Source organism: Paenibacillus jiangxiensis (genome assembly GCF_046098255.1).
Taxonomy (GTDB): Bacteria; Bacillota; Bacilli; order Paenibacillales; family Paenibacillaceae; genus Paenibacillus; species Paenibacillus jiagnxiensis.
This window is the reverse complement of the sequence record NZ_JBJURI010000011.1, coordinates 115,344-170,781: the sequence shown is the minus strand read 5'-3', so window position 1 is coordinate 170,781 and position 55,438 is coordinate 115,344. Positions and strand designations below refer to the sequence as shown.

The window sequence follows — 55,438 nt, the reverse complement described above, 5'->3', positions numbered from 1 at the left end:
GCTGCTCTGCGGAGACGTGAAGGTGAACAGCGACCTGTATGGGCGTAATCCGGCCCGGCCACAGTTTCCTCATCCGCAGGCTTCGGCGGTCGTAGCGGGATGCACGGTCACGGAGTCGGGCGAGCCGGAGCAGGTCAAAATCCGTCTGGTGCCGCAGATGAGGGGAGATGGGAACGGAGCGAAGCGATTCGAACTCGCTGCGTTCATCCATGAACAGGTAGATGTCCGTGCATCGGGGGTACAATCGTTCCCTCAAGCCTATCGACTGTATACGCCCTTGCGGAAAGTCGTGAGCGAGGCGTGGACATCGCTGAAGAGTACGTATGTAGCCTTGGGAACGAAACATCTGCAGGCGTACCTCAACGAGTACACCGTACGCCGCCGACTGCGCCTGCCCGGAGCGGAAGAACCGATGTGGCAGAAGTTGTTGTACATGGGCGTGGCGATTCCGGCGATCCCTTACCGCCGACTGATCGCGCGCCAACCGGTTCAGCCTCTTGCGGCTGCGTCCTGATCACAGTGTTTGAACGAGGAAAGGTGAGCATGATGTGCGTGGCTTGAACGGTATGGGTTAGGATGAACGAGGACATCGGAAAAATTCAGGTTCAAGCGGCAACGAGGGCCAGAGTCTTTTAATTTTCAGGGCTTTGCTCCGCTCCTCCTCCTTCTCTCTCGGTCGGTTTCACATTACCTAAACGCTCTGCTTTCTCTTAAGATCGCCTCATAATCTCGAACCGATCTGCTTCTCCATAAGGTACGATCAAAAAAATATTAGGCCCATTCGATGATCCTGAATAGGGTAACAACAGGCTTTTTCGTGCCTTACTTGATCCGTTATTTTCTTTAACGTGCCTAAAGTATATTTTCGGTTCCCGGTTTTCTGTTTTCTTCACCTGATCCAACGGGATAATCGTGCAAAGCTCCCGGGCAGCGAGTTCACATGCCTTGCCACGGTCGACGGGCGCTTGACTGCCAAGCCTTAACTTTCGCAGCATGAAACCGGTAAACTTGCAAGGAGGGGATTCGAATTCCTCAGAACCCAGCAACTACAAAGGTTTAATTGGATTTGTGCTCTGCGAAAGTTGAGTTAGTTACAATTAAAAAATATGATTAATGAAAGCAGTCATGCATAGCTACAGTGAGAGGAGAAATTAGTTTGCAGTTAATTAAATGGCCCTGGCTCATCGCGATTGCGATTGCGATCGGATTAGCCGCAGGATTTATGGGTGATGAAGCATTTTAGAATGATTTATTACCTGGTTAACGGTGATCTGGAAACTGCAGCCCGGGAGCAGGAGAAGGTTAAAGGAAGGCAAATGCAGCTTATGACCAAGGTTCAGCTCGACCTGGAGAGCAGGGACATGGCCGGGGCGGAGCGCATAGCGGATCAGATCAAGCATTCCAATATCCGTCATTATTCCAAAGCACTGATTGCCATCTATAAATAAAAGGGACTGGGACGACTTTGAAGCCCAGAAAGCACAGTTGAAGCAGCAGGTTCTGATCCACGCGCTGGAGGCGGAGGCCGCCTTTCGCAAGGGAGAGCTCGATAAAGCCGAAAAGTATGGAGACATTGCCATCCATGGAGCTAATGGGCTTCAACGCTACATCCTGGTCAAGTCGAGGGAGCGGCAGTTAAATAACCCGGTGCGTGAAACATTTTTTTAGGGACTAATTATCCGAAAGTCGGAGAGGAACAGGAAATGGACATCATACATACATATTTGGGCCCTTTGACAGTATGGATCATAGGGCTGCTCATTTTGACGGCGTTCGTTACCGGGTGGATTCGCCGCCGGAGAGCGCGGGTACTGCGGGAGCTCAATCCCCGCAAAATTTCAATGAAGGACATTGACCGGATGGAGGACGGCTCTGAGTTTGAAACTTACTTGTATCGTTTGTTTACCGAACTGGGCTATGAAGAGGTGTACAAGACGACAGGCAGCCGTGATTTCGGGGCGGATCTTGTGTTTACCGACCGCAGTGGACTTCGGAGTGTGGTGCAGGCGAAGCGTTATGGGATGCAGAGTCCGGTCGGCCTGGGAGCCGTTCAGGAGATTTATGCCTCCATGAATTATTACCGGGCGCACAAGTCTATTGTCATTACTTCTGGCAGATATACTGAATCCTGCGCTATTTTGGCCAGTGCCAACGGGGTTACTTTGCTGGATCGCGAGGATTTGGAGGAGATCATCACTCTGTTCAAAGGACGGCGAACGGAGAAAGCCATGGACATTGTGGAGCGCGAGCCGGAGCCGTTTACAGGCGGCTGGAAGGGGGACAAGCTTCGCAAAGATGACAAGAAACACGGATGAAAAGATCGCATGCCTTTCTAACGGAAAAAATTTTGCCGAAATCCGATTTTTAAGTGGAATTTTAGTTTCTCTTCATATTGTATTAATCTACAGGTTTTATAGTTGTAATCAATAACCCCCTTTATATAGATGCTTGACCCTGCAGAACCTCGGCAGGGTCCTTTTTTTGGAATCAAAAAACTGCTTAGCCCAGCAAGGCTGCTAGAACAAAGATAATTAGGCTTGCTCCGAATACAATCAGCAGCGCCTTCCCCTTCTTGACGTGTTGGGTTCCGCAATGATAAGCAGCCGTATCTCTGCATAACCAATAAAGCAAAAGAACGTCCCATAGGGTGCGAAATCCGTATTTTATGTACGATGCCATCATGGATACATCTCCTTCGCTGCCGTAGGCTTCATAAAGACCGGGAATGGATATCATGGCATTGATGTTGCGGCATACGGCATAAGCGAAATAAAAGAGGGCTATCCACCAGCCCCACTGGCGTCCAAGCCAGAGGCCAATCCCCGCTGCGACGCCCAGCCCCCCGAGAAAAGCGACGGCTCCCTGAACTACCCATCCTGACACGCCGAGCAGGGAGGACAACTCACTGAAACGGCTGAACAACGCCGCTTGGGTAATTAGCAGTATCGCTCCGCCTATCGCCAAAAGAGCGGAAAGCAGCTTCACACTGATCGGCGTATCCGATGAATGCTCCAGATATGCGTCTGTTTCTTGTTTGCTGTAATGTTGGGTCAATCGTGCTCCTCCTTATGTGTAAAAGATTTTATATACTTTTATCGGAGGATTTGTTATAAACTTAAGCGAAATATTGAGGGACAGGGGAAAGTAACGAAATTCAGGAGGTAGCAGCTTGCAGGATTATATGGAAAAATGGGGCTATTTGGAGGAAGGGGAAAGCCGCAGCCTGTTGAGGCATTTGGTCGAGGAAATTCAGGATGCCGCCAAGCACGATGAGGAAAAGAAGTATACGGCTGACGAGATCCTTAAACTGCTTGACTCGGGGCTGACGTACAGGAGGGAATTGCAGAGAGAGTGGGAAGAGCAGGAAAAAAATGTACATATCATGTTCAGCCAGTCGGATGCCGGCTCTATGAAGGTTACGTTAAGCAACTTGAATAGGCGGCATGAATGTGCGGTACTAGCGTTTAACGATGTTTTCTCCGTCGGTCCTATTCAGCATTTGCATACCGGGGAAGGACAAAGACGCAGGACAGACTGGATGCAGAACCGGGTGAATCATTATATTTTTAATCAAATGCATAATAGGGAGCACCAAATCGCTCCAATGATGAAGACCTTGGCGAAAATAGAGGAGCACAAGTCCATTTTCATCTGGTGCGCCAACAATGCGCATGATCAGACGGGACTCCGGTTTGCCGCGTATCTTTTAAGAGAGCGGAAGCAGCCGATTCATGTCATCAATGTGTCAGAAGCGTACCGGAGGCTGTTTGGTGGTGATGATGTAGAAATCCCTTATTTTCAGGGCCAGATCGAGCCGGATCAATTTCAAGAAATCATCCGCGATTTTGAACAGACCCAACCTTTGAGCAGCGAGGCAAGAAAACAGTATGAGGCAGAGTGGCTTGAGCTGTCCAGCCAGGAGCACTGTCTCCGTTTGCTGCGCAACGGTCAAATTGTTGGAGTGCCTGAGGATGAGCTGGATGTCATGATCCTGGAAATTTTATCAGAGCTTCAGAGCACAGAAGCTGAAGAAGACGGTTATGTCCCGGCCGGGCAATTGAGTTTGCATTTTTACAACCAAACTAATCAGTTGATAGACAATGAATTCCTGAGCTACCGGGTATGGAGTTTGATAAGCGATGGCCAAATCAGCTTTAAAGGCCTTCCTGTGGGGTGGTATACTTTTTCGATTAGAAGATCATAAGGTACATAGCTTCAAAATTATAAAAACTCAGAAGAGGCTGTCCCCCGAATTTCTTCCGTTTAAAAAAAATTAAACAAAATTCGGGGGCAACATCGATTAAAGGAATGATTCGTTCCCGGAGCGTCTCACGACGGTAAAGGGGGAGCCCAAATCAATAGACATTTTGAGCTCTCTCTCATACTTAAAAAATCGAGATTAGCTCTTTGGTATACGGATGACGATCTTCATGAAATAAATAATCCCGGTCGAACTGATCAACGAGCTGGCCTTCCTTCATAACGAGAATGCGCTGGCTCATCTGATGTACGGCGGCAAGGTCATGCGAGATAAAGAGATAGGACAGATTCAGATGAGTGCGCAGAGATGTCAAGAGGCCCAGCACTGCGCCTTGGGAGATCACGTCAAGGCTGGCCGTAGGCTCGTCCAGCACAATGATGTCCGGCTCAATACCGATGGCCCTGGCAATGGTTACCCGCTGACGCTGGCCGCCGCTCAGCTCATGCGGGTAACGGTCGGCGAGAGAGGCCGGCAGTTCAACAGCCTCCAGCAGCCGCTTGATATAAGCGGCTTTGGAAGTAAACGTGAAATGCTTCAGTCTTAGCTGATGGCTGAACTGTTCGTAAGGGTCTATCAGAGAGTCTTTGATTTTCAGCTTCGGATTAAGGGCAGCCGACGGATTCTGGAACACAATCTGCATCTGCTTGCGGTAAGGTCTTAGCTTACGCTCGTTAAGGCGATCTATAGGCTGTCCATTCAGCACGATGGAGCCGCTGTTGATGGTTTCAATACGCAGCAGGCAGCGGGCCAATGTGCTCTTGCCGCAGCCGCTTTCTCCCACAAGTCCCAGACATTCTCCCTTATCAAGGTGAAAAGAAAAGCCGTTCACCACAGTCTTGCTCTCCCGGTAGGATTTGGTCAGACAATCTACAACCAAGAGGCTCATCGTTGCCCCACCTCCATCAGACCGGAAGGCAAGGTACCGTCCGGTACAGGTAATACAGGCGCTGCCTGTATGAGCTTCCGGGTATAGTCGTGCTGCGGATGATCCAGTATATGCTGCTTGCTGCCGGATTCGACAATTTTTCCTTCTTTCATAACAGCGATACGCTGGGCATAACGTCTGACATGACGCCAGTCATGAGTAATGAAGAGGATGGCACAGCCGGTTTGGCGCTGTTTGGCGGCAAGCAGCTGCAGAATGCGGTGACCGGAGACACTGTCCAGCGCTGTGGTGATTTCATCCGCAATCAACAGCTCGGGCGACAACAGGAGCGCAATGGCAATGGACGCCCGCTGCAGCTGCCCCCCGCTCAACTGGAACGGGTAACGGGAGAGGAACTGGCCGTCCAGCCCCACCGATTCGAGCGCCTCCATGGCCTGCTGCTTGCGTACTCCGGCTGAAGCAACACCATGCGCCTTCTGATACTCGTCAAAATGCTGGCCGATGGTTCGGAACGGAGTGAAGGAGCCCTGGTAATCCTGAAAGACGTATGCCAATGCGCTGCCGCGTATGGATCGTGCACGCGACGGAGGCAGCTTCAGCACATCCAGCCCCTGAAATAGAATTTGACCGTCTGCCCGCAGATTAGGCGGCAGCATTTGCCCGATGGCCTGCGAAAGCAGGCTTTTCCCACTGCCACTTTGCCCAACCAGAGCGAACCACTCTCCCTTGCGAATAGACAGCGATATCTCATGAATAAGTATTTTCTCACGGCTGCGAACGGATAGCTGCTCTATGGATAAAATCAAGATTGCACCTCCTTCTTCACATCGAAACGGTCGCGCAAATAATCCCCCAGCATATTGGCAAGCAGGACCACCACGACGATCGCCAGACCCGGATAGATCATTAGTACGGGTTTGGATTGAAAATATGGCCGGGAATCGTTCAGCATCGCCCCCCATTCCGCAAGCGGCGGCTGTACACCAAGTCCGATGTAGGAGAAGGCGGAGATCAGCAGAATGATTTTGCCGAGATCCAGACTGGCCAGTACAAGCACATTGCCTACAATATGGGGCAAAAGATGCTTGCGCATGATACTGATGGGAGACAAGCCATTAATGCGGGCAATCAGCACGTACTCCTTCTGTGATTCGGCAAGGACCGTGCTGCGTACTAGCCGGGAGTAGCTGACCCATTTTACAATGACGATGGCCAGCACCAAATTGCCGATTCCCGCACCGAGCAGACCACTGAGCACAATCGCGACGATGGTGTCCGGGAAGGCGAGAAAGCTATCTGCAATACGCATGAGAATCCGGTCGGTCCAGCCACGGAAGTAACCGGAGATCAGGCCGAGCGGGACTCCGATCAGCATCGCTGCCGTCAAGGCCAGCAGGCTGTAGCCCAGTGTCTGCCAGCCGCCCAGCAGCAGCCGGGTTAATACGTCACGCCCCAGATGATCGGTGCCGAGCGGATGCTGCAGACTGGCATCCTGCAGCCGCCCGCTCAAATCAGTCAGCGTCGGGTCGTGCCGCAGATACACAAAGGCATACAGGGCTGCCGCTGCAGCAGGCAGCAGGAGCAGCAGTGCAATGGCAGCTTGCCAGCAGTGTTTGTTCCGTCCCGTAAAATGAAGGGACAATGCTTTCATGATCATGCCTCTCTTTCCTTCAGCTTCATTTCCGGATTCAGATAACGGTAGGACAGGTCAACTCCCGTATTCACCACAAACACAAAGGCAGCCATAATAAGGATGTACCCCTGAATCAACGGGTAATCCCGCTGTCTGACCGCGTCCACAACAAGCTTGCCTATACCCGGATAAGCGAATAACACCTCAACCACCACCACACCGCCGATCAGGCTGCCGAGACTGACACCGAACACGGTAATGACCGGGGGAAGGCTGTGCCGGAACGCATGTTTCACAAAGATGCGCCGTTCGGACAGGCCGCGTGATCTCGCTGCGCGAATGAATTCCTGGCTCAGCGAATCGAGCAGACTGGAGCGGAGCAGCCGCACATACACTCCCGAGATGGCAAGTCCGAGCGTCAGGGACGGCAGAAGCAGGGACTGGAATCCGTCCCTGCCCATGGTCGGCAGCCAGTTGAGCCGCACGCCGAACAGGTCGATGAAGATCAGGCCCAGCCAGAAGCTGGGAACAGCCGCACCGATAATGGACAAAATTCTGCTGATCTGATCAATCCAGCTATTGCGGTACAATGCCGCCAGCGAACCGAGCGGAACCGATACCAGCAGCATGACGAGCAGCGCGCCTGCGGTTAATTCCAATGTGGAGGGCAGCCCCGTCAAAACCATTTCCATAACCGGCTGGCCGGTGACATAGGACTGTCCGAAATCGAGCCGTACAAAATCAAGCAGCCAAACACCGTACTGTACGAGCAGCGGCTTGTTGAAGCCCATTTCCTCGCGCAGGGCTTCTACCTGTTCCTGGCTTACGGACAGTTCATCCACATTCAGGATCGTGAGTGCCGGGTCGCCGGGCGCAAGGCGGATAAACAGAAAGCTGATAAACGTGATAAACAACATAAACAGGAGCACTTCCGCAAATCTGCGGATCAGAATCCGAATCATTCTTTCACATCCAGCTTATTGGTCATCATGTAATACTCACTTCTTGTCGTCACCCAGTTGGCAATCTTGTTCTCATTGTAGGCAACGATGGTTGAAGGATGAAGCACGAAGGAGTTGACTACGTTTCTGTGTACATAATTTGCCGCTTTTTCAGCAAGTACGGCCCGCTGCCCGGGCTCAACGGTGCGGTTAAGGTCGTCAATGATCGCCGTCAGCTCTTCTTCATAAGCTCCGCTAAAGTTGAGCGCACCTGTCGGGTGATAGGTTGCATTTAAATAATAACCGGCATCCCCCCGTGGAGCTGTCAGGTTGCTGTAGGTGGCCAGATCCCAGTCGCGGTTGGCAGCCATATATTCTTCTGGCGTATCAATCTGCTGAATTTGCACATCGATCCCGATACGCTTGGCATCGGACTGAAATACCTGGGCAATCAAGGGCAGGTCAGCCCTGGACGAGTAAGTCAGCAGTGTCAGCCGCAGGGGCTTCCCATTCTTCTGCATAATACCATCCTGAAATGTGTAACCGGCTTCCTTCAAATACTGCACAGCCGCCTCGGGACCGGTCTCCAGCCTGCTGTCTTCATACTTGGGAGCAAACGGCAGGGAAGGCAGGAACGGGCCAATGGCAGGCTCGCCATATCCGAGCAAGATCGTATCCACGATTTCCTGGCGGTCAATCAGCGCATCCATGGCGCGGCGCACGTTGAGGTCCTTCATGCTCTCGCGTTCCATGTTCATGGTAAGCTGATGCACTCGAAAAGTAGCTGTCGATTCGACCTTGATGCCTTCCACAGCATCAAGCGAGTGCAGACTCTCGACCTCCGGGCGGTACACAATATCGACCTGCCCGGACTTGAGCGCAAGGGAACGGGCATTGGCATCTTCATTGAACGCGAAGGTTACGGAATCCAGCGGAGAAGCCCCGTCCCAATATTCATCGTAACGCTCCAGCTCCAGCTTGCTTCCGGGCGTAAAAGCCTTGAGCTTGAATGGGCCGGTGCCGACCGGATTGTTGACGATATCCGGTTCGGTGATATCGATGATGGAGACATTCGGATTGACGAGCTCTGACACGAATTCGGGGAAGGGCTGTGTTGTTGTAATTTTCAGCGAATGTCCGTCCGCCTCAATCGTATCAATTTTCAGCGCATTCCGGATGGCTGCGCTCTCCTGAAGCGCCCGTTCCAGGGAAGCTTTGACAGCTTCCCCTGTCATGCTTTTGCCGTTCTGGAAGGTGACATTTTCGCGCAGCCTGATCGTCCAATGCTGTCCATCCGGGCTTTCCCAGCTTTTGGCCAGCCATGGCGCGACGGTCAGTTTATCCTCATCCAGCCTGACCAGCGTTTCTGTTATACCGGCTCTAAGCGGAACGTAGCTGGAGTCCACATGCGGGTCCAGCGAACTGGTGGAGAAATTGTAGAGGAAGCTGATATGCTTGCGGGCTGAGGCGTCTTCACGTCCTGGCGCAGTTTGTCCGCATGCGCTTAACAGGCTGATGCCAACCAACAGAGCAATTAGGGCCAGTACGGATTTGTATCGGTTCGAAATAAACAAAATACGGGTCCTCCCAATATGTAATAATTACGATTAGAATGTTATCGTAATTATTACGTTTTGACAATACCCTAAAGACGTTTAAAATCTTTGCGTCTTGATCCGGTCCTTCACCATTTTCTAGGAATGTTTAAGGATAAGGTTGGTAAAAATACCTTCTGACTTAAATAATCCTGAAGATTGTGAGGAGATCCTTTTGTGGTCCGTTATACGCTCATTCATTCCGGATTGGGCCATTCTGCTGCAGGCATTTGTCCTTCTGTCCATCCCTCTGCTCTTCTTGACAGCAACCAAACGGTTGCAGCCATACTTAAATGCAGGCCGGTCCGGTTCAATTACCAAAAGCTCCAAACAGGCCAACGATCATCAAGATAAAGGTAATTCCTGGGGCGAGCTCCCCCTTACAGGGAAATATGATACGGACCTGAACACCGTTAGAGCTACATTCGCCCAGAGTTCAGACGTGCGCATTCGGGAATTTGTCATCCGGGGAACAACAATACGTGCGGCTCTCCTGTATGTTGACGGCCTGTTCAACAGTGATCTGATCGATACGCACTTAATCACGCCATTGATGAAAGACGGCCTTGCTTCGTTGAAGAGTGAACAGTTTGAACATTGGACGAGCCCGGAGATAAAAAAATACATCGTAACCCATCTCCTTCCGGTTACTGAGATCAGTGAGGCAGCATCGCTGCCGGATTTGGCCCGGGCGGTTCTGGGCGGACAAAACGGTCTCATGATCGATGGAATGAAGGGATCCATTCTTGTAGGCTCAGCCAAGGGGAAAAGCAGAAATACGGAAGAGCCTTTGTCCGAAATTCTTCTGCGCGGCCCGCGCAGCGGATTTACGGAAAAGATAGGCGATAATACCGGTTTGCTGAGAATGCACGGACAAAACGATGCTCTGTTCCTGCAAAAATTCCAGATCGGTAATGTCGTGAAAAAGGACTTGATCATAGCTCATATGAAAGGCATCGCTGATCCTGGGCTGTTAGCGGAGGTAGAGGCAAGGGTGCGCAGCATTGAGATTGATGATCCCCTTGAATCCGGTTACATTGAGCAGTTGATTGAAGACAATATACTAAGCCCATTTCAACAGCTGCAAAATACGGAAAGGCCTGACCGTGTCATCAGCGCACTGCTTGAAGGCCGAGTGGCCATACTGCTCGACGGGACCCCTTTTGCATTGATCCTGCCGGCAACGTTCAGTATGCTGCTGCAGTCTCCGGAGGATTATTATGAGCGATGGATTCCGGGATCTTTTTTGCGGCTGCTTCGTTTCTTCGCCGCCTTCCTGGCGTTTCTGGCTCCTGCGCTCTATATCTCTTTTATCTCTTTTCACCCTGGGCTTATCCCCACCAAACTCGCAATTACGATTATTGAGACGAGAAAGGGAGTGCCTTTTCCATCCATTATAGAAGCGTTGATCATGGAGGTATCCATTGAAATTTTGCGGGAAGCCGGTATCCGTCTTCCCAGACCGATTGGTCCGGCGATGGGCATCGTGGGTGGCCTGATCATTGGCCAAGCAGCTGTACAGGCGGGGATCGTAAGCCAATTCCTGGTCATTGTAGTCGCCATAACAGCCATCTCTTCGTTTGCCATTCCGGTATACAGCGCGGGTCTTACGCTGCGAATTTTTCGTTTTGCCGCCATGTTCAGTGCAGCCATCTTTGGCCTGTTCGGGGTAGTTATGTTTTTTTTGCTGATTAGCAGCCATCTGGTCCGGTTGAAAAGCTTTGGGGTGCCTTACGTAACCCCGATGGTCCCTTACAGGCCGAGTGACTGGAAGGATTTGTTTATTCGTATCCCGTTCAAATGGATGAAAAAGCGTCCGCTTATGCTGAATCCGAAAGACCGGGTGCGCCGGTAAAACAGGAATTTTTCGAGGAGAGAGGTTTTGCAGGATGAGCCGGAATAAAGATCAGATCACGACGGCACAAGCTGCCGTTATCATTATCAATTACATGTTGGGCGCCGGCATTCTGACACTTCCCCGCACGACCGTGGAGGCTGTTAAAACCCCGGACGTATGGATTTCTATTATCATATCCGGGGTGCTCGTGATGATCGAAGGTTTAATTATCGTAAAGCTGTGCAACAAATTTCCCGGAAAAACCATATTTCAGTTTGCCCAAGAGATTATCGGAAAATGGATTTCCTTTATTCTCGGAACAGCGATTATCATATACTTTCTAACGATTTGTGCTTTTGAAACCAGAATTATGGCAGAAGTTACAGGTCTTTATTTGCTGGAGGGCACGCCGAAGTGGGCTATTGTACTGGTGTTCATGTGGATCGGGTTTTATTTAATTATGGGGGGCATCAATTCTATTGCCCGCCTTTACGAAATCATACTGCCGATTACGCTGGTCTTTTTTTTAACCGCAATTTTTTTAAGCAGCAGCATTTTTAACACTGATAATCTCCGTCCGGTGCTGGGCTCGGGAATCATGCCGGTCTTCAATGGTTTGAAACCTACGCTGCTTGCCTTCACGGGTTACGAGAGCATGCTTGTGGTTATGGCCTTCATGAGTTCTCCCCGCAAAGGAAGTAAGGCTATGATCGCCGGGATCCTGACGTCTCTGGTTATTTATCTGATCACATTGATTATGACAGTTGGAGGTTTATCCGTTGATGGGGTGAAGACAAAAACCTGGCCTACGCTGGATTTAATGCGGAGCTTTGAAATGGAAGGGCTTATTTTTGAGCGATTCGAATCGCTGCTGCTGGTCATATGGATCATGCAGATGTTCTCGACCTATACGATCACGCATTATGCAGCCTCTCTAGGATGCGCTCAGCTTTTACAGCGGAAAATGCTTCCATTTCGGCTCGTCATGCTGCCTGTCATTTATATCTTTGCCATGGTTCCCCAGTCCCTGGATCAGGTATTCAAGCTCGGAGATTTCATTGGCAACGCCTCCATTTATTTATTTGGCGCTGTTCCTTTGCTGCTGCTAATGCTAAGCATCATACGAAAGAAAGGGACCAAACTCAATGAGCAGTCATAGCAAAAAAATAGGGTATCTGGTTATGTCCATGCTGCTGCTGCTTATGACAGGCTGCTGGAGCAGCAACGAGATTGAAGATTTGAGTGTCTATGTAGGATTGGGATTTGATTCGCCTCAGAAAAATAAGCAATCCAACAATCAGGACCACGATTTTCCCAAAAGAGACGCGCTTACAGTCACGGTTCAGCTTGTTCCGCAGGCAGGAGGGAAGAAAGAAAACCAGTCGGGCGGTTCGTCTTCTGACCCGGGCTTCCTCAATGAGCAGATGACGGGAGACTCGATCATACAAATTTTCCGTCAATTTGCTTTACGGAATGACCGGCCGCTGATCGGCCATCATCTGAAGGTCATTGTGGTTTCAAGTAAAATATCGAAGAAGTATAGCCTGGAGCAGCTGCTGGACTTTATTCTCCGTGATAATGATATCAGACCCAGCTGTCTTGTCGTTGTAAGCCACCAAAAAGCTTCGGATGCATTAAACGCGGTTGAATCCGGAGAGATCCCGGCTTTCTATTTAAGAGGACTTGTCGATAACCGTTTCCGCAGCAATAAAATTTTGCCCGCCATGTATCTGGCTAAATTGGATGCACTAATGGAGTCGGGCTCCAGCTTTCTTTTGCAAAATGTGGTGACGAACATTAAAGGTGAGCCCAGATTTTCGGGGGCGGGTGTTTATCAAGGGAAGACAAAAAAATGGATTGGAGAACTGGAGGAAACGGATTTGGAAGGGTTATCCTGGATCATGGGGGGAAGCAGGGGAGGGGCATTGAAAACTTACGCGCCAAAAGGCGGACACACGATAACCTATGAAATAAAAAATGTTAAAAGCCGGATTATTCCTAAAGTGCAAGGGAATGAAATATCGTTTCATGTCCGCATCGAATCGGAAGGGCGTCTCATGGAAGACTGGAGTGCGCCTGAAATTCCTTCAACGACCAAGTATCTTCATGAATTGGAGGAGCAATTTGAGGAAGCTGCCAGTAAGCAGATTCAGCAGGTGCTGAACAAGATGCAGAATATTTATCATGTGGATGTTGGAGGATTTCGCGAGCAGCTGCGTATTAAACATCCCCAATTGTGGGAAAAGGTCAAGAAGGATTGGGATAAAACCTTTAGCCAAACTCATATTACCTATGATGTTAAGATGAAAATTACGGAGTTTGGGTCAACGACCGAATAGATCAGGTAGAAGCCGAAAGCTCCATTAATCCTGAAGTATACCTTTTTACGTACATTTCATCTATATTCTGTTCCTAATTTACAATAGTTACCTATAATCGGGGATAACTTCATACCCGGGAGGAGACAAACGGATGAAATTGGTTCTGATGGGAGATCTGCATTACCATGATGCAGACCGGAGCGTACAGGAATGGGTAGAGGCAAGAGAAAAGTTCTATGAGGCTGTGCTTGGCCGTTTTTTGGAGCCTGAGGCGGATGCTCATATTTCGCTGGGAGATTTGACAAACTTCGGGACACCAACCGAGCTGGAAGATGTATATCAATGGATTAGAAGCCATAACAGAACCTTCTATCATGTGCTAGGCAATCACGATGTGTATGGTCAGCCGAAGCGTGATGTGCTCGGTTTTACCGGACAAGCCCGCTATCATGCGGTAATGACGGATGAGGCAATACTGGTGTTTTTGGACACGGCACGGGAAATGGATTTTGAGGACTGGAGCGGCTGGGTGGATGACGAGCAGCTGCACTGGCTGGAGGAAATGGTGAAGCTGTCCGGCAGCAAGCCAATGCTCGTGTTTGCTCATCATCCCGTCTATGATACAACCGCAGGCTCGGCAGCGGATAAAGGATCGATTCATCCGGATGTGGATTTGTGGGCCATTTTAAGCCAAAAAGAAGGTATGGGGCTGTACTTCAACGGACATACGCATGTGGACTCCATCGCGCGCAGGCAGCAGTGGACGTTCGTTCAGCTGTCAGCGTGCCTGGATTCGCAGTCCTTTCGGACAGTGGACATTGAGCCCGGAGAAATCAGGATTGCGGCGGTTGATATGAACGAGCCGGAGCTGGGAGAGCATGCTGCCGTTTTGCACAGGCATATGAAGCATTTTCGTCCGACCCCGGGCGCATGTGGAGCGGATGCGGACCGCGGTTGCATTGTGGCGATTGCTGCATCCCCTACTTCAGTCCGGCCTCTATAAAGTTGAAAGCGGGCGGCCGACAGCCGCCCCTTTTTTCAAATTTAAACTGACGGAGGGAATGGCGTATGGCGAACAGCAAGCAGGCCTTTTTGGACAGGCTGGCCCATTTCGGGGTCATCGCAGCGATTAAGGAACCGAAGCATTTCGAAACGGCACTGCTGCTAAAGAATCAGCTGAGCGGGGTCTTTCTGATGACCGGCAATATCGGAGTGATCAAGCGTTACACGGACTTGTTCCAGGAGCATAACCTGCCCGTCTTCCTGCATCTGGAGAAAATCGGCGGGCTTTGCACCGATGCCTACGGACTTGACTATCTGGCTAAAACGGTGAGGCCGACCGGTATTGTGACGACTAAAACAAGTGTAGTCAAGACAGCGCAAAAGCTGGGGCTTATCACCATTCAGCGCTTTTTTCTCGTGGATACGGAAGGACTGGACAATATTGCGAAAAGCATTGAGTCGGTCAGGCCGGATATTATCGAGGTCATGCCTGCACGCATCCCGGAGATGATAAGACGGGTGAAGGACATGACGGATATTCCCATCATCACCGGCGGGCTGCTTTATGAGTGGGAGCATGCGGAAGCCTGCTTCCGGCAGGGCACAACGGCCGTGTCGTCCTCCAAGCCGGAGCTGTGGCGGCGCCCGGCACACATGCCGTCAAAGTAAACATAATGTTAATACAGTCCAAACACAGGTTTTACAAACACCCATTACAATGGGGACAAGTGAATAACAAACGGTTGGAGCTGAGGAGAAACCTTATCAGACCGGCGGCGTAAAAGCCACCGGTTTGTATAAGGTTTCTTTTTTTGCGACCAGCCTCATTACTGGAGGGGGATTAGGCAAATGAAAAAGCTTGGAGTATGGATGCTGCTGCTGAGTATGGTGACACTGGCTGCCTGCGGCGGCAACGAAACAGATTCTGGAGGAAGCGCGTCTGCGTCATCTACAGGCGGGGAAAAGATAAAGATCAAGTACTGGTATGCCTGGGGTGACAAGGCAGAGGAAGCTAAACAGCAGCTTGTCAAGGAATTCAATGAGTCGCAGGACCGCATCGAGGTGACAGCCGAATACCAGGGAACTTATGACGATCTGCATGCCAAGGTGCAGGCGGCTTTTGCAGCCAAGGACGCGCCGGCCGTATCGGATTTGGAGATTGCTTCAACCGGCGTATTTGCCCGTTACGGCATGCTGACTGAATTGACGTCATTTGCAGAGCGGGATGCGGCAGAAGTCAATATGGACGATTTTTATCCGGGACTGATGGGAAATGCGTATGTGGACGGCAAGCTTTACGGACTGCCATTCATGCGCAGTACACCGATTTTGTATAAAAATGTAACCCTGCTCAAGGAAGCAGGGCTTGATCCGTCCGGGCCGAAAACATGGACAGAACTGGAAGAATACGGCCGTGTTCTTAAGGAAAAAGGCAAGAATGCCATGACGATGCCGGCGGATATCTGGTACTACGAAGCGCTTGTTGCACAGAGCGGCGGCCAGGTATTATCAGCGGATGGCAAGAGCGCAGCCTTCAATTCACCGGAAGGCGTCGCGCCTGTGGAATTCTGGAAAAAGCTCGCGAACGAGAAGCTGATCAAAATTCCGGTCGGTGACGAAGCGGGCGCAACGGCGGACAAGGACTGGGCGAATCAGCTGTCTGCATTCAAGTTTGGCTCGACCGCCGGAGTCGCTGCAGCCATTGAAATTTCGGAGGGCAACGGTTTTGAAATGGAGACATCATTTATGCCTGCCAACAAGAGCTATGGAGTTCCGACCGGCGGGTGTCAGCTCGTGATGACCTCCGCCCTTACCCCTGAACAGCAGGACGCGGCATGGGAATTTATCAAGTTTATGACGACGAAGGAAGCGACGACGTATCAGAGCAAGCACACCGGCTACCTGCCAACTCGCATTTCAGCGTTGGAGAGCGAGGAGCTGCAGACCCTGTACAAGGAGCATCCTCAGTACAAAGTGGCTGTAGACCAGCTTGAATATGCAAGACCGCGCCCGATGGAAACGGCATATCCGGAGGTTGCCAAGATTATGAAGGAAGCGATTGAGAAGGCCATACTGGATCCGAAGGGTTCTCCGCAGGAAGCGATGGATAAGGCTGCCGAGCAGGCGAACGGACTGCTTGCCAAATAACAATCCAGTCTTAAGGAGTGATAGCATGGCTAAGATCGAGCTGCGGCATATTTGCAAAACATTTCAGCAAGACGAGGTCATCAAGGATTTAAATCTGACGATCGAGGACGGCTCCTTTACGGTGCTGGTCGGCCCGTCGGGCTGCGGGAAGTCGACGACACTACGCATGATCGCAGGACTGGACAGGCAGACGGGCGGCGACATCCTGATCGATGGACGCATTGTAAACGACACGGCGCCGGGGCTGCGGGATGTGGCGATGGTTTTTCAGAATTATGCCCTGTACCCAACGATGAATGTCCGGGAAAATATCGAGTTTGGGCTGAAAAACCGCAAGGTTCCAAAGAAGGAGAGGGAAGCGCTCATTCAGGACATCTGCGAGATCGTTGGCCTGACGCCTTATCTGAAGAAAAAGCCGGAAATGCTTTCGGGCGGACAGCGGCAGCGGGTGGCGCTGGCGCGGGCGATGGTCAAGAAGCCGAAGGTATTCATTCTTGACGAGCCGCTGTCCAATCTGGATGCCAAGCTGCGCAATCAGATGCGTACGGAACTGATTCAGCTGCATAAGCGGCTTGGCACGACATTCGTCTACGTGACCCATGACCAGGTTGAGGCTATGTCGATGGGGGACCGCATTGTCATTATGAACCAGGGGGTTATCCAGCAGGCTGCATCCCCGGATGTGCTGTACCATGATCCGGACAATCTGTTTGCGGCTCAATTTATCGGCACACCTGCCATGAATATTCTGGAGGCGGTCAAAGTAAAAGGGCTACCGGTTGCACATGCGGTGTCCACAGCTGTCGGGTATGCTGGCTTCAGACCGGAGCATGCATTGTTGAACCGCGGCGATCATGCGGACGGCATCCGGCTGGAGGGGCAGATCGTGACCCGCGAAAGCCTGGGAGCGGAGAATATTTACCAGATCCGGTCGGCGGCCGGCGTGTTCTCGGTCAAAACGTTTCTGGAGCCGCTTCAAACTTCAGACCATACCGTTGTAAGCATTCCGAACGACAGACTCTATTATTTTGCGGCGGACGGCAGCAGACTGCGGGGAATTGAGACCGTTCAGCCCGGACTCATATCCGTCGGAGGCATTTGATATGAGCCTTTGGGAAAAACTTCGCCCATACGGGATGGTATCGCCGGCCCTTGTCGTCTTCGCCCTGTTTTTCATCTATCCTATTTTTTATATGATCTATCTCAGCTTCTTCGACTGGAATTTTGTGAGCCCGGTGAAGCAGAATGTCGGATTGCAAAACTTTACGGACCTGCTCAGTGATCCGCAGTTTCTGCAGGTGCTCGCCAATACGACGATCTATACCATTTTAACGGTGACATTGACCTTAAGCATCTCGCTTGCGCTTGCTTTGTGGCTGAACCGCTCGGGCTTGTTTTACGGGTTCGTGCAGGGAGCGATTTTCAGCCCGCATATCATATCGCTGGTCTCCATCTCGCTGCTGTGGAGCTGGCTGATGGACCCGGAATATGGCCTGCTGAACTGGGTGATCGGGTGGTTCGGCTTCGGGCCCCTGGAATGGCTGTCACATCCGGACACCTCGCTGATTTCACTTGTCATCGTGGCGGTGTGGAAGGGAATTGGCTTCAACACGCTGGTGTTCATTGCAGGCTTGCAGAGCATTCCTCCGAGCGTGTATGAAGCGGCGGCGCTGGACCGCTCGCGGCCATGGACAACCTTTCGCAAGCTGACGCTGCCCATGCTGTCGCCGACGCTGTTTTTTCTGGCGGTGATGAGCATGATCAGCTCCTTTCAGGTGTTTGAAACGATCGCGATCATGACGCAGGGGGGGCCGGTCAACTCGACCAACACGCTTGTCTATTATATTTATGAGAACGGCTTCCGCTTCTTCAAGATCGGATATGCATCCGCGGCTGGCGTGGTGCTGCTCATTATTGTAGGGCTGTTGACTGCCATATACTTCAAAATGTTGTCCAAGCGTGTTCATTACCGGTAATGGAGAGAGGTGAGTTTGATATGAAAGTCGTACAGCCTGCAGCAGAGCAGGGCAGTGTGAAGATGTCGGAAGAGGTGAACAGCAGCGCCATGGCGGCCAGGACGATGAATGCCGTGCTGAGGATCGTCAACGTGATCGGCATGCTGCTCTTGGTTCTGATCTTCGCCTTGCCTTTTGCCTGGATGATCTCCACGTCCTTGAAAACGATGCCGGAGACGATGATCTTCCCGCCGGAATGGATTCCGCAGGACCCGCAGTGGGTGAATTTTGCGCAAGCGTGGAATTCGGGGCCCTTCCTTCATTACTTTATGAACAGCGTATTCATTGCCGTGGGCATTCTTGTTTTGCAGATGCTGACGATCATTCCGGCGGCTTATGCTTTTGCACGTTATCGTTTTAAAGGCTCGGGGCTGCTGTTCGGTTTGGTCATGGTGACGCTGATGATTCCGTCACAGCTCATTTTCCTGCCCGTCTATCTGGAGCTCAGCGCGTGGAACCTGCTGAATACGCATCTGGGGCTAATCCTGCCCTTTGCCTCCAGCGCGTTCGGGATTTTCCTGCTGCGCCAGTCCTTCCGGCAGGTGCCCGAGGAACTGATCGAAGCGGCGCGGCTGGACCAGGCCAAGGAGTGGAAGATCATCATCCGTATTATGATACCCGCCGCCAGGCCGGCCCTGATTACGTTCGCGCTGTTCAGCTTCATCAGCCACTGGAACGATTATTTCTGGCCGCTCGTCATGACAACGAACGAAACGGCCCGCACGCTGCCGCTCGGCATTGCGAAAATCCGCGAGGTGGAAGGAGTGGCGACATGGAATGTGCTGATGGCGGGCAACCTCATTCTGGTCGTGCCGATTCTGATCGTGTTTTTCTTCGCGCAGCGGTCGATTATCAAAGCGTTTGTGTATAATGGAGTAAAGTAAATGTACTGAATTGCCTGAAATCTCAAAGTTATTCATTTCAAGAGTGAATATTCAATCAACGAGCGGAGCCCGTTTTCCTCATAGGAGACGGGTTCTGTTTTTATAGGCTTAGAATATCCAACTTTTATTTTAGTGTAGAAGGACAGGACGGGGCAATTTATGGTACCCTAGGAGTATTACACAAAAAATCAGCTTGAGATGCTTATGCAGCGGCAGAAGGGGGATATCTATGACTGTATACGATCAGCACAGCAGGCATTTGCGGGATTTGCGTATCTCGGTCACAGACCGCTGCAACTTTCGCTGCCGTTACTGCATGCCTGCGGAAATTTTCGATCAGGATTATGCATTCCTGCCCAAGGAGCATATGCTGACAGCGGAGGAAATCGGCAGATTGGCCCGCATCTTTGTCTCGCTCGGCGTGCGCAAGCTGCGCATAACCGGGGGCGAACCCTTGCTGCGCAAGGATTTGCCGGAGATCATTACAAGGCTTGCGGCGCTGAACGTGGAGGATATCTCGCTGACGACCAACGGCAGCCTCTTGGCCAGAAATGCAACCAGGCTGAAGCAGGCTGGACTTCATCGCATTACGGTCAGTCTGGACGCGCTGGATGATGATACTTTTCTGTACATGAACGGGGGAAGAGGACGGGTTCAGCCCGTGCTTGATGGAATCGATGCCGCCGCGGCCGCAGGCCTGACGGTGAAGATCAACATGGTGGTGCAGAAGGGAGTCAATGATGAAGCCGTTCTGCCTATGGTTGAATACTTCCGGAATAAGGGCCATATTCTGCGTATGGTTGAATATATGGATGTTGGCAATACCAACGGCTGGAACAGGGAGCATGTGGTCAGCACGAAGGAGCTGCTGCAGCGGATCGGCGAGCGTTGGCCGCTTGAGCCGGTTGAACCGAATTATCTCGGTGAAGTGGCGGCCCGCTACCGCTTTCTGGACGGCGGAGGAGAGGTCGGATTTATTTCATCGGTTACCCAGGCTTTTTGTTCATCCTGCACCCGTGCCCGCCTGTCGGCAGACGGAACGCTGTATACCTGTCTCTTCGCATCGCAAGGGCACCCGCTGCGGCATTTGCTGCGGTCCGAAAATCGTGATGAGCAGCTCGCCGCTGCCATTTCATCCATTTGGGCTAACCGGCATGACCGGTATTCTCTAGAACGCGGAACAGGTAAGAACAGTACGTCGACCAAGGTGGAAATGTCGCACATCGGAGGATAATTCTCCGGTATGGACACCTTGCACAGGAACCAAAATACGAAAGAGCCTGAAAGCTACCCGGAAAATGACTGGGGATTTCAGGCTCTTTCTGCTTCTGCCGGGACTGCATCTTCCGGCTGCTGCTGCCGCTTCTTTTTCCGGATCAGCATCATCAGCAGCAGAAGCAGGGGAAGAACGAACTGGAAAATGGGCCAGATCCATACTACAGTAAAATTGAGGCCAATCCATATATACTCGGTAAAGCTTCCCGGGAAAAGCGAAAAGGCAAAAATAATGATCCCAGATAGGACCGCCGCTGCTTTATATTTTAAGGATGTTATCCTGCAAAAGCCGATAGCGGCCCCGGTATAGAAAATTACGCTTTTGATGCCGAGCCCCATAAACAGAATCAACACGAAGATCACATCCAACCGTTCAAACACCCTGACGATGTTGATAAGCCGCACCACCTCAAGCAAAGGGTAGGTAAATATGGCTGCAAGCTTGGGTCCCAAAACGACGATGTTCAGCTGATTCACCAGGATGAGAATCAATGCCACAATACCGTAGGTAAGCATTACCGTTTTATTAAGCTGCTTCCGGTTGGCATCAAGAAGCTTGAAGAATACCAGTAAGCTCACAACCTGGCCAAACGGAAACGTGATACTATTGGGAATGGCGATTTTCAGTACCGGCATCAATCCGTTTTCCAGAACGGGAAACATGTATTCCAGTTGGGTTCTTCCCGAGAACAAGAGAAGCAGCAGCAAAATAATGTATCCGGCAGCAACGATAGGAAGCAGCATAAGGGTGAGCAGAAAAACGGATTTCGGCCCATTTTTCAGAACAATGTATGACACCAGCATCGTCATCAGTGCTATGGCAAACAAAGGGGTTCTGTCCAGCAGGGTTAACGCTGTCAGCTCAGAAAGATCTCTTGTCACACGAGAGGCTTCATAGGCGAAATAACCTACGAATAATAACCCGATAAAACTGCCGGGAATCTTGCCCAGATAATGGACACACAGCTCAAACAGATCCCGCCGCGGATCCAGACGAAAGATCCATAGATACATGAGCAGGAGCAAAAAGCCGCCGCACGCTCCGATCATCATCGCCGCCCAGGCATCCTGTAGAGCCGTTGCTCCCTGTAAATACAGGGTGGTGCTGCCTATTTCATAGAGGATCAGGACGGCGACCAGTTCAGAGATACGAATTGCGTTTTTGCTCATCATGCTGCTCCTTTATTTCAACGTTTTCTTTAGAAGTCCTGTTCGTCTGATGGTTGCCTTTACTTGGACATCCAGATCCATCTTTTTAAATTCCCGGGGCCATTCTTCCCTGATGCTCTTCCATTGACCGGGATACTTTCGGTGCACTTTATCTGCAAAGCCCAAGGCATCTATCCCAAGCTTCTGTATTTTGTCCCAGCCGGTATGAATGTCTTTTTCAATCTGTTTTTCCAGTATGGCCTCGAGGCCGCGGATAGCTTCCGGTTTGGACAGGTCTTGCTGACAGGCGGATTCGTACAAGACACCTCTAACCTTTACTTGAACCTGCATCGTATAATGATAGCCTGTTTTTACAGGATTAAAATGAGTCTTTACTTTGTTGATTCTGACGGATCCCAGTCTGCCGGAGCTTTCGGATGTGGAGCAGGGAAGGGGTAGTTCGGTGCCTCTGACCTTTCTGTTGAGCCAGGAGAGACCGTAGCTCTCGCTGCGGTTCAGAAATCCGACTAAGCGGTCTCCGTTAAAAACGGCCGCTTTGGTGAGCGTAATCTTGACCGGAGCCGACGTTTTCTTGAGAATGTCCAGCGACCTCAGCTTGTCCTTGTTTTTAGTGCTTTGTTGTCCTGTTAGCCCGATCATCGGCACGATTTGTCCGCCTGCGTCCGAATAAAAATGTTGTGCAAATTCAAACACGGAAACTGAAGGATAGACGGATACGTTTTCCGTCTCTCTATCCAGAATGTTTGACAGGCTCATTCCTGGAATCTTTTCGGGGGGGATCATGTTCTTGAGCATATCGCTGGCCTGACCTTCCGTGATCACCACACCCACCGTCTCCCTGGTTTCAGGACTGCGGAGGTAATAATCCAGCAATTCACTGAGTCCTTGTTCAGCAGCTTTTTGGCTAATGATAAGCACGTGATTGTGGGCCACATAAACCCGGCGTGGACTTTCCATGCTGCTGTCGTTCATCGCTTGATGGATGGTTTTCGTTCGAAGCGAAAACGTATGGACGGCAGGCTGAGAGCCTCCTCCCGATGATCCTCCGGTAGAAGAAGCCACTGTAGAAGGAACAATGCTCTGGTAGCTGACAATCCAATCGTCCTTCGAGCGGTCTAGTCCCGTCGCTGTTGTGATGGCCAGTTCATTCAGCTCCGTCCGGTTCCAGCAGCCGGTGAGGATGACTGCCATCAAAAGCGCAATTCCTGACATTCCCATTCGGTACATGATTAGCCTCCTTAAGGCAGTGGATCCCGTTCATGGTTCCGCTTCTGCTGTGCAAACGAATCCGGTTCTGCTGCCTGGCGCATCGGATTTTGATCTCCAAGAATGGCGGGTCGCGACTTCAACCTCCACCAGGGCGTGCGAATAACCAAGTCCTTCAGACTGTGGAAATAGACCGGGCTCACCGGTGTGTAATACGGAACACCAAACGAACGCAGTGAAACCAGATGCGTCATAATAGGAACTAATCCGCATTGAATACCGTATAAGCCAAACGAACCGCCAAGTATCATGAGGATGAACCGCAGAAGTCTTATCGACGCGGCCATATTAATATAAGGCAGCACGAAATTCGAGATCGCCGTAAAGGAGACAACGATGACCATGGCTGCTGACACGAGTCCCGCCTGTACGGCAGCCTGCCCTAGCACAAGCGCCCCAACGATGGAGATGGCGGGGCCGATCGCCCGCGGCATTCGCACCCCTGCTTCACGTATAATCTCGAAGGTCAGCTCCATAACGAAAGCTTCAAGCAGAGCGGGCAGAGGTGTGTTTTCCCGCTGGGCCGCCAGGCTGATGAGCAGCGTCGTTGGCAGCATTTCCTGCTGAAAGGTTGTCGTTGCAATGTACAGGGACGGAAGCAGCAACGCGACAAGAAAGGAGCCGAAGCGTATGATCCGTAAAAAGGAGGCCAGGTAAAAGCCCTGGTAATAGTCCTCCGGGGAGGCAAAAAACCTGAAAAATGTAACGGGTGCAAGCAGGACAAACGGGGTTCCATCAACAAATATGGCGACTAATCCTTCCAGCAGCCCCCCGGCAATTGCATCGGGACGCTCAGTATTCAGCAGGGTAGGAAACGGAGAGATTACACCATCCTGAATAAACTCCTCGATATAACCCCCTTCCAATATGCTATCGGTATGAATGGTATCCAAACGTCTGGATACTTCCTTGACCACTTCCGGGTCGGCGATCCCCTGAATGTATGCAACAGCAATTTTGGTCTGTGTATAGCGGCCCAGAGTGCGGGACTCCAATCTCAGATCGGCGGATCGGATCTTGCGCCGCAGCAGGGCTATGTTGGTCCCGATGTCTTCCGTGAAGCCCTCTTTGGGACCGCGTACGACGGTTTGTGAAGACGGTTCCTCTACAGACCGCCGGGCTCCGCCTTGTATGGGAGCAGTGAATGCGCAGTGCACCCCGTCAATAATAATGGCGGTCTGGCCTGCCAGAATAGCATGCAGCAGTTCTTCTTTGCCATAGATCGTTCGAACGTCACCAATGGGCAGCTGATTTTTCAGCCATTCGGCGGGATTGGTTTGCTGGGAGAGCTGTTTATATTCGTCCGAGACAATCCCCTCCATAAGCTTGCTTATGAGCTGCTGATCAATGAGCCCATTTATGTAGATAACAGCAACTCTGGAAACGCCGTCGGAATCCCGAAATTCCCGGACGATAAAATCGGAGCTTCCCCCCATTTTATATTTTAAATAAGCAACGGTATCCATCAGCGAAGAACTGACAGGCTCCTCCGTGGTTGTTGTACTGGTTTGCGGGGCCGAAGCTTGCTGTTTTTTATTGTCGGTGCCGTTCTTTTTTTTTCGTTGTTGAAACAGCAGTTGGTTTAAAAACTGAAGCATAATGAAAGTGTTCTCCTTTTTTGGTATTGCCAATACGTCAATCAGCAGGCTCTCCCGGAAGGAGACCTGCTGATCGGCAAATCCGTTATGCTTGATCGTCACGTGTTGGAGCGGAATCCTGTGCGCTTCTGTCGTCCTCCGAAGGAAGAGCGGTCCGGTCCGGCTGTGTCGGGAAGAAGCCCGTTCTCATGTGAGGCCGGGTATCTTCATACTCAGTCTTCGGATTTCCATCCGTTGCATCAGGTTCACGATCATATGGCATTAACGTCAGCTCCTTCCTATTGAGGATAGGGTGTACAGCGAACGTAATGATTATGCCTCAGTCAGGCTGGTTTCATGACAGCTAAAATTTATTGTGTTGCAAAAAACGGATGCAGGCCAAAAAAAGGCGTTACGGGTTAAAATAAAAGTGCGAGTGACCCGGCAAAAGTTTCTCGCCCAAGAGCCGATTGCCAAAGCAGTCGGCTTTGTTGTCCTGCGGCAAATAAAAAAGACGATTGAGCAGAATTAGAGCAATTCTGTCAACCGTCTCTTGAATTTACACCCCTCCAACCTGCTCGGCAGTTTCACTGAGCATGTTCAGAGCTTGGACTAAAGGGGAGAGAAGAAATGCAAGGCTAATAATTACTGACAATGGGATCGCTTTTTTCATTTTCTGCCCACACCTTTTTGATGTAAAATTGGTACTGGTGCTGGATTTCGTCCACAGCGAAGTTTTTAAAGCGCTCATACAAGCCTACGCAATTAATAATGACCGTTTTATTATTAATTTCCGAAGACTTTTCCATTGCCTTAAACAAGTACCTGAACCCGCTGGAGAAGTGCCCATTTCTCAAGTAATATTTGGCGAGTTCATACCAGAAGCGTGTGGCTTGTTCGGGAATGACCTGCTGGGTGTAGACATCACCTGAGCCTGGCTGCTGCTCATAGGACATGATGGCATCGCTAAACCGGTCAAGGATAGGATCGACATCGATATTGTAAAGATTGGCTGCCTCCACAATGTTCAGGAGCTCTGCAAATATTTCTTTTTTACCTCCAATATATTCTACATACTTGGGAAGTATGCTGATATCCCCCATCATTAATTTGTTTACATAGGTATTGACCTGCGCCCAGTGCTCAAAAAGGCCCTTCCAATGCACAGATTCAGGGTCCGTTTCTTTCACCCAGCTTAAATCCGCATAGTCATAAGTAAAACGCAGCGCCTGCTTGTAATCTTTTCTTGCATCACAAACAGCAGCTTGCAACAAGCTGGAATAAGCAATATAGACAAATAACGGTTTGGATGCTTTTTTAGTTTCGCTGCTGTTCTTCCTTGTCTGCCGCTGCTCCAGCTTGTATTGAATCCGCGCCTTGTGTCCCATTTGCTGTGCGAGATCTTTTACTTTATCCCACTGCCGCAAAGAGCGGTATGTATTTACCAAATCCTTCAGCGCATCCAACTGATCCGTCTCGTCAAGACGGTCAACATATGGCTCAAATTGATGGGTAACCAATAAATTCTGCTCCTGGTCATCCCCCAATTTAAGGGTGAACAGACGATACTGGCAGAAAGCAAGCCGCTCCGAATACTGGCTTCGCTCATTTGCGGCCACGCATTCAAATAAGAGGATGGCCGCTTCCTTTTGGCCCTCCTGAAAAAAGACCTCTGCCGTTTCAAACAGCAAGGGGGAATAAAGCAAATTGTCCATTAATAACTCCAAAACCTGCCGGATGCACTCCAGCTTACCCAGCTCGGAACAGCGGTACAGAAACGGTCTGATTCGGCGCCAGTTCGGAGAAGCCTCATTTAAATATTCCTGTATATATTGTTCATAGAAATAACCGTCAGGCAGGGTCAACGTTGCGGTAATCCGGTCCAACTGATTGACGGCCATCACCCGGTTTCCGTTCAAAATGGCGCTCATTGTACCTGGGTTTAAACCTGCCAGTTTGCTAAACTGGGTAATGTTCAGGTTATGCTGTTTTATATAACCCTCCAATTCGGAGCGAATCGTGGTTGTATCGTTCAAATAAACCACCCCTGATAAAATTGCTATTATGTTACAAATATAACCATATATTTCAAGTTGGTCAAATGTTTTTTGGCGGCGCAGAACATGTCTGTATTCAGGAGATTTAAAAATTTGATCCACCGGTAAAGGTGGATCAATGATAGGGCGAAGCTACATATCTGATTGAAGTGCAAGAATAATGGCGGTCAGCCCGAAGCAAACATTGAGCAGACAGAGGAATACAAGCGTCTGGGTCTGGTTCAGTCCTGTTGCAAGCAGCCGGTAGTGAGCCTGGGAGGCATCGGCTTTATAGATTGGTTTTTGCTGGATCAGTCTGCGAATGATCACGATGATATTGTCCAGTATCGGGACGCCCAGCGCAAAAATCGGGATGAACAAGGAAGCGAGCGTGGCCCCTTTGAAAGCTCCGTCCAACGCGATAATTCCCAGCATAAAGCCAAGGAAGGTGGCTCCGGCGTCTCCCATGAATACACGCGCTGGCGGCTTGTTATAGCGAAGATACCCGATTGCGGAACCCACGAGAATGACCGACATCAACGCCGACTCGCTTTGTCCCATGGTCAGGGCTACAATAAAGAGGGTACCCCCTGAGATGGCGGACAGGCCGCCGGCCAAGCCGTCAATCCCGTCGGAAAAATTAATGACCGTTGTCACGCCGAAAATCCACAAAATGGTCAGGATTAGCTGCAGCCATTCCGGGAGGTTGATATAATGACCGTTGAATGGATTGTTGAAGCCTTCAAAAGCGATGCCTGAAGAATAAACAATAAGTGCAGCAGTCACCTGAACGATCATTTTCGGCAGGGAGGCCAGCTCTTTTCCCCGGGTTTTGTACCAGTCATCCAGCATACCGATGCCGAGAATGAGCAGGCTTCCGCAAAAAATGGCCACCGATTTTCCGGTCAGCCCGTCACCTGTAAAGCCGGCAAAAATGAAATAAGTGGCAAAAAAACCGACAAAGATGGCAATTCCGGCTGTAAGCGGTATCGGTTCACGGTGGATTTTCCGCTCCAGATCAGGGCGTGGTTTGTCAACAAAATCAATCTTAACAGCTAATTTACGAAGGGGAGGGATCAGCAGTACGACCAGCAAACAAGACAGCATGGCAGAAACTAGCAATAACATATCGGTCCTCCTATGTAGTTTCGGTAATGCAATGAAGATTGCTTAAAGCTGATTATATGACGATGCGGGCAATCTAGCAAATTTGACGTGAAAAATCCACGAAAGCGGGGGGGTACTATGCTGAGACAAACAAGCCGGCTTGTGATGCTTCTGCTGTTCATCACCTTAAGTATTCCGCAACAGGTATCGGCAGACCCGGTCGAGGTAGATGAGGAGACCATGAACAGGCTTATGCTTCAATATGGCCTTGATAAGCGCCAGGAAAGCTCTAAAATAGAGCAGTTTATCCGTTTTTGGACTCAGGGTGACTTTGGATACAGCTTTCCTACAGATGGATACAGCTTTCCTGCCGATGACATGTATGATGCTGCTAATCTGGTGCTTTATCCGCTTGCATCGGTATGCAGGCAACTGCCCGCAATAGTGTATACTTTAAAAATGCCTTTTATTCAGCCCTGACTTGTCTGCCCTGTCAGCAACCGATTGACTAGATCGCTCATACCTTGCCAGGAATCCTTCATTATAAATTGATCCTGGACATGCTTGTTCCAGGGGCGGGGGATGCCGATGGTTTGTTTGCCGGCAGCTTTGGCCGGAAGCAGGTTATGTGGCCCGTCATCAATGAGCAGATCAAAGTTCAGCAGGTACTTCCGCTTGGCCACGAAGAAGTTCTCGAACGGAATGAACGGCATCTGCCGCTGCAGCCAGTTCCATTTCTCTGCGACAGAGGACGGTCTGGCCGCCGTTATGATAATGACGTCATGTTCTGCGGCAATCTTCCTGACTTCCTCTACAGTATACTCATCGAAAATTTCCAGTTCTTCATACAGGCCCGGTCTTCCAAAAAAGATATCCTCAGTGCACTGGGGATGCCAAATGCCTGACATATCAAAGCTGATCATCTGCTCCATCGTCAGCGGCAGATCAGGGTACAGCAAATTATGATAATGGATCGCTTTCGGAACAAGGTGGCAGATCGTATCATCCATATCGATGGCTACTATTTTTTTACGCATTTGAGTACAACTCCTGGTTTTTAATGGACTGAAATGTGTCTGTCAGCTACTTCTTGCATTGTAACACAGCATGGCAGTGCCAAGCAGTCCGGTACAGTAAAGCGTTTATCTGAAATTAACAGTTGACGGTGAAGTGTAAAAATCATTTAATAAGTAAAAATACAACAAATGCATACTTCAGCAAGATTGTATTTGAATGCCCACTGGGATGAACCGCAAAGTGTAAGCGGCCTCTTATGCCAATTAAATTCACTATGACAGGAGTGGAGATCATGTTTTTATGGAACGGTAGACTCGTACAGGAAGATGAAATTCAGGTCTCTTACCTGGACCGCGGCTACTATTTCGGTGACGGTATTTATGAAGTGTTCCGGATTTACGACGGCAAGCTGTTCGAGAAGCAGGCGCATCTGAACAGGCTGTTTCAAAGCCTGCGCGAAGTGAGAATCACTCTGTCATGGAGTGAAGCTGAGCTGTCCGGCATGGTGGATTCCCTGGCCGAAACGTTCGGGAAGAAGGACGGAATTTTGTATCTCCAGATTACGCGGGGTTCGGCGAAGCGGTCGCATTTGCTTCCCGAATCGGCCGAGCCGGTTATGCTTGGATACTGCGAAGAGGTTGCGCGTCCTGTCGAGCAGCTGAAAAAAGGCATTGCCACGATTACACTCGATGATGAAAGATGGCACAAATGTCATATTAAATCCCTGAATCTGCTGGCCAATACGCTGGCACGGCAGGAGGCGGCGGATGCAGGGGCGGAAGAGGCCGTTTTGGTCCGTGACGGGCGGGTTACGGAATGCACCGCTTCCAATGTGATGATTGTCAAAAAAGGCGTAATTATTACACATCCGAACGGACCTTTGATTCTGGACGGAATTACCAAGCAGGTGGTGGAACGGCTGGCCAAGCAGAGTGGTATTCCGTACCGGACGACAGGCTTTACCCTTGAAGAGCTGATGGATGCTGATGAAGTGTTTGTTACAAGCACGACCAAGGAAGTGATGCCGGTCACGATCATCAATGGCATCAAGGTTGGCTCCGGAATTCCGGGTGTCATTACCCAACTGCTGCAGCACGGATTTGAGCAGAAAATCAAACCGGCGGCAGCGGCGGAGCTGCTTGGTTGAATGACAAAAACCTCGTTCTCAGTACCGTGGACGTCTGTCCTGTACCTGGAACGAGGTTTTTTTCCGCTACTTCAGCCTGGCCGCCAATATCCCCAAGTACTCCTTCAGCGCAAGTCCCGTACTGGACATCGCCCCCGCCGAGGGGGACAGTCTGCCGGCGTACATCTTCATCGGCCTGCTGACCAGATAGTCGGTCGGGTACGGCTGCACCGGAACGCCCGTCTTCTCAAATTGCAGAACCGCCCGGGTCATATGGAAGCCGGAGGTCACGAGCACAGGCCGGGACAACCCTTTCTCCCGCAAAAGAGCTGCCGTATTCTGCGCATTCTGCTCCGTATTGAGCGACCGGTTCTCTATCAGAATGCTGCTGTCCGGGATACCCATCCCCAGCAGCTGCCGGCGGGCGATATCCCCTTCATTGCCGCTGTCCGTAAAAACCTGGCCTCCTGAGAACAGAATAGGCAATCCTGTCTGTTCATGCAGCCGCACCGCGGTAATAAGCCGGTTGGCCGCCGATCCGTACATATTACCTTCCCCATCCACATCCGGTGTCCCGGATGCGGCGCCTCCCCCTAGGACGACGATAACGTCGCCCTGTATGGAGGAAGGCTGCGGATAATCATCTTCCAGTCCGGCAATCAGCGCGTCCCCCACTAAATAGGTGGAAGATAAATAGAATAGCAGTGTAATTGCCAGCAAAACCGAAGCCGCTTTACACTCCCGCCTCCATCGCCACAGCCATACCGCAAGCGCCAGCAGCAGCAGTACGAACAGCCCGGGAGGCAGAATGAAGCTGTAAACGAATTTGATAAGATAAATCAATGAAACTACCGCCTTTGCATGATTGATTTGGTAGTATTGTAGCATGGGAAATGATGTACCGTTAAAAATGTTAATCATATAGGAAGGAAGTCTCTATTTTTAACGCGAATCTTAACGAATCAGCCAAGAAGGAGATTTAGTATGATTGATAAAGTAATTAGGCTATAGTCACATCGACCGCTTATGATGAGGCTATATAGATAAGAAATGCTATGTAGTATCAGGAGGGGATCGAATGGAGATATACGGAGGACAGGCTCTACGGAATGGAGTTATGCTCAAAGGGGAGCATTATATCGTTAAGGCGAGGCGTCAGCTGGATGGGCGAGTCGAATTTGAGGAGGTCAAGCTGGAGGATTCTGTCATTCAAAGCTGGAAAGACCGGATGGGGCACATCCCGTTTCTCAGGGGAATTCTGCTGATGCTAGAGCTGATCTTTTACGATAAAATAATAGCATTCCTTAATATATCTGCGTTTCTCATTTATTTATTCGCCTATTTTGTTCCTTCATCTTCCCAGTCGTCCGGTTCATTATTGGGAATAATCCTGTACCTGCTCGCCACTGTTCTGTCCATTGCAGTTGTGGTTATACTCGCCTCCATTATGTTTGGTCCTCTCGGGAAGTATCACGCCGCAGAACATATGACCATCAATGCTTGGGAGCAAGGACTGGAAATTAACCTGGACGAAGTTCGAAAGCAAAGCAGGGTGAATCCTAATTGCGGAACAAATCTGACCATCTTTATAATCATGGTATATCTGCTGCTGATACCTGTGCCAATAGGGTACTATCTTAGATTTGCGGCTTCTTTTGCCGTTGGTTATGAGATATTTATTGTATCGGAAGGTTTTTTGTATACTCTTCTGAGGCCTTTCTATTGGTTTGGCTCTCTGGCGCAGCATTATCTGTTTACATCCAAGCCCGCTGAGCAGCATCTGGAAGTGGGGATTGCTTGTTATATGAAATTGAAAGAGCTGGAAAAGAAAGATAAGGAAGAGTGTACTGCAGAAAAATGAATTTAGAAACGGCCCGGGGCACTGGAAACGGCCTGTGATTGAAGGGAAAATATTAGTCTTATAGAACTATATATCAGTGTATGATTTATAACAAAACAAAGCTGGCGTCCCCTAGAGAAGCCAGCTTATTTGATTACAGCCCTTTTTCTACAACTGCCCGCATCATGCCTCTGTAACGTTCCTTGTGCGCCGGGGATGCTGAGTCACGAATCAGCTCGAACAGGGCGGCGCATTTTCTGAAACTGCTATGATTCTCCATGTTCTCGGCCGCTTCCAGCACGGTCAAAATGCTTTCCGCCGCGGCACCTTGTTCATCCCGGCTGATTTGGTACTTGGCCAGCTCCAGCAGAAAGGAATGGTAAAAGGCCAGAATGGCGGGTTCATCCGTATTTCCGAATTCCCGGATTTGTCCGGAGAATTGCTCCAGAATGGCGTCAACGTTTAATCCGTGCTTATGGGCGGCCTTCACAATCGTGGTCAGGCCGGACAGCGACTCAATGGGATTTTCCTGCAAAAAGCGGACATAATCCTCAAGCACCTCCATATGTCCGGAAAGCATGTTGATTTCAAACAGATGGGCTGTGGCCTTGCAACGAAAGTATTCCACTTCTTCATGATCGTGCTCATCAAGATTGCTGTACCTGCCCAGCTCGGCATATTTCTCAATGCATACCCTGGCTTGGTCATACTGCTGCAGCTTTGTCAGAGCCTGGCCTTTCATCATATGACCATAACCGTAGTAATACACCAATGGCCTTGTACGGTTCGACTTTAATCTGCCGTTTTCGTTAAGGGAGACAAGGGAGAGCAAGTCTTCGGACAGCTCTATGATCTTGTCCCAATTTTCAAATGCAAAGGCCATTTTCAGCATGTTAACAAGGGTGTCCAGATCTTCAATTCCGGAACGGTTGCTCTCGTCCAAATGTTACTCCTCCTCAATCCCCGGATATAAGAAGTATAAAAGATGTTTATAATTTCATCAATATATGGAGAATATAAAAGAATATAGTAAATTAAACCAAGTTAATTTGTTCCAGATCCAGGCAGAATAGAAAATCTCATGAATATATAAGTTCCTCTGTGCGCGCTTTATCCGTCTGTCCTAAAAAAACGCCCGGCAGCATACATACATAGCAGAGGAGGGGAGAGGATGGATATAAACGTGAAGCGCTATTATCTGCTGAAGCAGCGGCAGAAGGAGACGGAGAAGGAGCTGGCGGCTCTGCGCGAGGAAATCACCGCATACTGCAAAAACCTTGGAATCAGCGAGTTCGAGTCAGGCGGGTATACACTGAAACTGGTGCAGAAGAACCACAGGGAATACGATGACGACAAGCTGTACGAGGCGCTTGCTGATCCCACGGTTTGGCGTCTGCTGTCCAAAGCGGATCCAGCGAAAATCTCAAGCCTGCTCAAGCTGAAGGTCATTTCGGAGGAAGCAATCCGTCCTGCCATGTCGTTAAAGCCGGTGCATATGCTGCTGGTCGATAAAAAATAATAGTTTCCCTTCCACACTTTTCTAAAAAGCGGCAGCGTTGTCTGCCGTCTTTTTGTTTTCCAGCCATGTGTAAAATACGGCACTGCAATTCCGTTGAGAATTAGCTACAATAGATTAAGATATCCATTTTCTTGCAAGAAAGCGAATTCATATATTTGACAATGCAGGCCGCTTCAGGCCGGCACTTCTGCTAGATTGCCAGCATGGAAGGATGAAACATACATGATTCGTTTTAAATTCAGATATATGTTGAAAAACAAACAGACAAGGCTGATTCTGCTGCTCACATTATGCGTATCCCTGCTGATTACGATGATTGGGCTGGGGTCGTACGTCCGCTACCGGGAGGGTCTGGATACCGAGCTGAATGCGCCTAACGTGGAGCTGCTGCAAATCAATATGGATGTTACGAACCGTGCCTTCCGGGAGGCGGATGAGAAAGCGGTGGATTTGTCGTACCGTCCGGAAATTCTGTCCTATATGAATGCCGGGTCTTCCGGGCAGCGGACCGAGGCTGCCGGTGTTCAGCAGCTGCTGGCAGGCGCTGCAGCGGATAAAAAGGTGCAATCGGTTGCCTTAGCCGATTTTGCTCATAAATCCGTGGTCTCCAGTGATTTTGGCTACAAGGAGAAATGGGAGGAAGCTCGGGATTCTTCCTGGACTGCATGGATTCAGGAGATCGAGAAACGCCCGCTGCTGATCAAGCGGAGATGGCTCGGCTCTGAGGTGGGGGACAGCAGCACCGAGCTGCTGAGCATTGTCAGACCGGTGATGGCGGACGGCAAGGCGGCGGGAGCGGTGATTATCAATCTGGATTACGACCTGTTTTTCTCGCAAATGTATACTCACCTGTCCAGCCAGCAGTATGTATACAACCTGGACGGGGAACTGATCTATCCGAAGCTGAACACAGGCGTTCAACCATCCGATATGGACGCGGTTATTGATGAGCTTGATGTCAGCCCGTTCAGCTATGTAAAAGTGCAGGGCCAGGAATATATGGCCAACCAGACCTTCTCGGACGTGACAGGCTGGAGGCTGGTGTCTCTGGTGCCCATGGACCATATGCTCAAAAACGTCAAGCTGGCCAGAAACATGATGCTTTTCCTGTCCCTCGTCTCGATCATCGTGGGCTGTTCGGCTATTTACTACTATAATTATGCGGCTTTCCGCCCCTTACGCAGAATCCATCAGCTGTTAAATCCGGCTTCCGGCGGCAGCTCGCAGGGCAGCTTGTATGATCTGGAGCCCGTGATTGGCAAATGGGTGGGGGAATTCCAGCGCAGAACTTTCGTGGCGGAAAGAAGCCTGCCCGAGCTGAGGAGCAAATATATCCAGGACATTCTGAACCGCTGTATTGGCATCAAGGAGGTCCGCACGAAATGGAGCCACTATTTCCATGATTGGAGCGCAGGTCCGCTGACCGTCATGGTGGTGTCCATTGACCGGTACTGGCAGTGGGCGGCTTCTTTTATGGAGGAGGACAGGATGCTGCTTAAATATGCCCTGCAAAATATTATGGAAGAGGTTCTCGCTCCGGCGTGGAGGACGGTATGTGTCACAGCAAAGAAGGACAGCTTTGTGGTGCTGCTGCAGCCGAAGGGTGAAGCGGCCGGTGCGGGGGAGCTGCGGTTGGACGCGGAGAAGCTGATTGAAATTGTAAGCAGGCATCTGAATATATCCGTCTCCGCAGGCATTGGCCCGGAGGTGCAGGATATTTCTGCTTTGGAGCAGTCGTATGCCGCTGCGCGCAAGGTGCTGGCATACCGGCTGTACGAAGGTTACGGGCGGGTGTGTGAGCATAAGGCTTGGGATAACAGTATGAACGGCGACATAGAGGAGACTTGGTCTGCTGAGATCATTCAGGGGCTGCAGACCGGAGACAGTGGTGCGAACGCAGCCGCGGTGGAGAAATGGGCCGCTCTCATTCGTGAGCATGGTGTTGAACCAGAGCAGGTATACAGGGCTGCGGATCATATTTTGGAGGAAATTCTGGACATCACCGCTGCCCGCAGCATGGACCCTCCTGAGGAAATTAACAACTATAACTGGAGTCAGGTGCAGACGATGGACTTGACTGACATTGAGCAAATGTTGTGCCAGGTTACCGCCAAAATCGCGGAGCAGGTTCAGGTTCACAGCCATACAAGGGAATACAAACGCGTGCAGGGCATGATTCAGTACATGGAAGAGCATATGCAGGAGAATATCGGCTTGCAGGATATCGCCGGACATGTCGGGATGAGTGTGTCATCCGTCAGCAGCATGTTCAAAGAAGAAACGGGAACAACCGTATATGACTACCTCACGCATTTGCGCATCACGAAGGCATGTGAGCTGTTGACGGAAAGCGACCACAAAATTGCCAGCATCGCCAGCATGGTCGGCTATCAAAATGAAAACAGCTTTATCCGTGTATTCCGTAAAATCAAAGCGGTTACCCCGGGCAAATTCCGGGAAAGCAGCAAATCTTCCAACGGATATGCAGATCTGCCAAAACCGCGCCACTCCGGCATTTTTGAAGATACTTAAGCAGATTGAACGATAGATTGCCCCCTCGCCCTGGATTACACTGAGGCTGTGAAATGCTTCTCATATGACGAAGCCAGCTGTCACACTCAGAACAAGCACGGGGGGTGAGGAAGGACGGATACCGTAAGACCGGGGAGATTAGAGGGTCAAGCCGGATGACGGCCGCATACGTGAAGAAAAGAGGGATGACGTGAAAAGCAGAGGATGGAGAAGCTGGACAGCACTCGCAGCGGCGGCTGTGGTGCTGGCGGGAGTATGGTTCTTAACCTTTCAAGGGAAAGGTTGGACTTTGAAGGCGGAGCAACGTAGTACGGCTGCTTTTCCCAACAAACCGGTCACACTGGTCGTCCCGTATGCTGCCGGCGGTGGAACCGACATCATGGCAAGAGCGCTTGCTAAAGCGGCGGAAAAGCGTCTCGGCCAGCCGGTTGTGGTCGTGAACCGGACAGGGGGAGGAGGCGCCATCGGATTAATGGAAGGCGCAGATGCCAAAGCGGACGGTTATACCGTCACCTGCATGGTAACGGAGCTGACGATCCTGCCCCATCTCGGGCTGCTTCCGATCACCTATGAGCAATTCAAGCCGATTGCGCAGATCAATCACGATCCTTCCGCCATCACCGTGCGGGCGGACGCGCCGTGGAAGACAGCGGCTGAATTTCTGGATTACGCCAAAACCCATCCCGGTGAAGTCAAGATGGGCAATGCGGGGACAGGAAGCATATGGCATCTGGCTGCGGCGACGTTGGAAAAAGAAAGCGGTCTTACGTTCACGCACATCCCGTATGAGGGAGCGGGGCCGGCCGTATCGGCGCTCCTGAGCGGGTTTGTGGATGCAGTGCCTGTAAGCCCGGCCGAAGTGAAAACCTACGTGCAGCAGGGAAAGCTGCGTACGCTGGCTATTAATGATATCGTTCCTTCGGAAGCGCTTCCAGAAATTCCGACTCTGAAGGAGGCCACCGGATTGGATGTCACCTTCGCGGGAACCTGGCGAGGGCTCGCGGTACCGAAGGGCACGCCTGACGATGTTACAGATGTGCTGGCACAGGCTTTTATGAAAGCAGCCGATGACCCGGAATTCAAGGAGCAAATGAAAGAGAATGGATTGGGATTGCTGGTGAAAGACGGCGCAGGTTTCGGCCGCCAGTTGAAAGAAAATCATGACATGTTAGGGAAGCTGATCCCTGAGCTTGGATTGAGCCGAAAATGAGAGCGCTTTAATTCATGCAACGGTGAAAAGAAAGGTATGGTAATGATGAAAATCAAACAAAGCATTGAGAAAATTCCTGGCGGAATGATGCTGGTTCCCCTGTTCATCGGTGCTATCGTGCATACATTTTGGGCCGGTGCGGGAGAATATTTCGGATCATTTACCAACGGGCTGATGACAGGCACGGTGCCGATTCTGGCCGTATGGTTTTTCTGTATGGGAGCCTCCATCGATGTCCGCGCGACAGGCACGGTGCTCAGAAAATCGGGTACGCTCGTATTGACCAAAATCGCCGTCGCCTGGGTTGTGGCCATGATCGCCTCCACCTTTCTGCCGGTGGGAGGCATTCAGACCGGATTTTTTGCGGGGCTGTCTGTTTTGGCTCTGGTCGCGGCCATGGATATGACCAACGGCGGCTTATATGCTTCCATTATGCAGCAGTACGGCTCCAAGGAGGAAGCGGGCGCGTTTGTGCTGATGTCGCTGGAATCCGGTCCGCTGGTTACGATGCTTATTTTAGGCAGCACCGGGCTTGCAGTATTTGAGCCGCAGACCTTTGTCGGAGCAGTGCTGCCGTTTCTGATCGGTTTTTTGCTGGGCAACCTGGATCATGATTTGCGTGAATTTTTCGGAAAAGCGACGCATACGCTGATTCCCTTCTTCGGCTTTGCACTTGGCTGCACCATCGATCTGGGGGTTATCCTGCAGACAGGACTGCTCGGGATTCTGCTGGGCATTGTGGTCATTATCATTACAGGCATTCCGCTCATGCTGGCTGACAAATATATTGGCGGCGGCAACGGAACCGCCGGCCTTGCGGCTTCCAGTACGGCAGGCGCGGCCGTGGCAAACCCGGTTATCGTGGCCAACATGAAGCCTGAATTTCTGCCTGTGGCCCAATCCGCGACCGCGCTGGTAGCGGCCTGCGTGATTGTCACTTCCATCCTGGTGCCGATCCTGACCGCTTATTGGGCCAAATACCAGAATAAAAACGGAAAGGCCAACATTTCCGGGTCCGGCGAGATGTCTCTTCAAAAAGCCAAAGCCTGAAATCCAGGTGAAAATAGCTGTGAACCGGAGTTTATTGGATTGTGAAAGAACAGAAAAGAGCAAGGGTTTGCCAGAAGGCGGTCTCTTGCTCTTTTTTTGTCCGTTTTTTTGTTGTATCGGGAGGTGAATCCTGCTGGAGAAAGAACTTATGATGATATGCGAATGACAAAATTATAGAAGGAGATGTGTCATTTTGAGTTTAACTCGTAGATGGTGCGGGGTTGTTTCGGCGTTAACCCTTTTAATGACATTTGCGGCGCTTATGGTCCCGCATTTCACTTTAGCTGCACAGGCAGAGGATGGCGGCAAACGGTTTATTCAGGTTGAAGGAGGAAGATATTATACGGCCGCGCTTAGAAATGATGGATCGGTCTGGGTATGGGGGCGGAACCTGTGGGGCGAACTGGGACTGCAGGAAACGGTTAACCTTCGGCGTATCGAAGCCCCCGTGAGAATTGGGCGCTTGTCTGATATTCGCTCGCTGAGCGTATACGGCAGCGGTCATAACCTTGCCGTGAAATCGGATGGAACCGTCTGGCAGTGGGGAGGAGCAGACGGTTATACAGATCAGCAGGTGCATTCCCTGCTTCCCCGGCAGATTGATGGAGTATCCAGTGCAGCCGCAGTGGCTGCAGGCGAAGACTTTGGTGTCGCCTTGTTAAAGGATGGGACAGTGTGGTCGTGGGGACGATACCGCAATGAAGCACTGGTCCAAGATGCCCGCAAAGCTGCGCCCGTTCCGGGGTTGAGCCATGTGGTGCAGGTTGCTGCGGACGGGAGAAATGCTTATGCCGTCAAGTCGGACGGAAGCCTGTGGAAATGGAGTGAGCCGTCCGCCTTAACCGGTACGGATGCGGCTGTTTCCCTGCATCCTGCCAAAATAACGGGTTTTAGCAAAATCAAGCAGGTTTCCGCCAATAATGATCAACTTTACGTTTTGGATTCAAAGGGGAAGGTATGGACATTAAACGGCGGGGGGAAAGCAAAGAGTTATCACGGTGAGCTGACGATACGGAGCATACGTGCAGGAGAAGGTTATGTACTGTTATTAACGTCTCATGGCGATGTGTACAGCTTCGGATCGACGGTAACGGGGAAACAGGGAAAAGTCGCCGGACTTTCGGGTGTAACTGACATTGGCGCAGGCTCTCATCATAACCTCGCGATCACGAAGGATGGAAGAGTCTGGGGATGGGGCGGAGACAAGTATTATGAAACCGGCGGGCCGCCAGCTTCGGAGGATGGTATGGTGTACCGCCCGGTTCCCGCACGTCAGGCGGTGGACATAACGATCAACGGTCGGCGGTTTGATTCGATATTTCCGGCCATCGTCACGGATTCCAGCGTGCTGGCCCCGGTCAAGCCATTATCCCAAGCGCTGGGAGCCGAATTCTCCATTGCACGAAACGAAGACGGAAGCGGGACATATCAGATTCGCAGCAATGGCCGAACGGTTACCTTTATGATGAATCAAAGTTTATTTAAGACAGGTACGGAGCAAGCTGTGCTGCCTGAACCGGTAACAGCGGTTACGGGGGCGGTAATGGTGCCTTATCAGCTGCTGGAAAAGGGGCTCGGAATGAAAATAATATGGAATCCCCAAGCCGGAGCGTTGACGATTGACGGCGCTGTTGCCCCTTTTCAATAAATAGACACAAACAAAAATAAAACAACATAAACGAAGATTATTTAATTGACTCCAACCTCATCCGGAAGTACGCTGAAGGTGTAAATAGTTATGAACAGAAGCAATTGCAAAATACACTTTGATCAAGGAGTGGAGTTCATGAGCACTTTAGGTATTCATACAGGCGAAGCCGCCATCCCGGGTCTTGATATTCCGTTTGTCCGCGAACTAGCCGAGCTGACCCGGGATATGTGGAGATTCGGCTGGGATGAACGGAATGGAGGCAATGTCAGCTGCATTCTCGACGAAGATACGGTTGCCCAATATATCGATATTCATCAGGTGCAGCGGACGATCAAGCTTGCGTTTCCGGTGCATGAGCTGGCAGGCACCTATTTTATCGTGACAGGCTCGGGCAAATACTTCAAGAATGTGATCAGTGACCCGGAAGCCAATCTGGGTATACTGCGGGTAGCGGCAGACGGGGAGCAAATCGAGCTTTTATGGGGACTTCGGGGCAGGGCTGTACCAACAAGCGAGCTGCCCTCCCATTTTATGAGCCATATTGAGCGCCTGAAGGTGGACCCGCAGCACCGTGCAGTCATTCATAATCATGCGACCCATGTAGTTGCCATGAGTTTTGTGCATGATTTACATGAGAAAAAATTCACAAAAACACTGTGGGAAATGTGCACGGAGTGCATTGTTGTCTTTCCTGAGGGTGTGGGCATTATCCCCTGGATGGTGCCGGGTTCAGAAAGCATTGGCCGGGCGACGGCGGACAAAATGAAGCATCATAGGGCCGTGTTATGGCCGCATCACGGAATATTCGGAACAGGAAGTACGCTGGACGAGGCATTTGGTTTGATTGAAACGATCGAAAAGGCTGCTCAGATCTATATGCTGATTGCCGGCAAGGACATCAGGCAGAGAATAACGGACGAGGAGCTGGCCGAGCTGGCCAGAGCTTTCGGCGCTGCTCCTTGTGGGGGGATTTTAAGTGTCTGACATCAAGGTTTAGCTATAAAGGCTGCACAGCCATAAGACTCTTTAGCCTGCGGGTTATGGGGTCTTTTTTGTATATATTTATCAATAATTTTTTCAACCAGATCTTCCGATATATATGTCATACCTTCATAAAGATTTGTATTGGATTCGAATAAAAGGAGACATCAAATGAAAACACAAAACAAGGTCAAAAGGGATTCCGCTTTTTCACGTCTTTCACTTCGAGTTAAGCTGCCGCTGTTCATCAGCATTCTGCTGGTCATTGCGCTGGCGGGGTCAGGTGTGGTGATGTATCTGTTCGGAGCAAAGATGCTGCTGGACAAGAGCATGGATGAAGTGAAGGCCAATGCTGACCGGATCGGCGAAAATATTTATTCCATCGTGAAGCTGGAGCAGCAGTCCACGTCCATAGCTTCAAATAATAAAGTGCTTAAGGACCTGCTGCTTGCCCGCAGTGAGGGGACAACCGATGAAGAGTTTTTCGCTCCGGACAATAAGCTTATTCCAGAAGCCAACAGCCTGCTGCTAGCTGATCTTAAGGGAAGCCTGGGCATTCAGGCGATGGTGGTGGTTGACACGAAAGGCACGGTTGTGGCTGCCAGCAGTCCCGATGCGGTGCAAGGAGACCGTTCCGACCGTGATTACTTCCATGAGGCGCTTAAAGGCGAGCCTGTCATCAGTGATGCGCTGATATCCAAATCGACCGGGAAATTGGGGGTTGTATTCGCACAGCCCATTAAAGGGGACGACAGTAGTGTTCTGGGTGTATTGATCAGCACGATTGATACATCGATGTTTGTGGACATGCTTCAGGGTATTCAAATCAATAACGAAGGCCGGATATTTGTTATCAGCCGTGGCGCCACTATTGTGTACGACTCCAGGGATGAATCGAATGTCGGAAAGGTGCTGGAAGCCACGGAATATGGCAGTGCGCTGAGTTTACAGCCTTCCAAGGAGCTTCAGACAGGCGACGTTGGAAATAAGGAAAAATACATTCGTTATTCCAAAGTTCCCGGCGCCGATTGGACGGTTTTTGTGGAAGATAGCTACAGCGATATTATCCGCCCGCTGGTGAAGCTGCTGCAGAATATTGTTTTCGTAACGATTGTCGCTGTTGCCGTTGCTGTCATTGTGGGAATCTTCCTTTCCCGCTCTATTACGCTGCCTATTGTTCGTCTTAAAGCACTATTTCAAAAGCAGGCGGAGGGAGATCTGACCATTCGGGCGGAGGGTAACTTTAAAAGTGAATTCCGTGATCTTGCGGACAGCTTTAATTTAATGGCGGAAAATAACAGGCAGCTCATAGGACAAATGAACGGTTCGATCGAAGTGTTAAACGGCAACACCAAACAGCTGGAAGAGACCTCCAAGCAAACGGCATTATCTATAAAAGAAACATCGATTGCCACTGCGGAGATATCCACGGCCATGGAATCCCAGTCGCAAAATACAGAGCATATGGTGGGCAAATTTACGGAGCTTGGCAGCAAAATGGTCTCCATCAGCAGCAGCTCGGAAGTGATCAGGGAAAGAGCGTCTTCCATCATGAATGTGTTCCACGCCAATCACGAAATTATTGAATCCTTGATTGAAGTTAACCAAAGAAATGAACGGGAAGTAAGCAACATTTCCACCATTACTTCCATGCTTGCTGAAAGTTCCGCCCAAATCGGCAGGATCACGGGGGCTATTAATGAAATCGCAGCCCAAACCAATCTGCTGGCCTTGAATGCTTCTATTGAAGCTGCACGGGCCGGGGAGCATGGACGCGGCTTTGCGGTGGTGGCCGACGAAATTCGCAAGCTTGCGGAGCAATCTTCTCGGCAGGCAGGGGAGATTGAGGGCATTATCCGGCAAACCCTTGTTCAGGTGGAGAAAAGCAATGAGAGTGTTGGTGAAATTCAGAATATTGCCGGTATGCAGGATGAGTTCGTTGGCAAAACCAAAGATGCCTTCCAGCTTATCATGGACGACGTAACGGATATTGCGGGCCGGATTCAAACGATGGCACAGGAAGTTACAACCATGAATCACAGCAAGGACGAGCTGCTGGAATCCGCCCACAGCCTGTCGGCTGCCGGACAGGAAGTATCCGCATCGGCGGAAGAAGTGACGGCAACAGCTCAGGAGCAGTCGTCCATGGTGGATCAGCTGGCGGTTATGGTGGAAAGCATCGATCAGCTGACAAGCGCATTGGCTGAATCTGCATCCCGTTTCAAGGTAGAGTAACGCATGATTATGAATAATTGAAGTCTTGAATAAGCCTGAAGCTCACCAGAAATATGAGTTTCAGGCTTTATTTTTTAGGTCTATAGTATGTATTTTTTCCTGACAATTCAAGAATTTGCAGGCCAAAACAGTGACTTAAGGACTAACGGGGGATATAATTAGATCCAAATGTAATTGTCGAAATTAGGCGGATAAAGGCGGTCGTTCCCTTGGATGTGGAGAGATTGAACAAGCTGCTGCTGGATTACAGCCGTGATCCGGGGCGCATTATGTGGGGAGAGGTGTTTCATCTGTTTCACCTTGCCAAAAAGTCAGCGCAACCATTATATGAGCTGGACCCTGCAGGAGATATCATTTACGATCCGGCCAAGAGATTGTTTGTCGCCAGGGTTTTGGAGGTACATATACATCTAAAGGATTACGAATTGGTCGATGCTGTACTTTATCAGGGCAGTTTCCGGCCGAAGAAATAAGTATTTACAATTCCGGACAGGCTGAATACAATCTTTTAGAACAAATACGGACCCTATTGGAGGAAAACATGAAGCATCTAATTTCATCGGAACAATTTACCGCCGAGCTTCTTCATGAACTGTTCATTCTGGCTGACCAAATGAAAAGCCATCCAAGGGAATTTGATGACGTATTAAAGCACAAGGTGGTTGCTACCCTGTTTTATGAGCCGAGCACGCGTACGCGCCTCTCTTTTGAATCCGCGGTACAGCGGCTCGGAGCCAAATTAATCAGCACGGAGAATGCCAGGGAAATGTCTTCAGCGATTAAAGGTGAGAACATTTTGGATTCCATACGGGTTGTGCAGGGATACTGCGATGCGATCATCCTTCGCCATTATGAGAATGACGCCGCCCTCAAAGCTACTGAAGTGGCAAGAGTGCCGATCATCAACGCGGGCGGGGGCACCGGAGAGCATCCCACACAGGCTTTGCTGGATTTATATACGATTCACAGCTTTAAAGGCAGGATTGCAGGCAGCAAGGTGGCTGTCCTCGGAGATTTGAAAAATGGACGTACTATCCATTCCCTGCTGAAGGGGCTGGCCCTGTACAGCGATATCGAGGTCTTCGGTCTGAGCCGTAAGGGGCTGGAACTGCCTAATGAATATATTCAATATTTAAATGGCAGAGGCATAACCTACCATGCGCTCTCTTCCCTGGAGGAAATCCCCGTATCTGTCGATGTGCTGTATCACACCAGAACCCAGACGGAGCGAATGAACGGGGAGCAGGCAGGCTCGGGAGAGATCATTATCGACCAGGCGGCCATGAACCGCTTTTCCGATCAGTCGCTGCTCATGCACCCCCTTCCGAGAAATCAGGAGATAACGCCGGAGGTGGACTCCGATCCCCGAGCCATTTATTTCAAGCAAAGTGAAAACGGGTTGTTTATTCGGATGGCTTTGCTGTATTCACTTCTTGGTACTTGAACAGGGTCATGGCTTTTGTTCCCCTATTTCGGCGGATGAAATCAAGAAAATGCGAGAGGAAGAGTGAAATTAAATGGACGGTTACAGAGTATCGAGAAGGAGAACAGACGATCATGGTTTATACTTGCAGAATTGAACTGGACGAGATTACTCCGAAGATTTGGCGGGAATTTCAATTTCATCCGGCCGTAACGTTTCATCAGCTTCACAGAATCATCCAAACGGTCATGGGTTGGGAAAATTATCATTTGTACCAGTTTCATGTCAATGGACAAGTTATCGGGATGCCAGATCCGACATTAGAAGCTATGGAAGAGCGAGAGGAGCTGAATGCACGGAGAGAAGTCGTTCAGAAGCATGTTGACGAGGAAAATTCCGTGTTTACATACGTTTATGATTTTGGTGATGATTGGCAGCATACGATTACATTGATTAAAAACGATTCATCGACATCCGATCCAGTGCCCTTGTGTCTGGATGGAGCTCGAAGTTGTCCCCAGGAAGATGTGGGAGGAGTTTGGGGATATCAACATATGCTAGAAGTCTTGATTACTCCCAACCATCCGGAGCGGGATCAGTTTATTGGCTGGATCGGAGAGGGATACGATTCTGAATCTTTTTCCTGTGAGGAAGTGAACCTTGAGCTTCAAAGGCAAAAGAACAAGCTTATTCCCAAATCACTTGTCAAGCTGTCGGAGAGCAAGAAGCCTGTGAAGCTTACGAAATCCGTTCTGAATAAACATCTGAAACAACTAAGTAATGACCAACTGATTGATTTGGTAAAGGCTTGTTATGGCGCCAGCAAAGAAATGGAGAAGTTTCTTGCAGTAAGAATACTAGGCGATGAAGCGGTAGAATCTCTGTTTCATGAGTATCGAAAAAAAGTGGAAAACGAATTTTTTCCTGAACGCGGTCATGGGAAGTTAAAACTTCAAGAGGCGAAACAAGTGATATCGGAATTCGAAAGATTGACCGGAAGCATCAAGTACAGTCTGGAACTGAAGCTGATCTATGTCGAAAATGGAGTTGATTTCACACTAAGCTACGGGGATATTGATGAACGCTTCTACAACAGCATGGCGTCCATGTATGCCGATATCATTGATATCTTGAATGAGGATGAAACAGCCGAGCTGTTCGACGAATACGAGGAGCGCATCGAAACGATTATCTCGAAAACGGATGGGATCGGCTGGGGTTTCCATGACATTTTGGCTGATCTGCACGCTCAAATACGATGGATTTAGGCGGAGAACTTTAAAACGACTATATTTGATTAGTCGTTTTTTGCATTTAGAGGCACTCGTTCGCTGGCAAATTATTGTAAATGCGTTTTGATATATAGTTTTATAGAGCAGTAATAGGAGTTGACTAAGATGGAACAAAAGCTTCACCCGAATGTCATTCGATATTGGCAGGTTATGCATGGCTTACATACAGTTAAATGGATACTTATCTGCGTCATCCCTTTGATTATCCGGGCAGTCTGGTTGCCAGCCTTGGGATGGTTAACAATGATTTCCTGCCTGATGATATCATTTTTCTTCATCAGGGGCCTCACCTTTGTTTGTTACGGGGTTCATAAAAAATACTCCCGAAGAAGCTATTTCCTTGGTGACGATGAAATTATGATTCGATGGGGGAATGCGTGGTCAGATAACTCTTCCATTATTCCGATTAGCCGGGTGCAGCATGTGGATCAAGAACAAGATATGCTTGCTAAAAAACTGGGCTTATCTGAGCTAACCATCACAACAGCAGGAGATCACCATTTTATTATAGGACTGGCAGAGAAGGACGCTGTTCGGCTGCGCAGACAAATCATCGAATTGTCCAAATTAGGCGAAAGGGATGCTTATTATGATTAAACGGCATCATCCTGTTACAGTCGTCTACAAGTTATACAGTCAAATCCGTTATTTGATTATTCCCTTTGCCGCGTTTTTATTTAATGAGATTCGGGCAGGCACAGGGCAACAACCTTATTGGGTATATATCGCAGCAACAGTGTACGGCGTTGCAGCCGGTTTTTGGTCGATCCTTTCCTGGTATAGAGAAACCTATCAAATGAATCATAAGGTACTGCATATCACAAAAGGTGTCTTTACTGTAACACAAAGAACGATACCACTTATAAAAATCAATAATATACAAATCGAGCAAAGCTGGATTTATCGGCTGCTTGGGATCGCCAATGTTGAACTGCAAACGAGTGATTCCAATGCTCATGCTGATGCTCACTTGGTTACATCTAGAAAAATGGCGGATTTACTCAAGAAGTCCATTGGACTGGTCGAAAACGGAAGTGTGATTCCTGCGCCAAGAGAACATCACGTTAGCAAAAAAGAAATTATGATGCTGTCCATGAGTTCGAATACATTCTGGCTGGGACTTCCCGTCACGATCGCTGTCATTCAACATTTGTGGGGCTGGTTATTTCCTACACCGGAAGAAGAGCAAGTCAGCTTTATCGAATTGTTTGAGAAGGAAACTTGGAGTGGGGTAGCCTTAGATGAAAGTATCAAAGTGGTTCTGTATCTGTTGATTTTCTTGGGAATATGCGTAATTGTTACTTGGTTATTCTCCATAGGGATGGCACAATTACGGTACAGAGGTTGGCATATTACAAGAAACGGAGACGTGATTTCCATTCATCATGGGTGGATGGAGCGAAAATCGGTGCAAATCCAAGCGAAAAAAATCCAATCCCTTCGAATCAAAGAACTGATGTTTGGGCGTCTGTACGGGTATGCATCCATTTGTATGGATTGCGTCGGTTATCATGGGGAACGGAGAGTGAAATTGCTTATCCCTTCTATCCGGACATCGGAATTAGCAGACGTGTTGAATTGGCTGACACCCGAGTTTCAACTTAGTACTCCAAAGCGAGCTTTACACCAGAACGCCAAATTTGTTGCAGCGATTCCAATCTTATCGTTGCTTCTACTGAGTATCGTTGTTGGTTGTTTTTTTACTTTATGGTTTTTGACAACCGTTCCCGTATTGTATTTATTCTATGGATATATAAAGTGCATCTATGACCAGACAAAATGGGATATCTGCGCGAATTTGTTTGTTTTACGCAAAGCCGGCATCAATCAGACAACCGTGTACCTCTTGCGTGAATCCACAGAGTCCATAAGTATTAGACAATCATGGTTGCAGCGCTTGCTTCACCTGTATCGGCTGAAAATGGACATCAATTCTCCGGCGAACGTCCGGGAATATCGATTGCCGGGGATTACTAAGCAAGATTGTGATGAGACTTTAGGATGGTATAAGAATATTAAACGAGGGTGAACAATTTTACGACAAAGTAGCGGTAACAGTATAATGTTTTTCTGAGGATAGTGATTTTATTGTTCGCACCAAAATATTCAATAACAGATCGCACTGCCTGTAAACTGATGGACATAGAACGAGCCAGCGCAATTGTTGATTTGATTCTATTGCCCTCATCAATTCTTGACTTGCTCAAGAAAGAATCGATGGAAAAGACAGTCATCCTTTCTACAAAGATCGAAGGCAATACACTTGACGAGGCAACGAAAAGAAAAGTTTTGTACCATAACAGCAGCGACAATGAAGAACAAGAAGTTTATAACTTAATGAAAGCTTTGGAATATCTAGATGAAGCGGACAGAAGGCAGTTACCGGTTACGGAGGAGTTTATTAAGAAGCTGCATGCCATTATTAAGATTTCGCATGGACGAAGACCGCGTATTAGTGAATATCGAGAGGAACAAAATCAAGTTGGCAGCCGTAATGCTTCCGGGTTTTATCTGCCACCGGAATGGAACGATGTCCCTGTATTAATGGAGGATTTGGTTGCCTGGATTAATGCCCCGACAAAAATTGAACCAGAACTAATTCGAAAGTTAGATCCTCAGCAAAGAATGGTTTTTGCCCAATTAACTTTTAAACAAGACTCCATGACAACAAGCGAAATGAGAGAGCTTTTACGTTTGTCCGATCGATCGATAAGAGAAAAGGTAAGTCTTTGGAGGGAAGCCAGGTTTATCGAACCTCGTGATCATGACGTCAAAAGAGTTCGTTCGATTAAATTGACAGAAGCTTATGAGCAGTTGGCGCAAGAAATTCGCAGTTCACCGGAAAAGTTCCCGCATTTCCTGAAATAAGTTTCAAATGACAAGAAGAGGCTGTCCTAAGCAATTTTCAATGACTAAGGGACTGCCTCTTTTTTTGTATATATTCCTACTATAAAATGGTCACTTTTTGATTAAATAAAACCATTTAATTATTCAAAAATTGATCAAGTGATTTAATCAGATAGATGATATGGAGTAAATTTAAAGGATAAACAAAGAATGCGTATTGACTGTAAGCGCTTTTAATATTACTATGTAATCACATGGTAATCAAAAGTTAATCACAATATCACCAAATCGCAGAAACAGAAATTGAATGAGGCCGCATCACATCAATTTTCACGAGAGGGAGAGTGTATATGGAGCAACAAGAAATCATATGGGGAATTGCTCCCATCGGTTGGCGCAATGATGACATTCCTGAAATTGGAGCAGGCAATACGCTGCAGCATCTGCTGAGCGATATTGTCGTTGCAGGGTTCCAGGGAACGGAGGTTGGCGGCTTTTTTCCGGAGGCAGACGTATTGAACAAGGAGCTTCAGCTTCGTGGGCTGCGAGTGGCCGGTCAATGGTTCAGCAGTTATATTATCCGGGACGGCCTGGAACGGGTGGTTGAACCTTTCCGCACTCAATGCCGGTATCTGCAGGAAGTCCATGCAGATGTGATCGTTGTGTCCGAGCAGACTGGCAGTGTGCAGGGCTTGGAGAAGAATGTGTTCACCGACAAGCCGCATTTTACGGATATCGAATGGGAGGCCTTGTGCCAAGGGCTGAACCAGCTGGGGATTATAGCAGAAGAATATGGCCTGAAACTGGTATATCATCATCATCTGGGCACAGGCGTTCAGACAGCTGACGAGGTCAACAGGCTGATGGCCGGAACGGATCCGGAGCATGTGCATCTGCTGTACGATACTGGCCATATCTTCGTATCTGATGGTGATTATATGACATTACTGCGCCAGCACATCGGTCGCATCAAGCATGTGCATTTCAAAGACGCCAGGCTCCAGGTCATGAATGAATGTAAAAGTGCGGGCAAATCGTTCCTTCAATCTTTTCTGAGCGGGATGTTTACAGTTCCCGGCGATGGCTGCATTGATTTTACAGAGGTTTATGGTGAGCTGGTGGCCCATCATTATCGAGGCTGGATTGTCATTGAAGCCGAACAGGACCCGGCCATAGCCAATCCGCTTGAATATGCACTGATCGCCCGAAAATATATTGACAATTCGCTGCTTGTCCAAACTTCGAAACGAGAGAGGGGCGGTGACCATGCAACAGGAAGCGTCTAAGAAATCATTTTTGACGAAGATCATTTTAATTTCAACTCTGGGCGGACTGCTGTTCGGTTATGATACCGGAGTCATTAACGGTGCGCTTCCTTTTATGTCGGCTGAAGACCAGCTGAACCTGACTTCCTTCACAGAAGGGCTTGTCGCCAGCTCGCTTCTTTTTGGCGCTGCTTTGGGGGCTGTACTGGGAGGCCGCCTGTCCGACTATAACGGGCGCAGAAAGAACATCATGTATCTGTCCATCCTGTTTTTCTTTGCTACGGTTGGTTGTGCGCTTGCGCCAAGCGTAACGGTGATGATCATTTGCCGCTTTTTGCTCGGGTTGGCCGTCGGCGGTGCTTCCGTTACTGTTCCTTCCTACCTTGCCGAAATGGCTCCCGCTGACCGACGCGGCAGCATTGTAACGCAGAACGAGCTGATGATCGTAAGCGGCCAGCTGCTGGCTTTTGTCATCAACGCGATTCTGGGCACAACGCTGGGGGATATCAGCCATGTGTGGAGATACATGCTGATTGTTGCGGCGGTTCCGGCAGTTTTCCTGTTCATCGGCATATTTCGTGTTCCTGAAAGCCCGCGCTGGCTGATCTCCAAGCAGAAGAACGAACAGGCCTTGAGTGTGCTTAAGAAAATCCGCAGAGAAGACCAGGCTGAAGCAGAAATGACAGAGATTCAGGCCACCGTCAGCCAGGAGAAGGAGCTGCAGAAAGCCGGCTTCAAGGATTTAGCGACTCCATGGATCCGCCGAATCATGTTCATTGGCATCGGGATTGCGGTCGTTCAACAGATCACGGGTGTAAATTCCATCATGTACTATGGAACGGAAATTTTGAAAAATGCGGGCTTTGCAACCCAGGCTGCCCTGGTCGGTAATATTGCAAACGGTGTCATTTCAGTGCTGGCTACCTTTGTGGGCATCTGGCTGCTGGGCAGGATTGGCCGCAGGCCGATGCTGATCACAGGTTTGGCTGGAACGACATCGGCACTGCTGCTGATTGCCATCCTGTCATCGGTACTGCAAGGGTCGCCTGTGCTGCCATACATTGTACTGGGTCTGACTGTTACTTTTCTGGCCTTTCAGCAGGGAGCCATTTCACCTGTAACCTGGCTGATGCTGTCTGAAATTTTCCCGCTGCGTCTTCGCGGTTTTGGCATGGGACTTACCGTTTTCTTTCTGTGGATGGTGAACTTTGTTATTGGATTGCTGTTTCCGGTGCTGCTCGGCAGTTTCGGGCTTTCGGCAACATTCTATGTGTTCGTCGTATTGGGTGTTCTGGCCATCCTGTTCGTGAAGCACTTCCTTCCTGAAACCAAAGGATTATCCCTTGAGCAATTGGAGCAGCATTTCCGCCGTTACGGAAGCAAAGAGCAGGATGAATCGAAACAGGGGTATGCGACCGAAGCGGCACCAGCAGATTAAAGCAGTGATTTGAAAGCGCTGTTATAAAAATAACCGGGAGGAAGATGGAGATGACTTTAAAGATCGGTGTAATTGGAACAGGAGCAATTGGACGGGAGCATATCCGCAGAATTACCAATAATCTGTCCGGAGGAAAAATCGTAGCTGTAACCGATGTGAACAGCGAAGCAGCCAAAGCGGCTGTCGAACAATTTCAGTTGGACGCGGCAGTTTACCCTGATGATAAAACATTGATTGCATCCGAAAATGTAGATGCAATCCTGGTAACCAGTTGGGGACCTGCTCACCAGCAAAGTGTCATGGCAGGCATTGAGGCGGGCAAATATGTGTTCTGCGAAAAACCTTTGGCAACAACCGCAGAGGGATGCATGGAGATTGTCCGGGCAGAGGTAAAGCATGGCAAGCGTCTCGTTCAAGTCGGATTCATGCGCCGTTATGATAGCGGTTACCAGCAATTGAAGGAAGCGATCGATAACCGTTTCATCGGCGAGCCGCTTATGATTCGCTGCGCTCACCGCAACCCTGAGGTCAACGACAGTTATACCACCGACATGGCGATCACGGATACGCTTATTCACGAAATCGATGTGCTGCATTGGCTTGTGAACGATGATTATAAATCCGTACAGGTGGCTTACCCGAAAAAAACCAGGCATGCATCCAGCCATTTGCGTGATCCTCAGGTCGTTACTTTGGAGACGCAGGGAGGCATCCTGATCAACGCGGAGATCTTCGTGAACTGCAAATACGGTTATGACATTCAGTGTGAAGTCATTGGAGAGGAGGGCATTGTCAAGCTGCCTGAAGTGGCAAGCTTGCAGTACCGGAAAAACGGCCAGCTCGGGACACATATTCTGATGGATTGGAAGGACCGCTTCTTAGATGCATACGACCGCGAACTGCAGGATTTCATGGATTCCATTCGGACGACAGGCAAACCGCAGGGGCCAACAGCATGGGACGGGTACATTGCTGCGGTCACCGCGGATGCATGCGTCAAAGCGCAGGAATCCGGACTGCAGGAAGCTGTTGAGCTCGACGAGAAGCCGGAGCTGTACCGCAGCACCGTCAACCGCGGCGTACAAGTCTAATTTTAGCTGAGTTCCGGCATGGAGCTGCGGCGCAAACCATAGATAGGGGAGAAACCGCATGAAGCTTTGTTTTAATCAGGCAACCACTATGAACAACTCGAACCTGGTCAAGGATTTGGAGTATTGTGAAAAGCACGGCTATGATTATATTGAAATTCGCACGATGGATAAATTGCCGGAGTATTTGCAGGAGCATTCCGTCGAAGATTTGGCCGATTATTTTCAAACCCATCATATCAAACCGTTGGCCTTTAATGCCCTGGTATTCTTCAACAATCGGGATGATGAAGGTTATCAAGAGATCATCCGTGAATTTCGGCAGATGCTCGAAACGGGCTCGAAGCTGGGCGTAAAGTACATTGTTGCCGTCCCGCTGGTCACCGAGCAGAAAATCCTCAAATCAGACATCAAAGCAAGTTGTGTGGAAGTGCTGAAGGAGCTGTCGGATCTGGCGGAGCCTTATGGCATAAGGATTGCCGTGGAATTTGTGGGCCACCCGCAGTGCACGGTGAATACCTTCGGCCAGGCGTACGAGATCGTCGAAGAGGTGGCGCGCGCCAATGTGGGATTGGTGCTGGATTGCTTCCATTTTCATGCTATGGGCTCGAAGCGGGAGGATCTGGAGCGGGCGGACGCCTCCAAAATATTCATTCTGCATATCGACGATACCGAGGATTATCCCATTGGCTTCCTGACGGATGAAGACCGGGTGTGGCCAGGACAGGGCGTTATTGATCTGGATTTCATACTCTCAACCATTCAGCGCAAGGGTTACTCCGATGTCGTATCGGTCGAGCTTTTTCGGCCGGAGTATTACCAGCTGGATGCCGAGGAAGCGATCCGCACAGCCAAAGAAACTACGCTGCAGGTCATCTCAAAATATTACAACCTGCAGTTGACATAAAGCTAGGGGAATTGGAGCAGAACATTTGAATAACTATAAGGGAAAAATATAAAATCCGGGGCAGTCTGAAACGTACAGGGACTGCCCCGGATTTTTGAGCTGTGGAGGCGATTCTGGCGGCTCAAGCAAAACAAGCGGATAAAAAAGCGGCCCGGAGTGCTTCCCGGACCGCTATTGCTTAAACAATTATTCACTGTAGTCTATTTTCATTTTCGCGACCCATATGATCGCAAACGGTGAGCCCTAGAGTTCTCCTGTCAGGAATTGTGCCCGCCCAGCCCCGAAGCTCCAATCGGCTTGTCCGTTTTCTACAATGGACACCATGACATCTGTCGGCTCAATGCCGCATTCCTGCTGCAAATGCTCAGCCAGCAGCTTGTACAAGCGTTCCTTTTGTGCCGACGTTCGTTCCTTGCTGACAATACTGATTACAACGACCTGTTTTGTACGCGGATATCCCAAACCGGTATCTTCAATAATCATCTCATGGGCAGGATGCTGATGCACGATTTGGTACCGGTCTGTCATGGGCACCTGAAAAGCTTCAACCATCGCATGGTGAGCGGCGTCCAGCATTTTTTTCAATTGCTCCGGGCTGCGGCCCTCAATCACATCAAAACGCAATAATGGCATTTCAATCTCCTCCTGTAATTTAGCGGTCAGGACGTTCTGACTTCGATAGAGTGGGTTTTGCAAAACACCTGATAATTTCCTGGAAGCGGCGCAGAGGATATAATCATGTCCACATCCTCGAGCGATGCATACGTAAGAAGCGTGGATTTGTCGAATTTACTGGGGTCTGCCAATAGTATGAGCTTTTCGGCCTTTTGGGAAACCGCTTGTTTGATTTCATATTCCAGCAAATCCGAATTGGTAAGACCATGGGTCATGCTCACGCCCGTGGCCGCCATAAATGCCTTGTTGACGTTGTATTTTTCCAGAGTGCGCGGGCCGTCCATACCCACAAACGATTTGGTCTTCTGCTTGAAGGTATTGCCGATCACCAGCAGGTTCACATTGGTCAACCCGGCAGCTCCGTTAATGATATCAAGACTGTTCGTCAGGATCGTCAGCGGAATGTTGTGTGGTAAAAAGTCGGCCATGTGACGGGTCGTGGTGCCTGAATCGATAAATACCAGGTCGTTTTCTTCGATACAGGAAGCGGCGATACGTGCGATACCGTACTTCTCGGACGAATGCTTGCTGCCCCGGTTCTCGAACGGGATGAGTTCTGTTGCAGAAGTGACGCCGCCATACACCTTCTCAATGGAACCCTTGCTGAGAATCTGGTTGATATCTCTCCTGATTGTATTTTTGGATACATCGAATTTCAGACACAGCTCATCCAGCGTGACGTTTTTGCGAGAATGGATATATTCTTCAATATCCTGCAGACGTCTGGTTTTCATAAGACATTCTCCTGTTAAATTTAATAATTTAAATATAATTTATAACCAAAACTTTATCAACACTTTATTTGAATTACACAAAAACATAACAACACAAACGAGAACATCCATGCACATTTTCGGCTCAATAGTTCGCTGCCTCAGCCATATAAATCGTTCGGGGCGTTGACGAACCTATTTCCATTCCCTCTGGAAAGAAAGACTGATAACATTTACCCTTTTATTAGACTTGACGGCTAAATTTTTATTGGATATCATAAAAACATAACCAAAATATAATCAAAAACGTCCTTTTTTGTAACATCTGTTCCTAACAATAAGCTGCGAGAGGGGCTCGACTATGTCAACTGTAGTGAAAACAACAGCAAGAAAACTGAAGAATTACATTGGCGGCAAATGGGTGGAGAGCCGGACAACCAATTATGAAGACGTTTACAATCCGGCAACGAAAGAGCTGATCTGTCAGGTTCCCATTTCAACCAAGGGGGACATTGAGCACGCGGCCCAGGTCGCCAAGGAAGCGTTTGATACGTGGAAAAAGGTGGCTGTTCCAAGACGTGCGCGCATCCTGTTCAACTATCAGCAGCTGCTGATGAAGCATAAGGATGAATTGGCTCGCCTGATCACGATTGAGAATGGCAAAAGCTTAAACGA

The 55,438-nt window shown here is 49.6% G+C and carries 52 protein-coding genes and 1 pseudogene (1 of these 53 running past the window's edge); 36 read left to right on the top strand and 17 right to left on the bottom strand.

Translation table 11 applies throughout. From position 1 onward, the window contains the following. The 4 genes and pseudogenes from ACI1P2_RS13015 to ACI1P2_RS13000 all read left to right on the top strand — a co-directional run. Positions 1 to 514 (top strand): annotated as a pseudogene (locus ACI1P2_RS13015) (transposase); the annotation flags it as partial. A gap of 715 nt (positions 515 to 1,229) precedes the next feature. Beyond that, entirely contained in the window at positions 1,230 to 1,448 is a 219-nt protein-coding gene (locus ACI1P2_RS13010; RefSeq protein ID WP_355320281.1) for a hypothetical protein, read from the top strand. Between the two features lie 37 nt (positions 1,449 to 1,485). Further along, on the top strand, positions 1,486 to 1,668 hold the full coding sequence (locus ACI1P2_RS13005) for a hypothetical protein (protein WP_355320280.1): 183 nt from the start codon (positions 1,486 to 1,488) through the stop codon (positions 1,666 to 1,668). 35 nt (positions 1,669 to 1,703) lie between these two features. Continuing rightward, a complete protein-coding gene (locus ACI1P2_RS13000) occupies positions 1,704 to 2,315 on the top strand; it encodes a restriction endonuclease (RefSeq protein ID WP_355320279.1) in 612 nt (203 codons plus the stop codon). Positions 2,316 to 2,499: 184 nt separating this feature from the next. Here ACI1P2_RS13000 and ACI1P2_RS12995 read toward each other — a convergent pair whose 3' ends face one another. Next, positions 2,500 to 3,054, bottom strand: coding sequence for a hypothetical protein (locus ACI1P2_RS12995; RefSeq protein ID WP_355320278.1), 555 nt, complete (start codon positions 3,052 to 3,054; stop codon positions 2,500 to 2,502). 115 nt (positions 3,055 to 3,169) lie between these two features. On the opposite strand from ACI1P2_RS12995, the gene ACI1P2_RS12990 reads away from it, so the two are divergent. Continuing rightward, positions 3,170 to 4,204 carry a DUF1835 domain-containing protein gene (locus ACI1P2_RS12990; protein WP_355320277.1) on the top strand — a complete coding sequence of 345 codons (1,035 nt, stop codon included), beginning with the start codon at positions 3,170 to 3,172 and terminating at the stop codon, positions 4,202 to 4,204. Positions 4,205 to 4,385: 181 nt separating this feature from the next. On the opposite strand, the gene ACI1P2_RS12985 is transcribed toward ACI1P2_RS12990, so the two are convergent. The 5 genes from ACI1P2_RS12985 to nikA are packed head-to-tail and all read right to left on the bottom strand — an operon-like array spanning position 4,386 to position 9,295. Further along, positions 4,386 to 5,147, bottom strand: a complete 762-nt coding sequence (locus ACI1P2_RS12985; RefSeq protein ID WP_355320276.1) for an ABC transporter ATP-binding protein — start codon at positions 5,145 to 5,147, stop codon at positions 4,386 to 4,388. After that, positions 5,144 to 5,953: an ABC transporter ATP-binding protein gene (locus ACI1P2_RS12980; RefSeq protein WP_355320275.1), complete on the bottom strand. Its 810-nt coding sequence runs from the start codon at positions 5,951 to 5,953 to the stop codon at positions 5,144 to 5,146. The genes ACI1P2_RS12985 and ACI1P2_RS12980 overlap by 4 nt, the downstream gene beginning before the upstream one ends. Beyond that, the gene (gene nikC, locus ACI1P2_RS12975) at positions 5,950 to 6,798 is read right to left on the bottom strand and encodes a nickel transporter permease (RefSeq protein ID WP_355320274.1); all 849 of its coding nucleotides are present in this window, start codon (positions 6,796 to 6,798) and stop codon (positions 5,950 to 5,952) included. Before nikC ends, ACI1P2_RS12980 begins: the two co-directional genes overlap by 4 nt. A 2-nt stretch (positions 6,799 to 6,800) precedes the next feature. Next, on the bottom strand, positions 6,801 to 7,742 hold the full coding sequence (gene nikB / locus ACI1P2_RS12970; RefSeq protein ID WP_355320273.1) for a nickel ABC transporter permease: 942 nt from the start codon (positions 7,740 to 7,742) through the stop codon (positions 6,801 to 6,803). Next, entirely contained in the window at positions 7,739 to 9,295 is a 1,557-nt protein-coding gene (nikA, locus tag ACI1P2_RS12965; protein ID WP_355320272.1) for a nickel ABC transporter substrate-binding protein, read from the bottom strand. The genes nikB and nikA overlap by 4 nt, the downstream gene beginning before the upstream one ends. 196 nt (positions 9,296 to 9,491) lie before the next feature. Between nikA and ACI1P2_RS12960 the strand changes: the two genes are divergently transcribed. The 10 genes from ACI1P2_RS12960 (at position 9,492) to moaA (ending at position 20,757) form a co-directional block, all read left to right on the top strand. Next, entirely contained in the window at positions 9,492 to 11,171 is a 1,680-nt protein-coding gene (locus ACI1P2_RS12960; protein WP_355320271.1) for a spore germination protein, read from the top strand. Between the two features lie 34 nt (positions 11,172 to 11,205). After that, the gene (locus ACI1P2_RS12955; protein WP_355320270.1) at positions 11,206 to 12,312 is read left to right on the top strand and encodes a spore germination protein; all 1,107 of its coding nucleotides are present in this window, start codon (positions 11,206 to 11,208) and stop codon (positions 12,310 to 12,312) included. After that, on the top strand, positions 12,299 to 13,492 hold the full coding sequence (locus ACI1P2_RS12950; protein WP_355320269.1) for a Ger(x)C family spore germination protein: 1,194 nt from the start codon (positions 12,299 to 12,301) through the stop codon (positions 13,490 to 13,492). Before ACI1P2_RS12955 ends, ACI1P2_RS12950 begins: the two co-directional genes overlap by 14 nt. A 133-nt stretch (positions 13,493 to 13,625) precedes the next feature. Next, positions 13,626 to 14,477: a metallophosphoesterase family protein gene (locus ACI1P2_RS12945; protein ID WP_355320268.1), complete on the top strand. Its 852-nt coding sequence runs from the start codon at positions 13,626 to 13,628 to the stop codon at positions 14,475 to 14,477. 65 nt (positions 14,478 to 14,542) lie between these two features. Then, positions 14,543 to 15,145 (top strand): glycerol-3-phosphate responsive antiterminator, encoded by a 603-nt coding sequence (locus tag ACI1P2_RS12940; RefSeq protein WP_355320267.1) that lies wholly within the window; start codon positions 14,543 to 14,545, stop codon positions 15,143 to 15,145. Positions 15,146 to 15,325: 180 nt separating this feature from the next. Next, positions 15,326 to 16,624, top strand: coding sequence for an ABC transporter substrate-binding protein (locus ACI1P2_RS12935; protein ID WP_355320266.1), 1,299 nt, complete (start codon positions 15,326 to 15,328; stop codon positions 16,622 to 16,624). A gap of 25 nt (positions 16,625 to 16,649) precedes the next feature. Continuing rightward, a complete protein-coding gene (locus tag ACI1P2_RS12930) occupies positions 16,650 to 17,726 on the top strand; it encodes an ABC transporter ATP-binding protein (protein ID WP_355320265.1) in 1,077 nt (358 codons plus the stop codon). A gap of 1 nt (position 17,727) precedes the next feature. Further along, entirely contained in the window at positions 17,728 to 18,600 is an 873-nt protein-coding gene (locus tag ACI1P2_RS12925; protein WP_355320264.1) for a carbohydrate ABC transporter permease, read from the top strand. Between the two features lie 89 nt (positions 18,601 to 18,689). Next, a complete protein-coding gene (locus ACI1P2_RS12920; RefSeq protein ID WP_355320286.1) occupies positions 18,690 to 19,523 on the top strand; it encodes a carbohydrate ABC transporter permease in 834 nt (277 codons plus the stop codon). Between the two features lie 229 nt (positions 19,524 to 19,752). After that, the gene (moaA, locus tag ACI1P2_RS12915; protein ID WP_355320263.1) at positions 19,753 to 20,757 is read left to right on the top strand and encodes a GTP 3',8-cyclase MoaA; all 1,005 of its coding nucleotides are present in this window, start codon (positions 19,753 to 19,755) and stop codon (positions 20,755 to 20,757) included. 77 nt (positions 20,758 to 20,834) lie between these two features. Here moaA and ACI1P2_RS12910 read toward each other — a convergent pair whose 3' ends face one another. From ACI1P2_RS12910 to ACI1P2_RS12885, 6 genes are all read right to left on the bottom strand, one after another. Then, entirely contained in the window at positions 20,835 to 21,968 is a 1,134-nt protein-coding gene (locus ACI1P2_RS12910) for a GerAB/ArcD/ProY family transporter (RefSeq protein ID WP_355320262.1), read from the bottom strand. Positions 21,969 to 21,980: 12 nt separating this feature from the next. Next, entirely contained in the window at positions 21,981 to 23,195 is a 1,215-nt protein-coding gene (locus tag ACI1P2_RS12905; RefSeq protein WP_355320261.1) for a Ger(x)C family spore germination protein, read from the bottom strand. Positions 23,196 to 23,206: 11 nt separating this feature from the next. Continuing rightward, entirely contained in the window at positions 23,207 to 24,832 is a 1,626-nt protein-coding gene (locus ACI1P2_RS12900) for a spore germination protein (RefSeq protein WP_408976217.1), read from the bottom strand. Positions 24,833 to 24,917: 85 nt separating this feature from the next. Continuing rightward, the gene (locus ACI1P2_RS12895) at positions 24,918 to 25,094 is read right to left on the bottom strand and encodes a hypothetical protein (protein WP_355320259.1); all 177 of its coding nucleotides are present in this window, start codon (positions 25,092 to 25,094) and stop codon (positions 24,918 to 24,920) included. 355 nt (positions 25,095 to 25,449) lie between these two features. Continuing rightward, entirely contained in the window at positions 25,450 to 26,856 is a 1,407-nt protein-coding gene (locus tag ACI1P2_RS12890) for a transcriptional regulator (protein WP_408976213.1), read from the bottom strand. 144 nt (positions 26,857 to 27,000) lie between these two features. Next, a complete protein-coding gene (locus tag ACI1P2_RS12885; RefSeq protein ID WP_355320257.1) occupies positions 27,001 to 27,975 on the bottom strand; it encodes an MraY family glycosyltransferase in 975 nt (324 codons plus the stop codon). A 117-nt stretch (positions 27,976 to 28,092) separates the two neighbouring features. Between ACI1P2_RS12885 and ACI1P2_RS12880 the strand changes: the two genes are divergently transcribed. Next, positions 28,093 to 28,434: an ABC transporter permease family protein gene (locus tag ACI1P2_RS12880; protein ID WP_355320256.1), complete on the top strand. Its 342-nt coding sequence runs from the start codon at positions 28,093 to 28,095 to the stop codon at positions 28,432 to 28,434. Here the strand turns inward: ACI1P2_RS12880 and ACI1P2_RS12875 are convergent. After that, positions 28,425 to 28,991, bottom strand: a complete 567-nt coding sequence (locus ACI1P2_RS12875) for a 5' nucleotidase, NT5C type (RefSeq protein ID WP_355320255.1) — start codon at positions 28,989 to 28,991, stop codon at positions 28,425 to 28,427. The two genes, ACI1P2_RS12880 and ACI1P2_RS12875, sit on opposite strands and share 10 nt — an antisense overlap. Before the next feature lie 272 nt (positions 28,992 to 29,263). On the opposite strand from ACI1P2_RS12875, the gene dat reads away from it, so the two are divergent. Beyond that, a complete protein-coding gene (gene dat, locus ACI1P2_RS12870; RefSeq protein ID WP_355320254.1) occupies positions 29,264 to 30,118 on the top strand; it encodes a D-amino-acid transaminase in 855 nt (284 codons plus the stop codon). A 66-nt stretch (positions 30,119 to 30,184) separates the two neighbouring features. Here dat and ACI1P2_RS12865 read toward each other — a convergent pair whose 3' ends face one another. Beyond that, on the bottom strand, positions 30,185 to 30,940 hold the full coding sequence (locus ACI1P2_RS12865; RefSeq protein ID WP_355320253.1) for a YdcF family protein: 756 nt from the start codon (positions 30,938 to 30,940) through the stop codon (positions 30,185 to 30,187). 235 nt (positions 30,941 to 31,175) lie between these two features. On the opposite strand from ACI1P2_RS12865, the gene ACI1P2_RS12860 reads away from it, so the two are divergent. Then, a complete protein-coding gene (locus tag ACI1P2_RS12860) occupies positions 31,176 to 31,958 on the top strand; it encodes a DUF1385 domain-containing protein (protein ID WP_355320252.1) in 783 nt (260 codons plus the stop codon). A gap of 133 nt (positions 31,959 to 32,091) precedes the next feature. Here the strand turns inward: ACI1P2_RS12860 and ACI1P2_RS12855 are convergent, their stop codons facing one another. Next, positions 32,092 to 32,880: a DNA-binding protein gene (locus tag ACI1P2_RS12855; RefSeq protein ID WP_355320251.1), complete on the bottom strand. Its 789-nt coding sequence runs from the start codon at positions 32,878 to 32,880 to the stop codon at positions 32,092 to 32,094. A gap of 228 nt (positions 32,881 to 33,108) precedes the next feature. On the opposite strand from ACI1P2_RS12855, the gene ACI1P2_RS12850 reads away from it, so the two are divergent. The 17 genes from ACI1P2_RS12850 (at position 33,109) to iolI (ending at position 53,375) form a co-directional block, all read left to right on the top strand. Next, on the top strand, positions 33,109 to 33,456 hold the full coding sequence (locus ACI1P2_RS12850; RefSeq protein ID WP_355320250.1) for a hypothetical protein: 348 nt from the start codon (positions 33,109 to 33,111) through the stop codon (positions 33,454 to 33,456). Between the two features lie 222 nt (positions 33,457 to 33,678). Next, positions 33,679 to 35,988 (top strand): helix-turn-helix domain-containing protein, encoded by a 2,310-nt coding sequence (locus tag ACI1P2_RS12845; protein ID WP_355320249.1) that lies wholly within the window; start codon positions 33,679 to 33,681, stop codon positions 35,986 to 35,988. Positions 35,989 to 36,226: 238 nt separating this feature from the next. Next, positions 36,227 to 37,198: a tripartite tricarboxylate transporter substrate binding protein gene (locus ACI1P2_RS12840; RefSeq protein ID WP_408976216.1), complete on the top strand. Its 972-nt coding sequence runs from the start codon at positions 36,227 to 36,229 to the stop codon at positions 37,196 to 37,198. A 45-nt stretch (positions 37,199 to 37,243) separates the two neighbouring features. Then, a complete protein-coding gene (gene kdgT, locus ACI1P2_RS12835) occupies positions 37,244 to 38,248 on the top strand; it encodes a 2-keto-3-deoxygluconate transporter (protein WP_355320285.1) in 1,005 nt (334 codons plus the stop codon). Between the two features lie 193 nt (positions 38,249 to 38,441). Beyond that, positions 38,442 to 39,896, top strand: a complete 1,455-nt coding sequence (locus ACI1P2_RS12830; protein WP_355320247.1) for a stalk domain-containing protein — start codon at positions 38,442 to 38,444, stop codon at positions 39,894 to 39,896. Positions 39,897 to 40,034: 138 nt separating this feature from the next. Then, on the top strand, positions 40,035 to 40,883 hold the full coding sequence (gene rhaD, locus ACI1P2_RS12825; protein ID WP_355320246.1) for a rhamnulose-1-phosphate aldolase: 849 nt from the start codon (positions 40,035 to 40,037) through the stop codon (positions 40,881 to 40,883). Between the two features lie 168 nt (positions 40,884 to 41,051). Continuing rightward, positions 41,052 to 43,115 (top strand): methyl-accepting chemotaxis protein, encoded by a 2,064-nt coding sequence (locus tag ACI1P2_RS12820; protein WP_355320245.1) that lies wholly within the window; start codon positions 41,052 to 41,054, stop codon positions 43,113 to 43,115. 209 nt (positions 43,116 to 43,324) lie between these two features. Next, positions 43,325 to 43,588 (top strand): hypothetical protein, encoded by a 264-nt coding sequence (locus ACI1P2_RS12815; RefSeq protein WP_355320244.1) that lies wholly within the window; start codon positions 43,325 to 43,327, stop codon positions 43,586 to 43,588. A 68-nt stretch (positions 43,589 to 43,656) separates the two neighbouring features. Next, positions 43,657 to 44,559, top strand: coding sequence for an aspartate carbamoyltransferase (gene pyrB / locus ACI1P2_RS12810; protein ID WP_355320243.1), 903 nt, complete (start codon positions 43,657 to 43,659; stop codon positions 44,557 to 44,559). Between the two features lie 35 nt (positions 44,560 to 44,594). Next, on the top strand, positions 44,595 to 45,806 hold the full coding sequence (locus ACI1P2_RS12805) for a DUF6155 family protein (protein WP_355320242.1): 1,212 nt from the start codon (positions 44,595 to 44,597) through the stop codon (positions 45,804 to 45,806). A 129-nt stretch (positions 45,807 to 45,935) separates the two neighbouring features. Further along, positions 45,936 to 46,427, top strand: a complete 492-nt coding sequence (locus tag ACI1P2_RS12800) for a PH domain-containing protein (protein ID WP_355320241.1) — start codon at positions 45,936 to 45,938, stop codon at positions 46,425 to 46,427. Next, the gene (locus ACI1P2_RS12795; RefSeq protein ID WP_355320240.1) at positions 46,420 to 47,859 is read left to right on the top strand and encodes a PH domain-containing protein; all 1,440 of its coding nucleotides are present in this window, start codon (positions 46,420 to 46,422) and stop codon (positions 47,857 to 47,859) included. The genes ACI1P2_RS12800 and ACI1P2_RS12795 overlap by 8 nt, the downstream gene beginning before the upstream one ends. Positions 47,860 to 47,918: 59 nt before the next feature. Beyond that, positions 47,919 to 48,698, top strand: a complete 780-nt coding sequence (locus ACI1P2_RS12790) for a Fic family protein (RefSeq protein WP_408976212.1) — start codon at positions 47,919 to 47,921, stop codon at positions 48,696 to 48,698. Positions 48,699 to 49,027: 329 nt separating this feature from the next. Continuing rightward, the gene (iolE, locus tag ACI1P2_RS12785; protein ID WP_355320238.1) at positions 49,028 to 49,963 is read left to right on the top strand and encodes a myo-inosose-2 dehydratase; all 936 of its coding nucleotides are present in this window, start codon (positions 49,028 to 49,030) and stop codon (positions 49,961 to 49,963) included. Beyond that, on the top strand, positions 49,944 to 51,380 hold the full coding sequence (locus tag ACI1P2_RS12780) for a sugar porter family MFS transporter (protein ID WP_355320237.1): 1,437 nt from the start codon (positions 49,944 to 49,946) through the stop codon (positions 51,378 to 51,380). Before iolE ends, ACI1P2_RS12780 begins: the two co-directional genes overlap by 20 nt. Before the next feature lie 50 nt (positions 51,381 to 51,430). Beyond that, on the top strand, positions 51,431 to 52,471 hold the full coding sequence (locus ACI1P2_RS12775) for a Gfo/Idh/MocA family protein (RefSeq protein WP_355320236.1): 1,041 nt from the start codon (positions 51,431 to 51,433) through the stop codon (positions 52,469 to 52,471). Between the two features lie 58 nt (positions 52,472 to 52,529). Continuing rightward, positions 52,530 to 53,375: a 2-keto-myo-inositol isomerase gene (gene iolI, locus ACI1P2_RS12770; protein ID WP_355320235.1), complete on the top strand. Its 846-nt coding sequence runs from the start codon at positions 52,530 to 52,532 to the stop codon at positions 53,373 to 53,375. Positions 53,376 to 53,618: 243 nt separating this feature from the next. On the opposite strand, the gene ACI1P2_RS12765 is transcribed toward iolI, so the two are convergent. Both ACI1P2_RS12765 and ACI1P2_RS12760 read right to left on the bottom strand, forming a co-directional pair. Next, positions 53,619 to 54,008: a tautomerase family protein gene (locus ACI1P2_RS12765; protein WP_355320234.1), complete on the bottom strand. Its 390-nt coding sequence runs from the start codon at positions 54,006 to 54,008 to the stop codon at positions 53,619 to 53,621. 26 nt (positions 54,009 to 54,034) lie between these two features. Beyond that, positions 54,035 to 54,784: a DeoR/GlpR family DNA-binding transcription regulator gene (locus tag ACI1P2_RS12760; RefSeq protein ID WP_355320233.1), complete on the bottom strand. Its 750-nt coding sequence runs from the start codon at positions 54,782 to 54,784 to the stop codon at positions 54,035 to 54,037. Between the two features lie 340 nt (positions 54,785 to 55,124). Between ACI1P2_RS12760 and iolA the strand changes: the two genes are divergently transcribed. Beyond that, on the top strand, positions 55,125 to 55,438 hold the start of the coding sequence (gene iolA, locus ACI1P2_RS12755) for a methylmalonate-semialdehyde dehydrogenase (RefSeq protein ID WP_355320232.1). 1,165 nt of this gene lie beyond the right edge of the window; 314 of the gene's 1,479 nt are visible here — the first part of the coding sequence; the start codon lies at positions 55,125 to 55,127; the stop codon falls past the right edge of the window.

Bases quoted from the DNA above. Each gene is read 5' to 3' on its own strand.
- ACI1P2_RS13010 (WP_355320281.1), top strand. From the start codon at position 1,230: ATGAAGCATTTTAGAATGATTTATTACCTGGTTAACGGTGATCTGGAA.
- ACI1P2_RS13000 (WP_355320279.1), top strand. From the start codon at position 1,704: ATGGACATCATACATACATATTTGGGCCCTTTGACAGTATGGATCATA.
- ACI1P2_RS12985 (WP_355320276.1), bottom strand. From the start codon at position 5,147: ATGAGCCTCTTGGTTGTAGATTGTCTGACCAAATCCTACCGGGAGAGC.
- nikC (WP_355320274.1), bottom strand. From the start codon at position 6,798: ATGAAAGCATTGTCCCTTCATTTTACGGGACGGAACAAACACTGCTGG.
- nikB (WP_355320273.1), bottom strand. From the start codon at position 7,742: ATGATTCGGATTCTGATCCGCAGATTTGCGGAAGTGCTCCTGTTTATG.
- ACI1P2_RS12955 (WP_355320270.1), top strand. From the start codon at position 11,206: ATGAGCCGGAATAAAGATCAGATCACGACGGCACAAGCTGCCGTTATC.
- ACI1P2_RS12950 (WP_355320269.1), top strand. From the start codon at position 12,299: ATGAGCAGTCATAGCAAAAAAATAGGGTATCTGGTTATGTCCATGCTG.
- ACI1P2_RS12945 (WP_355320268.1), top strand. From the start codon at position 13,626: ATGAAATTGGTTCTGATGGGAGATCTGCATTACCATGATGCAGACCGG.
- ACI1P2_RS12940 (WP_355320267.1), top strand. From the start codon at position 14,543: ATGGCGAACAGCAAGCAGGCCTTTTTGGACAGGCTGGCCCATTTCGGG.
- ACI1P2_RS12935 (WP_355320266.1), top strand. From the start codon at position 15,326: ATGAAAAAGCTTGGAGTATGGATGCTGCTGCTGAGTATGGTGACACTG.
- ACI1P2_RS12930 (WP_355320265.1), top strand. From the start codon at position 16,650: ATGGCTAAGATCGAGCTGCGGCATATTTGCAAAACATTTCAGCAAGAC.
- ACI1P2_RS12925 (WP_355320264.1), top strand. From the start codon at position 17,728: ATGAGCCTTTGGGAAAAACTTCGCCCATACGGGATGGTATCGCCGGCC.
- ACI1P2_RS12920 (WP_355320286.1), top strand. From the start codon at position 18,690: ATGGCGGCCAGGACGATGAATGCCGTGCTGAGGATCGTCAACGTGATC.
- moaA (WP_355320263.1), top strand. From the start codon at position 19,753: ATGACTGTATACGATCAGCACAGCAGGCATTTGCGGGATTTGCGTATC.
- ACI1P2_RS12910 (WP_355320262.1), bottom strand. From the start codon at position 21,968: ATGAGCAAAAACGCAATTCGTATCTCTGAACTGGTCGCCGTCCTGATC.
- ACI1P2_RS12905 (WP_355320261.1), bottom strand. From the start codon at position 23,195: ATGTACCGAATGGGAATGTCAGGAATTGCGCTTTTGATGGCAGTCATC.
- ACI1P2_RS12900 (WP_408976217.1), bottom strand. From the start codon at position 24,832: ATGCTTCAGTTTTTAAACCAACTGCTGTTTCAACAACGAAAAAAAAAG.
- ACI1P2_RS12895 (WP_355320259.1), bottom strand. From the start codon at position 25,094: ATGCCATATGATCGTGAACCTGATGCAACGGATGGAAATCCGAAGACT.
- ACI1P2_RS12885 (WP_355320257.1), bottom strand. From the start codon at position 27,975: ATGTTATTGCTAGTTTCTGCCATGCTGTCTTGTTTGCTGGTCGTACTG.
- ACI1P2_RS12880 (WP_355320256.1), top strand. From the start codon at position 28,093: ATGCTGAGACAAACAAGCCGGCTTGTGATGCTTCTGCTGTTCATCACC.
- ACI1P2_RS12875 (WP_355320255.1), bottom strand. From the start codon at position 28,991: ATGCGTAAAAAAATAGTAGCCATCGATATGGATGATACGATCTGCCAC.
- dat (WP_355320254.1), top strand. From the start codon at position 29,264: ATGTTTTTATGGAACGGTAGACTCGTACAGGAAGATGAAATTCAGGTC.
- ACI1P2_RS12860 (WP_355320252.1), top strand. From the start codon at position 31,176: ATGGAGATATACGGAGGACAGGCTCTACGGAATGGAGTTATGCTCAAA.
- ACI1P2_RS12850 (WP_355320250.1), top strand. From the start codon at position 33,109: ATGGATATAAACGTGAAGCGCTATTATCTGCTGAAGCAGCGGCAGAAG.
- ACI1P2_RS12845 (WP_355320249.1), top strand. From the start codon at position 33,679: ATGATTCGTTTTAAATTCAGATATATGTTGAAAAACAAACAGACAAGG.
- kdgT (WP_355320285.1), top strand. From the start codon at position 37,244: ATGAAAATCAAACAAAGCATTGAGAAAATTCCTGGCGGAATGATGCTG.
- rhaD (WP_355320246.1), top strand. From the start codon at position 40,035: ATGAGCACTTTAGGTATTCATACAGGCGAAGCCGCCATCCCGGGTCTT.
- ACI1P2_RS12820 (WP_355320245.1), top strand. From the start codon at position 41,052: ATGAAAACACAAAACAAGGTCAAAAGGGATTCCGCTTTTTCACGTCTT.
- pyrB (WP_355320243.1), top strand. From the start codon at position 43,657: ATGAAGCATCTAATTTCATCGGAACAATTTACCGCCGAGCTTCTTCAT.
- ACI1P2_RS12805 (WP_355320242.1), top strand. From the start codon at position 44,595: ATGAAATCAAGAAAATGCGAGAGGAAGAGTGAAATTAAATGGACGGTT.
- ACI1P2_RS12800 (WP_355320241.1), top strand. From the start codon at position 45,936: ATGGAACAAAAGCTTCACCCGAATGTCATTCGATATTGGCAGGTTATG.
- ACI1P2_RS12795 (WP_355320240.1), top strand. From the start codon at position 46,420: ATGATTAAACGGCATCATCCTGTTACAGTCGTCTACAAGTTATACAGT.
- iolE (WP_355320238.1), top strand. From the start codon at position 49,028: ATGGAGCAACAAGAAATCATATGGGGAATTGCTCCCATCGGTTGGCGC.
- ACI1P2_RS12780 (WP_355320237.1), top strand. From the start codon at position 49,944: ATGCAACAGGAAGCGTCTAAGAAATCATTTTTGACGAAGATCATTTTA.
- ACI1P2_RS12775 (WP_355320236.1), top strand. From the start codon at position 51,431: ATGACTTTAAAGATCGGTGTAATTGGAACAGGAGCAATTGGACGGGAG.
- iolI (WP_355320235.1), top strand. From the start codon at position 52,530: ATGAAGCTTTGTTTTAATCAGGCAACCACTATGAACAACTCGAACCTG.
- ACI1P2_RS12765 (WP_355320234.1), bottom strand. From the start codon at position 54,008: ATGCCATTATTGCGTTTTGATGTGATTGAGGGCCGCAGCCCGGAGCAA.
- ACI1P2_RS12760 (WP_355320233.1), bottom strand. From the start codon at position 54,784: ATGAAAACCAGACGTCTGCAGGATATTGAAGAATATATCCATTCTCGC.